Below are 57,671 nucleotides of genomic sequence, written 5' to 3'. Positions count from 1 at the left end.
CGGAAGAGCGGCTCTCGCAGAAGGAATTCTGGCAACGCTGCGCGCAGTCGCTGGTGGTCTGGTGCCCGGAGGGGTTCGGGTGGGATTGCTTCAGGACGTATGAAACGGCCGCGGTGGGGGCGGTTCCGCTCATCCAGTACCCGACGATTCAACGCCATGCGCCGCTCATCGACGGCGAACACGCGCTCTACTACGGCGTCGAAGAGGGGCAGCTCTACGTGAAACTCAAAACGGCCTTGGCCGACCGGGAGCATTTGCGCGAAATGGGCCGCCGCGTGCGGGAGCACGTGGAGCGCTACCATACCTTTGATTTCCTGGCGCGTTACGTGATTGAGGAGAGCCTGAAGGCGATCCAGGCCCAGGAGCCCCAGGCCGCCGAGCTACTCGGCTAGGCTCTTTTCCCAAAAATGGCGGCTGGTCAGCTCAGGGAGCGCTTCGCGGTAGTCCTCGCGGATACGGTCGAAGTTGCTCCAGAAATGATACAGGCGGCGCAGGAAAAGCAGGTATTCCTTGAAGAAACGCTTCTTGTCGTGAACCGCAATAAAGCCGCACTGGAGCGGTTCGTATTCGTAGTAGACTTTCCGGTAGCGGAAGATGGCCCGCGCATTGCCATCGAACCCCTTTTCATGGAGAAGTACCTGCTTTTTCAAGAGACAGGAGGGGAGCAAAAAGCCATTCAGTGTCAGTTTCCGCAACAGGCTATTGAGGCTGCGGTGTTTCTCTGTGAAGTGACTTAAGGGAATTTGGCTTTTGTCCCGGGAGGCCAGTTTTTCATCTGAGGGGATGGCGGCGAGCTGGGAAAAGACATCGTTCATGGCGAGGTTGTCGCGCCAGAATTGCGGCCCCTCGGCGACATGTTTAAGCGCCAGCGAAATCGCGGCGGCGGAAGCGTAGCAATAAGAGTTGAGCTGCGCTCTAAAGAACCGGTGGATGAGCTTGCAGAGCTTCGCTTTTTTGAACGCCGAGGCTGCGATCTGGAAGGCAAGATGGCACCGCGTGTCCAGGTAATGAGTGGTCGGTCCGGATTTATACGCGAAATCGCCACTCCAGCAGGCCACTCCATTCGGGACGCAGATTTGGAAGCGGTTCATGACCGAAAAAACGGCGTCATCCCCCCTGACAAAAAAGGGAAAGGCGTAGATACAGACGCTGCTGAGCTTAAATCCGAAAAACCACCAGGCTCCGTAGTTGGCCGTTTTTCCTGAGGGTTCCGCTTTCAGCAAATCGTGGATGTTCCTAACGTCCAGTTTGGGATTGAGCGGGTGGAAGTCTCCATCAAAGAGGCCGCCCGTTTCAACCAGCCGAAAGGGCTCCAGTTCCCGCAGTAAACCTCCTGCTACGGCAAGTTTGGGATTTTGGGCATGGGCGAGGAGGGCATAGGTGCGGCGGATCGATTCGGTTTCGCACGAAGCGTCGTCGTCCATGAAGAGGCCGTGGGTGAAGCGACCGGAATCTTCCAGATGCAGGAGCCCGCGCATGAATCCGCCGGAGCCTCCGAGGTTGCAGTTGGGGATCAGCGTAATGCCCTCGGCCTCGTGAGGAAGGATGGTGCGCGAGTTGTCCACGACGATCAGCTCGATCCTGTCGCGGTAGAGCGGGTCTGTTAGCAAATCCCGCTTGAGCCTCTCAATGGCGGGCAGGACGAATTCGCGCCGATTGTAGTGTGTAATGACGACCCCCAGGCGCGCTTCGCATTGCGGTGGGGTCTGGGTGGCGTAGGAGCCTCCGGTGAATGCGGCGTCAGCCTCCAGGGCGGTCAGTGAAAAATAAAGCAGCCCCGACTCCAGCTTTTCCCAGAACTTTAGGTCGACGCGTGTCTCGGTTTCCCCGAGGGCGATTTCCTGCTCGCTGAGGCATTGATAAAGAGCCCCTGCTTGATGCAGCCTGAAGCGCAGCTGGAAGCGCCCCCGGCCCGATAAAAAGAGCGTCAAATCCCGGATTTGCGTGTGCTGCTTCCAGGCATCGACCGTCAACGCGTTGAAATAGGTGTCAAAGGTGATTTGGCTGCCGATACCCAGAAGGATGCTTGGTTCATTCGGGCGGAAGATGCAGCCCTCTCCCTCCTTTCTCACATACATTTCATCCGGCGCTTCAAAACAGAGATTGGGCAGTACTAACCGCTGCAGGAAAAAAAAGGGCGTCGGATGCATGGGTTGATTTTTTGGGGCAGAGCGAGCCAAGCGACCGCGCTAGGCGGATAATTTCTTTTCCCAAAAATGACGGCTGGTCAGCTCGGGAATCGCTTTGCGGTACTCGTCGCGAAGTTTTCCAAAATGGAGCCAAAAGCGAAACAGCCGCGGCAGAAAGATGATGAGTTCCTTGAAAAAGCGTTTTTTATTATGGACCGCAACAAATCCGAGTCCCAGCGGTTGATATTCGTAGTAAACTTTATTGTACCGGAAGATTGCCCACGTATCGCCGTAAAAGCCTTTATCCTGAAAGAGCATCCACTTCTTTTTGAAAAACCAGAGGGGCACCAAAAAACCATTGAGCGTCAACAATCTCCAGAGCTTGTAAATAGCGCGACGTTTCCTATGAAAGCGCTGCAAGGGATAGTGCCCCCGGTCATGAGCAGCCATTTTTTCATCCGAGGGAATGCTGGCAAGCTGCGGGAACACGTTGCACATATCGGCGTTTTCAGCCCAAAAGCGTGGGCCTTGGGAAACGTGCTCCAGGGCCAGGGACATCGAAGCGGCGGAAGCGTAGAGGTAGGAGTAGAGCTGGTTGATGAATCTCTTATATATCCACCAGCAAATTCCAGCCCTGGTCCACGAAGATGAGGTGAGCTGGAGCGCCAAGTGGCATCGGACGTCCAGGTACTGGGTGGATGGCCCGGCTTTGTATGCGAAATCCGGAGCCCAAGTGGCCACTCCGTTGAAGGTGCAAATATCAAAGTGGTTGTGCAGTGAGAAGGCGATGTCGTCGCCTTTGACAAAAAACGGGAATGCATAGGCGCTCACGTCGCTCAATTTGAACCCGAAAAACCACCACCCGCCAAAGTCGGGGGCTGCATTCTGTTGTTCCACTTTCAGTAGAGCCCAGACATGTCGGGCATCCAGCCAGGGGTTGATCCCATGACAGGTGCCGTCGAATATGCCGCCCACGTCGGTCAAACGGAAGGGTTCAATCTCCCTCAACAGGCCCCCTGCGACTGCCAGTTTGGGGGTTTGGGAATAGGAGAGAAACGAATAGGTTCGCAGGATCGAGTCTGGCTCGCATGCGCCGTCATCGTCCATGAAAAGGCAATGGGTAAAGCGGCCGGAATCCTCCAGATGTAGGAGCCCGCGCATGGTTCCGCCGGAGCATCCTAAGTTGTGGTTGGGGATTAGTGTGGCTCCCTCTGTCTCTGCGGCGAGAAGAGTCTGGGAGTTGTCCACAACGATGAGCTCGACTTTGCCGCGCAGGAATGGATCTTCCAGCACTCCTCGGCGGAGGCTCTGAATGGCGGGCAGGACGTATTCACGCCGGTTGTAGTGGGTAATAACGATTCCGAGGCGAGCCTTGTATTCCGGCGGGGTTTTTGTGGCATAATACCCGCCGCTAAACACGGTGTTATCCTCCATCGCGGTCAGGGAAATATAGAGCAGCCCGTCCGTAAGGCATGGCCAAGACTCCAGATCGATGCGCTGTTCCTCTCCATGGAGGGTGATTTCGGATTCGCTCAGCCATTGATGGAGTGGTCCCTGTTGATGCAATCCGAGGCGCAGCAGAAAGCGGCCTCGGCCTGAAAGGAAGAGGGAGAGATCTTGAACTTTAGTGTGCTGTTTCCATGCGCGGATCGCCAGGGTGTTGAAGTAGGTGTCGAAAGAAATCCCACTCCCTTTGTCCAGGTAAATCAACGAATCGCTCAGGGAAAAGATGCCTTGGCTATTACTTCTCCGAACATACATTTCCTCCGGTGCGTGGCAGTGAAGATGAGGTAGAACAAGGCGTTGGAGGACGAAGAATTCTGATGAGTTCATAGAATGTGTGTGGCGCATCGGGGAAATGGGTTCCTTGTAGGCCGGGAAAGACAATCATCCGCACTCTGAGCGAGAGCGGACGAGACCGTCAATGTGATTTAAGAATTACCTGGGATGACTCAGGAAAAGAACCTCCTGGTAAAGGGCGTCCAGCCCTGCGAGCATGGCGTCTGCGCTGAATTTTTCCTGGACGGTCTCATGACCTCCGGTGGCCAGCGCGGTTCTCAGCGGCTCGTTATCGTAAAGCTTGCGAATGGCGTTGACCAGGGCGTCTACGTCTTTCGGAGGGACGAGCAGGCCGTTTTTCCCTTCTTCGATCAGCTCGACGACGCCGCCCACGGGGGTGGCGATGACCGGCAGGCGGGAGGCCATGGCTTCCAGGGCTGCGATGGGCAAGCCTTCCCAGCGGGAGGGTAGGACAAAGATGTCGAAGGCGTGGATGAAATCGCTCAGGTCCCGGCGCGCGCCGGTTAAGAAAATGGCGTCCTGGGCTCCTCTCCGCCGGATGCGCTCGGCCAGTGAGTCCCGCAGGGTCCCGTCGCCTACGATGAAGGCTTTGAGCTCGGGAATTTCGCCCCGCAGGCGCGCGACGGCGTCGATCAGGAAGCGGTGGCCTTTCTGCGTTTCCAGCCGTCCGATGGACCCGAGGACGAAGGCCTTCGGGGGGATGCTCAGCCGTTCGCGCGCTTCCTGGCGGCTGGGCGCGTTTGCCCATTTGGAGAGGTCCAGGCCGTTGCGGATGGTGGTGACTTTTTGCGGGGAAACCCAGTCCCTCTGGATGACGTAGTCGCGCACGAGGTCGGAGACGGCGACGATTCTGGCCGTTTTCCAGGAGAGCAGCCAGTTGTAGATTCTCCGCTTGAGCTTGAATTTCGCGTAGACGTTGTGCTCGGTGGTGATGGCGGGGACTCCGGCGTACCATGCGGCGATGCGGGAATAGAGCCCGGCGTGGTAGAGGTGCGAGTGGACGAGGTCGATGTGTTTCTCCCGAATGAGCCGGTAGAGGCTGAGGCAGGCGGCGAGATCGAATCCCCGTGTGGTGTGGCCCCAGGAGACGATGTCGATGCCGAGGGCGCGGATTTCCTCGCCGATTTTCCCGAGGGCTCCGATGCAGCATATGACGGGCTCGTACTTGGAGCGGTCGATGTTTTTCGCCACCGTGAGCATCAGTTCCTCCGCGCCTCCGATGGGCAGGGTCATGTAGACGTAGAGGACTCGGATCATGGTAAATGGGTTTGGGCGGGGTAAAGGAGGGCGATGGCCTGTAGGACGGTCTCGATGGGCAGTTCGCTCAAGGGGCGGATGGGGGTGTCGGGGGCGAAGTGGGTGACGGGGCCGGGGGTGCCGGGGTAGAGGATGATGGCCCGGGGGTGCCGGGGTCTCCAGACATGCGGGTTGGTCTGGCCAAAGAGGGCGATTTGCGGGGTGCCAAACGCTGCGCCAATGTGGACGGGGGCGGAGTCCATGCTCAGGAGGAGCGAGGCTCGACGGATGATGGCGCAGAGGCCCATGAGGTCGATTTTGCCCGACAGGTCGTGCGGCGCGGTGTGCAAGTGCGCGCGGATGGCCGCCAGGTGGGTTTGTTCGAAGGAGTCGTTGCTGCCGGTGATGACGCAGGGTAGGCCCAGCTGGCCCTGGCAATGGTCGATGACGGCGGCCCATTTTCCCGGCTCCCAGTATTTTTCCGCCCGGGCGGTGCCGGGGTGGACGACGGCAAAGGGCCCTTTGATGCCAAGCTCGGCCAGGCGCTCTTCGGTTTGCCGCTCGGTCTCGGGGGGCGGGGTTAGCTCGATGGGGGGCGGGGTGGCGGCGTCGTGGCGGATGCCCAGGGGGGCGAGCAGGTTGAGGTGGTGGTCCACGGTGTGGCAATCGACCACGTTGGAATCGACAAATTCGTTGTAGGCCCAGGCCCGGTGGGGGTAGCGGCGGGTGTGCTTGAAGGTAATGCGCCGCCGGGCCCCCGAAAGGAGGGCGAAGAAAGCGGCCCGGTCGTTGCCTGTGAAATCCAGGCAGATGTCGTATTTCCCCCGGGCCAGGCGGCTGAGCAGCTCGGTATTAAGGCTGTGGCGGCGGTAGATGAGCGCTTCGTCTACGGTGGGGATGCCTGGTAGGAGCCCCTGACAGCCCTCCAGCAGGCAGAGCGTCAGGCGCGCCTCGGGGAAGGCGGCTTTCAGGGCGTGCAGCGCCGGGAGCGTCAGAATCAGATCGCCGATCCTTTTGAGTTCAAGGACAAGGATGTTCATGGAATGGCGCTGCGGATGGAGTCATGACCGAAAAGCGCCGAGGCTAGGGGATCAACCGGGGCATTTCAAGTTTTCCCTCCGGTGGGTGGCGGATACTCCACGAGGGGAGTGGGAGGGTTTCTCTGATCCTTTGATGGTGGAAAACGAGGCGACCGCCGGTTTTTCCCCGCCCGATGTGGGGCTGCATGGAAGCTCCCTCGATTTTTTTCCCCTCAGCGGTGGCGCCGGTTCCCCGGCGGGATGCTGCTCGGCGTCCCGTGGCGGTGCAGTACTGCGCTACGTTTCTTAAGCCGGAGATGTTCCACATTTACCGCCAGATCACAGCTCTGGAGAACTGGCGGCCCCACGTGATCTGCCAGAAGCGGGAGGGGGGCGGGCGGTTCCCTTTTGATGAAACGGCTCTGACGGTCCTGCCTAAGCCGCGCACGCATTCGCTTCGGCGAATCTGGGTGAAGCAGATCCGGCAGCGCCCGGTGATGATCTACAAGAGCGAGGCCCGGCGGATCGCGGAGGAGATCGAGCGGGTGGGGGGGCAGGTGCTGCATGTTTATTTTGGCAATATCGCTGTGCATACGCTGCCGCTGCTGAGGCATTCGCCGGTGCCGGTGGTGGTCTCTTTCCACGGGGCGGATGCGGGGGTGGATATGGACTGGCCCGCCTACCGGGGGGCGATTCAGGAGACCTTCCAGGTGGCGGCGTTGGTGCTGGCCCGTTCGGAGGCGCTCGGGCAGCGGTTACTGGAGGCGGGCTGCCCGCCGGAGAAGCTCCGCATTCACCGCACCGGTATTCCGCTGGAGAATTTTCACTTGGCGCTGCGGGCGTTTCCCTGGGACGGAGGCTGGAGATTTTTCCAAGCCTGCCGGTTGATTCCCAAGAAGGGCCTTCACACCGCGCTGCGGGCGTTTGCGACCTTTGCTGCGGCGCATCCGCGGTCCACATTTACCATTGCCGGGGATGGCCCCTTGCTGGGGGAACTGCAGGCGCTGGCCTCTGAGCTGGGGGTGGCGGAGGCGGTTCACTTCACGGGGTTCCTACAGCCCGGGGCGCTGGCGGAGCAGTTGGCCGCGGCCCATGTGTTTGTCCACCCGAGCGAAATCGGCCCCGATGGCAACCAGGAGGGGGTGCCCAACTCGATGCTGGAGGCCATGGCGACCGGGATGCCCGTGGCGGCGACTCGGCACGGCGGCATTCCCGAGGCGGTTGAGGAGGGGGTAAGCGGCTACCTCGTTGCGGAACGGGATGCCGAGGCGCTGGCTGAGGCGCTGGAGCGCATTACCGCCGACCCGATTCGCTACCGGCTTATGGGCGCGGCGGCGGCCCGGGCCGTGGCGGAGGGCTTCGAAAGTCACCACCAAGCCCAGACGCTGGAACGGATCTACGAGGAGGCGGCTGCGATGGGCGCCCTGGCCACGGTGTAAGGGGCGGCTGGGTGGCGAGAGGGGTTGCCGGGAGCGGCTTTTTATGATTCGCTTGGCACCTCCATGAGCCTGCCCCTGTCCCTAGCCATCATCACCTGCAACGAGGAGGAGAACCTCCCCCGCCTGCTGGAGAGCGCCCGGGGGTTGGCCGCGGAAATCGTGGTGGTCGATTCCGGCTCCACGGATGCGACGGAGACAATCGCGCGGGCCGCCGGGGCGAAGTTTCTCAAAGCACCCTGGGAGGGGTTTATTATCCAGAAAAATCGGGTGCTTGAGGCCTGCACGCAGCCGTGGGTGCTCTTTCTGGATGCCGACGAAGCGCTTTCGCCGGAGCTGGCCGCTTCGCTGGAAGGCCTTTTTGCGGGGGGCGCGGCTCCGGAGGCTGACGGTTACTGGATCAACCGGCGCACGTGGTACCTGGGGGCGTGGATCTGGCATGCGTGGTACCCCGAATGGCGCTTGCGGCTGGTTCGGCGTGGTACGTGCCGCTGGGGTGGGATGGACCCGCACGCGGCGCTTGAGTTTAGCGGCAAGACGGCCCGGCTCCCGGGTGATTTGCTCCATTATTCTTTCCGAGACCTGGAGGACCACCTACGCCGTACGGTCGGCTACTCCCGCACCATGGCGCGCTCCTATGCCGCGCGTGGGCGCAAGTTCCAGTGGCGCTGCCTGCTTTTGTCGCCGATTTTCGCCTTCATTAAGCCCCTGGTGCTCAAGGGCGGCTGGCGCGACGGCTGGCGCGGGTTCGTGATCGCGGGGGTCCGGATGTTTGACTGCTTTGCCAAGTACGCCTTTCTGCTCGAGCACGAGCGGAATGGGAAAAAGTAGGCGCTTCTACTTCCGCCGGTGCTTTTTCAGGTCGCGCTGGAGGTCGGCTGCGGCCGATTCGATCATCCCGTGGAGGATTTCCGTGGAGATGCAGTTCGCGCCGAACCCGGTCACGGTGTCCTGTTCCGCCACGTCGTTGGTGGCCACGGTGAGGTCGTGGGTGTGGCCGTAGGCTGCGGCGAGCCGTTCGATGACGCTGTCGGCGGTGACGCTGCTGCCGGAGTAGAAGATCTGGATGCCGCCAGGCGTGCTGGCTTCGTTGGAGCGCTCGCCGCCCTGGCCGTCGAAGACGACCACGACCCGGGTGCCCGAGGTATCCTGGTACTGTGTGAGCTTTTGGATGAGCGCGTCACGCGCCAGGACCATGCGGCGGCGGTGGAGCTCCGTCAGCTCGGGCCACGAAAAAATGGCGCTGTGGCCGTCTACGATGAGGAAACGAGCCATGCGCCAGATTGTTTTTTCTAGAGGAGCCCTTTTTCTAAAAGGTGCTCTGATGGAAGAAAGGACTTACTTCTTCGCCTTCGGGGCGGCTGCGGCTTCGAGCTTGGCGATTTTTTTGCGTTCGTTGTAGGCTTTGCGGCGGCGGCGTTTGAGAACGGTTTTCAATTGTTGACCCATAGGAGCGCAATTTTACGCGCTTCGGGGCACTCGGTGCAAGAGAAGAGCATTGGAAATTATTCAATTTGAACTGCTCCGTTGTTGCCGGATGCGGCATTTTATGCTTGGCTCTGCGCCCAATGAACTTGTCCCCCTCCCGCGTCATGGTCGCGGCGGCTTGCTTTAGCCTTGCCGCCTGCGCCACTCACCGTAACCGCGCTATTGAAGCCCCCATCAAAGCTCCGCCCGTGGTTGTCGGGAAGGTCGCACTTGTCCGTGCCGACGCGGGCTTCGCGCTCGTTCAGACGGCCGCCAAGCTCGAAACCGGCGAGACGCTCACCTCCCGCGACAAGGATGGCGCCGCGACGGCTACGCTGAAAGTCAGCGCCGAGAAGAAGCAGCCCTTCATCATCGGCAATATTGCCAAGGGCACGCCCAAGGCGGGTGAGCTCGTGACCAAGGAGCCCTTCTAGAGCGGCGACGGTTCGTCCGGTTCGGTTATATCCAACCAAATTTCAACAGACGGGGCGCAGGTTGCTTTTGCAATCCGCGCCCCGTTTGCCTATTGCTTTACTCCATGAAGATCAACGGGCTGGCGAGTATGATTCTAGCCGCAACTTTCTTTGGGGCGGCGGGCGCGTTCGCGGTGCCCACCTCTGAGGATGCCGCTCAGGCTCCGGTGAAAAGCGGAGGCGCTCTCGCGCAGTTCCCCAAGGCGCTGCCCCATCCCTCGCGGCAGATCAGCCATGCCAGCCCGAACTTCGATTTCAAGAAAGAGCAGTTCTTTATCCACGTGCCCCCCTCCTACACGGGCCGGGAGCCCTATGGGCTGATCGTCTACATCGCCCCCAGCCCCGCGCAGACCGCGCTCCCCGGCGGCTGGGATGCGGTGCTGGATGCCAAGAAGCTCCTCTTCATCTCGCCGCAGGACGTCGGTAACAGCCAGCCTAACGAACGCCGCAACGGCCTGGCAGCGTTCTCGGCCCTGGCGATGATGAAGTACTACAACATCGACCGGAACCGCGTTTACTCGGCGGGACATTCCGGCGGGGCCCGGGTGGCTTGCGACATCGCCTTTTACGCGCCGGACCTCTTTAAGGGAACGCTCCAGAGCTGCGGCACCAATTTCTACAAAGCGGTGCCCCAGGTGGCCGTGACGAGTGCCGATAAGGCGGCTCACCCCGAGGATTACGGCGTGGCGCCCATCTCCCGGGCGGAGGCGGATGCCGCCCGCTTAAAGGTAAAGTTCGTCATGATTACCGGGCCCAACGACTGGCGCTACCGCTACATCCAGGATATTTATAACGGCGGCTTCCTGCCCGGGCACTATAAGGCGAAGCTCCTGGACATCCCTGGCATGGGCCACCAGGTCTGCGGTGGCGAGGCGCTGCAAGCGGCGCTCGATTTCCTCAGTCAGCCGTAGGTTTCCCGCTCCGGGCGCTTCGACCATGGGCTTTCTGTATCTGTTCTTTGTCGTTGTGGCGATAACGACCACGGCTCTGGTCGCCAAGCTGGCCGCGCGCCGGGGAGTGAGCGCGCTGGCGCTTTCCAATGCCCTGTTTTTCGTCAGCACGCTGCTGGGCGCGGTGGTTTTCTGGCGGCACGGCGGGGCGGAGATTACACCCCGGGCTCTGGCCATCTGCGCGCTGGGCGGGGTCGGCGGGGCGTTCGCGGTCCTGGCGTTTAACCAGGCTGTGCGCATCGGGCATTTTGGCTATTCCAACGCCATTTACCGCTCGGCGTTTCTTGTGCCGGTGATTTTTGCGCTGGTTGCACTGGATGCGCCGTTGGGCCTCCCTAAAGCCGTCGGGATCGCCTGCATTCTGGCGGGGATTTTTCTGATGTCCTGCACGCCGCAGCTCGGCGGGGCCTCGGGCAAGGCGGCGATCAACCTCCGCTGGGTGGCACTCATTCTCCTCGCCTTTTTCCTCAGCGGCGGGCCCCGCATCGGCCAGACGCTCACCAAGGTCCATCACGTGGACGACGTGCTCTATCTTTTCCTCTCCTACGCCATCGGCGCGGTGATCCTGATCGCCATTTCCGGGAAATCGGCCTTTCAGCGGGCGGCGCTCCCGTGGGGGAGCTTGGCGGCGGTGGCCAGCTACCTGGGCGTCTGGTTTACGCTCAAGGCTCTGGAGCGGCTCAGCCCGCACGTCGTCTTCCCGATCTCCCTTTCCGGCCCCATTCTCCTCGGGCTCGGCTTTTCGCTGGTGCTCTTTCGCGAGCGGATCGCCCCGCGCGGGTGGGCTGGCATCGCCTTGGGGCTGGGCGGCATCGCTGTCCTTTCTGTGTGGAAATAGACTGGTTATTCCCGCGCGCGGCGCAATGATGGGGGGCACCGTGACCAAAGCCGAACTTCGCAAGGCCATCCGGGTGCGGCTCGCGGCGCTGAGCCCGGAAGCCGTCGCCAAAAAATCCGCCGCCATTTGCCTGGACCTCTCGCGCACCCCCGCGTGGCACGAGGCCCGGACCGTCGGCCTTTTTGCACCGCTCGATACCGAGCCGAACGTGGATCTCCTCTGGGCCGTGCTTGGCAAAAAGACCGTCTGCTACCCGCGCGTTTGCGGCGACGACCTCGTTTTCCTGCGCGTTGCCGGGCGCGAGGCCCTCCTGCAATCCGCTCTGTGGAACCTCATGGAGCCGCCCCACAAAGACGAACACATCGTCAAGCCGGAGAAGATCGACCTGCTCATCGTTCCCGGCGTTGCCTTCACCGCTGACGGCCACCGCATGGGGCGCGGCAAGGGGTTCTACGACCGCTACCTGGCTTCGCCGGGACTGCGCGCCACGGCCTTTGGGGTCTGTTTTTCAGAGCAACTTGTGGCCCATCTGCCGGTCGAAGAACACGACCGCCCGATGGCCCGGGTCTTCGCCGCGTAGGCAGGGGCCAATAGGGCCCGTTTTTTGCCCCGCTGCCCGTTTATGAACCTTTCGGCGGGCCGGTTTCCCTAGGGGAACTTCTGCGGGTAGGCCAAAAAAAGTTCCTAAAAACCCTCTGGTCAAACCCTGAAAAAATTAACAACATAGACCAACACGTGGTGAAAAGTTGGCAAAAGGCACACAGCCTCCCCCCTTTTTGTCTTCTCAAGCCACCACCTGCCCAAAGAAAAAAAAGAAACATGTCTACATTCGGCACCACTAAGCCTACCAACCAGGCCGTTCTCGACTTCGTCAAAGAGACGGCGGAACTCACCACGCCCGACCAGATTTTCTGGGTCGACGGCTCCGAGGCAGAAAAGGATTACCTCTATGATTTGGCCGTAAAGGAAGGCCTCCTCATCAAGCTCAACCAGGAAAAGCGCCCCGGCTGCTACTACGGACGCTCTAACCCGAACGACGTCGCGCGCGTTGAGCAGCTCACCTTCATCTGTACGCCTCGCAAGGAAGAAGTTGGCCCTCTCAATAACTGGAAGAGCCCTGAGGATATGCACGCCATCCTCAACGGCCTCCTCAAGGGCGCCCACAAGGGCCGTACCATGTACGTGATCCCTTACCTCATGGGCCCCGCTGGCTCCCCGCTGACGAAGGTCGGCGTTGAAGTCACCGATTCCATCATGGTTGTCCTCAACATGCGCATCATGGCCCGCGTCGGTGCCGTTGCCTACGGACACCTCGGCGACAGCAACGACTTCAACCGCGGCACCCACTCGATGCTCGACATCAACCCCGAGCGCCGCTACATCGCCCACTTCCCGCACGAGAACGCCATCATCTCCGTTGGCTCCAACTACGGCGGCAACGTGCTCCTCGGCAAGAAGTGCCTCGCGCTGCGCATCGGCTCCTTCCTCGGCCGCAACGAAGGCTGGATGGCCGAGCACATGCTCCTCCTTTGCATCGAAAGCCCCGAGGGCAAGAAGAACTACGTCGCCGCCGCTTTCCCGAGCGCCTGTGGCAAGACCAATTTCGCGATGATGATCCCGCCGGAGAAATACCAGAAAGCCGGCTGGAAGATCACCACCCTGGGCGACGACATCGCCTGGATGCGCCCCGGCCCCGACGGCCGCCTGTGGGCCATCAACCCGGAAAACGGCTACTTCGGCGTGGCTCCGGGAACCAACTTCAAGAGCAACCCGAACGCGATGCACAGCGCCTCGCGCGACACCATCTTCACCAACGTCGCCCTCACCGAGGACCTCGACGTGTGGTGGGAAGGCATGGACGGCGAAGTGCCCAAGAAGCTCACCGACTGGAAGGGCAACCCGTGGACGCCCGAGAGCAAGGAAAAGGCCGCTCACCCGAACAGCCGCTTCACCGCTCCGATGCGCAACAACCCGGCCCTCTCCGACGAGGTTGAAGCCGTTAGCGGCGTGCCGATCGACGCCATCATCTTCGGCGGCCGCCGCGCCACCACGATGCCGCTCGTTATGGAAGCCTTCAGCTGGAGCCACGGTGTTTACATCGGCGCCTCCATGGGCTCCGAAATGACCGCCGCCGCCGTGGGTGGCATGGGCCAGGTCCGCCGCGACCCGATGGCCATGCTCCCGTTCGCGGGCTACGACATGGGCGAATACTTTGGCCACTGGCTCGACATGGGCAAGGTGCTCAAGAACCCGCCGATGATCTTCAACGTCAACTGGTTCCGCAAGGACAGCGAAGGTCACTTCATGTGGCCGGGCTTTGGCGACAACATGCGCGTTCTCCTGTGGATCATTGGCCGCTGCAACGGCACCGCCAAGGCCGTCCAGAGCGCCGTGGGCCGTCTGCCGCTGGCCGAGGACATCGACATCGAAGGGCTCAAGGACTTTGGTCCCGAGAAGCTCGCCGAGTGCCTCAAGGTCTGCAAAGACGAGTGGAAGAACGAAGTCGCGCTTCAAACGGAACTCTTCCTCAAGCTCTACAAGACGCTGCCGAAGGAACTCGTTTTCGAACGCGAACTGCTCTCCGCCCGCCTCTCGTAGTCGAGGGCTGACACGCGAAAGATCCTAGAGTAACGTTTCCACGGGCCGGGTTGCCAAAAGCGATCCGGCCCGTGCTGCGTTTTTCTTGGGGCAATATTGCTGGGGGCGATTGTGGATGATACCGCGTGCCTTCGTTCCCAATGGCCTCGTTCTTCTTCGTGCCGAAACTCTATTTCGGCACGCACTTGTCTTCGCAACTCGATTGCGGCAATGGAGTTGCCGGAGCAATGGCGTTCCCAAATGGAGTTTGGGAACGAGAGGGAATGCCAAAGATGCGTACACGAAGGCCGAAAAAAGGCAGAGGGCTCACGCAAAGCCGCAAAGGCGCAAAGAGGGGAACTTCTTGCCTTCGTCTTTTTTGCGCCTTTGCGGCTTTGCGTGAGAATAGAATCTCCTCCTTTTTTGATCTCGTTCCCAATCTCCAGATTGGGAACGTCTTCTGTCTGCGAAGCTCTGATTCGAAGAGAGGAATCTGGAGATTCCCGGACAACTTGCGTTACGAATCTGGAGATTCGTAACGAGGATGATGATGCCGCGTGCCTTCGTCCCCAATGGCCTCGTTCTTCTCGTGCCGAAACTCTATTTCGGCACGCACTTGGTCCCGCAACTCGATTGCGGCAATAGAGTTGCCGGAGCAATGGCGTTCCCAAATGGAGTTTGGGAACGAGGGGAAAAAGGCAGAGGGTTCACGCAAAGCCGCAGAGGCGCAAAGAGGGGAACCTCTTGCCTTCGTCTTTTTTGCGGCTTTGCGCCTTTGCGTGAGAATAAAGTCCCTCTTTTTTCACGCCGCGTGGGAATCGGTATCACCCCAGGCGTGCCGCGCGTTTGCGCCAGGCGCATTCCTTTGAGTGGTCGTTGATGATCCCCACTGCCTGCATCCAGGCGTAGACGATGGTGGGCCCCACGAATTTGAACCCCCGGCGCTTGAGTTCCTTGGAGATTTTCTCCGAAAGTGGCGTGCTTGTGGGAAAGGTCTCGCCGTCGCCCTGGAGCGGCTTGCCGCCGGTGAAGGACCAGCAGAAATCGGCGAAACTCTCGCCCCCACGCTCCATTTCAAGGTAAATCCGGGCTCCCTGGATGGTGGCTTCGATTTTGGCCCGGGCTCGGATGATCCCCGCGTCGTGCAATAGCCGCTCTACGTCGGCCTGGGTGAAGCGGGCCACCTTTGCGGGGTCAAATCCGGCGAAGGCTTTGCGAAAATTCTCCCGTTTGCGCAGGATGATGCTCCACGAGAGGCCCGCCTGGAAGCCCTCCAGCATGAGCATTTCCCAGAGTGCGCGGGAATCGCGCAGCGGTATGCCCCATTCCTCGTCGTGGTAGGCGGCTTCGAGCGGGCCGCTTTGGTCGGCCCAGGAACAACGGGTGGCTGCGGTGGGTTTCATGGAATGCGGGCTCCGGGGTGGGGTGGGGTGGGGGAGCCTTGGGCGGATCGTGCAACGGGGCCGCGGGTTTGTCGAGGCTTGAAGGGGGGGAATGGGGGGCTTTCTGCCGAGGCGTTTTTTCCCCGTGGCACGTTTTACCCGCGCTCGAAAGAGGTGGGGCCGTTCAAGGTCAACAACGAATCGCAAGGCCAAATGACTCCGGTGGTCCGAAAACTGCCTTAGAAGCCTATGAAATACATACCTTGGTTAGCAGTTCTATTAACCACCGCATCGGGCGCCTTTGCGTTTGATTGCGGGTGTTCTTCACAAAAGGTTGTCACGGTCCGGGAACGGGCGGTGCTTCAACCTGTCGCCGAGCAGGTTACGACGTGCGCGGCCCCTGCTCCCGCCTGCGCGCCGATCGAGCATCGGACGGTCTATACGCCCGAATGCCCGAGCTGCCGCTGGGTGGCTCCTGATAAGAATAATCCGGCTTACGTGATTGGCAATATCTTCACGGCGCCGTTCCGGGCGATTACCGGGCGTGAGCTCGGCCAGCCCGATGTTGTGGCTACCCACGAAGTCTCCGAGCCTCTGGCCCGGCGTGTGGTGACCGAATCCACCAAGACCCACTATCGCGTGAACAAGTGCGGTCAGCCGGTGGCAAAGAAGATTACCTCCATCCAGAGCGTTGGGCTTGAGCCTGTGGGCGAGCGCCTGACGACGGTGAAGGTCATTCGCCTGAAACCGGCTCCCGTTGTTGAAAGCTGCGCGCCGGTGGCGGAAAGGGTGATCGTCAATAGCTGCCCGGCTCCCGTTGCGGAGAAGACCGTCATCATCCGGAACTACCCGGCCCCGGTGGCCGAGCGGTTGGTGGTGCCGAGCTGCCCCGCGCCTGTTGCGGAGCGTGTGATCGTCCAGCCGTCTTGCAGTCAGTCCTATGACTCCTGCAATTCCTGCTGGTAAGACAAAACAAATATAGGGGGGAAACGCGGCGGTCGGAGAGGGACATAACTCTCCGGCCGCCTTTTTTTTTGCCCGCTTGCCGCCGGTTCGGTTCTCGGCAGTACTGGCACCCCCGGCGGTGGAATTCCTTCCGTATTTTTTATACGTCGGCGTGGCCTTTCCCCCTTTGGTTGTCTCCGCAGGGTGCCGCCCGTAACTAAACAAGAGGAACAGGAAAACCATGTATCATCACATCAAACAGCTCATGTACACCGTCAACGTGGGGACGCCCGATCCCCGCTTTGGCAATATGCTTCTGGAACAGTTCGGTGGGGCCAACGGCGAGCTGGCCGCGGCCATGCAGTACACCATCCAGGGCATTAACTGCGAGAATGCGGGTATTAAGGACCTCCTCATGGACATTGGCACCGAGGAGCTCAGCCACCTGGAAGTGGTCGGCACGCTGGCCCGGGCCCACCTCAAGCCGATGAAGAACCGGGCGGAAAGCGTCGACTCCGATCCGCTCATCGTCATCGCGGGCGGCGGCGGCGTCTGTTTACACAACTCTGCCGGGAACCCGTGGACGGCTGATTATCTCAAAATCACCGGCGAAGTGGAGGTGGACCTCCGCAGCAACATCGCCGCCGAGGCCCGGGCTAAGATCGTCTACGAGCGCCTCCTCGGGTACACCGATGACGCCGGGACGCTCGACGCCCTTAACTTCCTCATGTCGCGCGAGATCACGCACATGAAGTCCTTCCAGAAGGCGCTCGACAGCATTGGGCGCGATATTTTCTCCATCGGGGAGGTTCCGCCCATGAAGGAGGTCGTCAACGTCTACTTCAACGACTCCACCGGCCGGGGCGAGGCGGGCAGCGACGAGCGCGGACCCTGGAACGAGGGAGCGGACTGGGATTTTGTCGACGCACCCGGTTTCCCGAGCGTCACCCCCCTGGCGCACGACGGCGAGGCCGGGGGCGCTGCCGCCCACTCGCGGGCAGGGCGTACCGGCCACGGGGTGATCCCGAAGCCGCATCAGCCGGGGCGTTAACAGGCTGTTAAAACAGCGAGCAATCGCCAGATTGAAGCAAGTTTGGCGTCAAAACGGAAATTTTCCGGCGCGTGAGGCCTCTAGTTGCCGCACGCGCCGGTTTTTTTAAAGAGGAATTAGGGCTCGAAACTTGATGCCGTGGGAGAGGAAAAGGGGGGGGCTCATGGCAAGCCCAAAATGGGTTTTTACGGAAATTTTTCGGATTTTTAGACTTGTTCGAAACCACAAGATGTTGTGTTATTTCCCGCACTCACCCCAACACGATGTAGCAGGGGTGCTCTTTAGATGTTCACCGGTTATTCACGGCTTCCAGGCCAAATATCCGGTTTTTTTCACTCTCAAAAATTCGCAACAACCCCGTAACAAGCTTAACCTAAGGAAAGCCCCATGCCAAAGCCTGGAGTCCGTACACCCTCTCGTCCCAAACTTTCCGCTTCCAACCGTATGCGCACCCAACTCGAGCCCCCTCAAGCCAAAGGCCTCAAGTTCGAAGCCGTATTTAGCGGTCCCAAAGTTTCCCCCTTCGACCAGATCGAATGGGAGCGCCGCAACACGTCCATCACCGACGACAGCGGCAAAGCCATCTTTAAACAAGACGACATCGAAGTCCCCGCCTCCTGGTCGCCCCTGGCCACCAAGATCGCCGTCTCCAAGTACTTCTACGGCGACATTGCCAACGGCACCGACCCCCACAAGGGCGGCCGCGAGAACTCCGTGCGGCAGCTGATCCACCGCGTCACCCGGACCATCGCCGACTGGGGCATTAAAGACGGCTACTTCGCCGACGACGCCTCCGCCAAGGTCTTCTACAACGACCTCACCTGGCTCTGCCTCAACCAGCACGGCGCCTTTAACAGCCCCGTCTGGTTCAACGTCGGCCTCTACCACCAGTACGGCATTGGCAAAGGCGGCCAGAAGGGCAACTACTTCTACAACCCGGCCACCGGCGTCGCCGAGCAGGCCCCGAGCCAGTACGAATACCCGCAGGGGAGCGCCTGCTTCATCCAGTCCGTCAAAGACACCATGGAGGACATCATGCGCCTGGCTCAGTCCGAGGCCCTCCTCTTCAAGTACGGCAGCGGCACCGGCAGCGACCTCTCCAGCCTGCGCAGCACGCGGGAGAAACTCAGCGGCGGCGGCAAACCGTCGGGCCCCCTCTCCTTCCTCAAGGTGTATGACCAGGTGGCCAACGTCGTGAAAAGCGGCGGCAAAACCCGTCGCGCCGCCAAGATGAACACCCTCAAGGACTGGCACCCCGACATCGAGGAATTCATCGAAGCCAAGACCAAGGAAGAGCGCAAAGCCTGGGCCTTGATCGAGCAGGGCTACGACGCCAACTACAACGGCGAAGCCTACGGCTCCATCATGTACCAGAACGAGAACCTCTCCATCCGCGTGAGCGACGAGTTCATGCAAGCCGCCATCGAAGGCCGGGAGTGGTGGACCAAGCGCGTCACCGACGACAAACCGTGCGAAAAGAAAGACGCCCGCGACCTCCTGCGCAAAATCGCCCTGGGCACCCACACCTGCGGCGACCCCGGCATGCAGTTCGACTCCACCATCCACCGGTGGCACACCTGCAAAGGCACCGCCCGGCAGAACTCCACCAACCCCTGCTCCGAGTACCTCTTCCTCGATGACACCGCCTGCAACCTGGCCTCCCTCAACTTGATGAAATTCAAGTGCGAGGACGGCACGTTCGACATCGAACGCTTCAAAGCCGCCGTGCGCATCTTCATCACCGCGCAGGAAATCCTCGTGGATAACGCCAGCTACCCGATCAAGGAAATCGCCGAAAACTCCCACGTCTTCCGCACCCTCGGCCTCGGCTACGCCAACCTCGGCGCTTTCATCATGAGCATGGGCCTCGGCTACGACAGCGAAGAAGGCCGCGCCCTGGCCGGAGCCATCACCGCCATCATGACCGGCCACGCCTACGAGCAGAGCGCCCGCCTGGCCGCCGTCAAAGGCCCCTTCGAAGGCTACCTCGACGCCGCCACGCGGCACGTCCCCAAGCCCCTGGCCAAGGACAACGTCGCCTCCATGCTCGAAGTCATCGAACGCCACCGCAGCCACGTCGCCAAAATCGACGCAGGCAGCCGCTTCGCCTACCTTAAGGACGAAGCGCGGCGTGTCTGGGACGGCGCCCTCGAACTCGGCAAAGTCCACGGCTACCGCAACGCCCAGGTCTCCGTCCTCGCCCCCACCGGCACCATCGGCTTCCTGATGGACTGCGACACCACCGGCATCGAGCCCGACATCGCCCTGGTTAAGTACAAACTGCTCGCTGGCGGCGGCATGCTCAAAATCGTCAACCAGACCGTCCAGCCCGCCCTCGTTCAGCTCGGTTACAGCCCCGAAGCCGTTGCGAAAATCGTCGCCCACATCGACCACTACGACACCATCGAAGACATCGTCGACGAAAAGACCGGCGAGACCATCGCCTCCGGCCTTAACCCCAAGCACCTACCCGTCTTCGACTGCGCCTTCAAGCCGCACCTCGGCAAGCGCAGCCTCGGCTACAAAGCCCACATCTTCATGATGGCCGCCGCCCAGCCCTTCCTCTCCGGCGCCATCTCCAAGACCGTCAACATGCCCGAAACGGCTACCGTTGACGACATCATGAAGACCTACATCGAGGGGTGGCAGCTCGGCCTCAAAGCCATCGCCATCTACCGCGACGGCTCCAAGCGTTCCCAGCCCGTGCAGAGCAAAAAGACCGACATCCCCGCCGACGTCGACGCCGTCCTCGCCGACAAAGAAGAGCTCGAAAAACGCGTCGTCGACCTCGAACGGGAAATCGACGAACTTCGCCAGAAAGTCAACAAACCCGTCCGCCTGCGCATGCCCGACACGCGCGTCTCACTCACGCACAAATTCGACATCGCCGGACACGAAGGCTACATCACCGTCGGCCTCTACGAGAACGGCCTTCCTGGCGAACTCTTCATCCAGATGGCCAAGGAAGGGTCCACCATCGGCGGCCTCATGGACACCGTCGCCACCCTCACCAGCCTCTCCCTGCAATACGGAGTACCGCTGGAGAGCCTCGTCAAGAAATTCGCCTACCAGCGTTTCGAGCCGAGCGGCTTCACCAAGAACCCCGACATCCGCAACGCCTCGTCGATTACCGACTACGTCTTCCGCTGGCTGGGCTGCCAATTCATCAAAGGCTACAAAGAAGCCACCTCACCCAAAAGAACCCAGCCCGAACTCCCCATGAAAGAACTGCCGGAGATCGAGAAACGGGCAGTCAACCGGCCCGTCTCCGACCTCTCGCGCACCGGAGAGAAAGAAATCTTCGACGTCCTGTCGAACCACGTCAACACCGACGGCGTCGCCACCCCGGGAGCCAACGGCGTTCCGGACAGAGCGCACGCCGAACGGGTTAAAGTTGCGCTGGGGAACATGTACATGGACATCACGTGCTCCAACTGCGGCAGCAACAAAGTCATCCGTGCGGGAGCGTGCGGATGCTGCACCGAGTGCGGCACCAGCCAAGGGTGCTCATAAAAGAGCGCTGAAAGCGTCGCAATAGACTTGCGCAAACGGAAGAGCCGGGGCATCCTACCCCGGCCCTTTTGTAGGGGGAGAGAGAAGGCAAAAGAGCCCAATCGCCAGCATAGCTCAGTTGGTAGAGCATCTGATTTGTAATCAGACGGTCCTCGGTTCGAGTCCGAGTGCTGGCTCCAGTTCTAAATAACTGGAAATAAACAGCGTGCGCAAGGCGTTCCATTCAAGAAACTCTCGTCATTGCGAACTCAGTGGCATTATGGTGCAACTAAAATGACCTACTTTGATTGAGTTGCGGATCGTGCCCGCCTGTGTCATCCATGACAGATCAGTAGGGGGACTCGACTAGCGAACGCACTTGCGCCTTGGCTTGTTCGAAGGCTTGCACGGCTTGCTTCCAGGGCCCCTCGGGCATGGCTTTGACGCAGTTCCTTTTGGCCGCCATATAGAACTTCGCACGCGGTGCCTTGGTAAAGGCGGAGTGCGGAGGTCGAAGCACGAATTGCCGGCTAATTGATCCACACGAATTATAGGCGACTTATTTCTGCTGCTGCTGTTTCAAAGTGGTTTTCAGGAGTTCCTTTATTTCCGATTCGAGGAGATCAGCAACCGGACGATTCAGCTGACTTGCCTTTGCGTTGAATTGTTGGAATTCCTGCAATGTCATCCGCAGTTTAATGGGAACTTCGCAGCCGTCGGGAGCATCGAGCCACTGCTTTTCCGCTTTTTGAATTTGCGGGCCATCAAGTCCAAAGCCCTTAAGAACGCCAATCGCCATTATTTCGTTTCCGGCGGGGTTCATGTGCACGCCGTCAATGGTCAGAAAGCGCCCGGTCGGTTTCGCAGATGGTTCTTTGAGCGCCTCCTGCATTTCTGCATTTAAATCAGCCAACCGGCAATGCTTTTCCCTGGCCAAGTTCCGGAGAAAATCGTTATACGCCACCAACTGTTGATTGAGGGCGTTGGACTGATCTTCTTGGATCATGGTGGCGGTCATGATCAGGACTGAAATCCCGGCGGATTGACAGCGATCAATCATCTCAGTGATGTTTTTTTTGTACTGATCCAGCGGCACGCCTTTAGCGCCATGCCAGACGTCGTTGACTCCGCAGCTGAGGGTCATCCAGGTCGGCTTTTTGCGGAGCACATCCTGTTCGAGACGCCCCAGCATTTGTTCCGATTGGTTACCAGAAACACCTGCGGAAATCGGCGTTACTTTGATTCCATTTGCCTCCAAACCGCTGATAACGAGGCGGACGTATCCTCCTGGATTGACCCCTTGCGCGGTAATCGAATCCCCCAGAAATGCAATGGATTGGCCGTTTTGCAAAGAGAGGTCATTGGCCGTTCCTGGAGTGGCTAGACTGCATAACGCCAGGCAGGCTAATAAGATAAGTGAAGGTGACTTTTGGTTCATAAAGCATTTGGGGGCGTTAGCAAGAAGCATCCCCCGAGGAACTAGTTTTGAGTGATGGCATGACCGCTGCCTGTATATAAGTTAAGCGGCCCCTCTAACTCGATTTTGATCACGGTTGCATCGCGATCGAGTTGTTCTTCCGGAACGTCAATCCATAGAACGCCCGGGAGGTTGAGCCAGCCAGCGCCGCCAACGATTCGATGGGGCGCTTCGGTTCCTCCGAGAATGCTTGTTCTCCGAACTTTGTTATGAATTCCTTTCACAGCTACTTGATCGTACGGACGGTCAAAGCAGAAAAGATAAAGCACGGTGGTCTCTTTATTCAGAGTCGAGGTGCCATAAAAGTGCCCGGGGGGCAGCCCGGCGACCGTGCCATAAATGGCTTCACCATATTTCTTGGTCCACCGACCAATCCCTTTCAGGACTTCAACGTGTTCAGCTTGGAGGGTCCCATCGGCCTTGGGTCCGACATCCAAAAGCAGATTGCCACCCATTCCGGCACATTCCGCCAGCATACGGATGCATTGACGGGCGGTTTTGTGGTTGTGGTCATCTTTGCGATAACCCCAGGAGTCATTGATCGTGACACAAAACTCCCATGGCCCGTCAGGCCGGGCGATGGGGATGGCTTGTTCGGGGGTGCCATAGTCGCCGTAATCTCCCATCCGGCTGTTAACGATAACCCCGTCGCTCCAATGCTTAAGTTGGTTTCTTAATTCCTCGAATCGCCACTGTTGCGGGCTCCGTTCCCAATCGCCGTCGAACCACAGTAGATCCGGCGAATAACGGGTGCAGAGTTCTTTCAATTGTCCGCGGTGGAACGCTAAAAATCTTTCCCATGCCGCGGGATTCTCGGCACCTTGGGGATAGGCAAATGCGTTGTGATATTTTTCCGGAGTATCACCCGGCATCGGAGGGTGTGGAAGAACGCTTGCGTAATCGGGATGGGACCAATCAAGGTGCGAATAATAGAGGCCGACTTTAAGACCATGATTGCGGAGGGCTTGGCAATAGGGACCGACGAGATCGCGCTTGGCGGGTGAAGCATCTTTGGCATTGAGGCAGCTTAACTGGGTGTCCCACAACGCAAAACCGTCATGGTGCTTGGTGGTCAAGACGGCATATTTGGCTCCAGCCTCGGTAAATAACGATGCCCAGGAATCCGGGTCATATTTCGATGCCGTGAATTCGTTCGCCTGAGCCATATACTCGGCATGAGAAATCTCCCCTCGAAAAAACCCCCAGGATTCACGGGTATTGCCCAAGGAATAAATTCCCCAATGCAGGAAAATTCCAAATTTTGCATCGTTGAACCAAGCGTCTAGCATATTTTGCAAAGGAGTGTTGTGGGTAGCGGGTTTCGTTTTTTCCTGGAATTCATTTCGAATGTCAGGAGTGCCATTATATTAGCGGGAGACGATCAACGCTCCGGGTCTCCTGGGTTGAAGCACATCCAAGGGCCTGGTGGTTTGCCGTTCGATCAAATGGGTCGGCAGGACGATGGATTGATGTGGAGCGTTGAGGGCTGCGGGATGGGCAGCCAACTTTTCGCTTTCCTTAACTCCTCGTCTCGCGATCTCGTCGATCGGCACATGGACGGTCGTCAAAAGAGGCGTAAAGACTCCCGAAAACTGGATGTCATCAAAACCGACAACGCTCAGATCTTCCGGTATCCGGATGTTACGCTCCCGTGCCTCGAGAATAGCGCCCACGGCCATGGCATCGTTGATGCAATAGAGAGCTGTTGCCCGGTTTCCCTGCTTTATCAACTTTTCCAGCACGACACGGCCCCCCTCAATGGTCGGATCTGAAAAGCAGATGCAATCGCCTGCCAAGTCAATCCGGTGCATTTTCAACGTTTGTTCGATGCTCAACCGCTGAGCCAAGGCATTGTAACTTGCGGTGGTAAATGGCCCCGCTCCAATCATGATGCGGCGGTGCCCCAATGCGATAAGATGCCCGATGGCAGAACGTGCTCCACCTGCATAGTCAGGGAGGATCGAGGTGACTCCGCTCAATAAGATGTCCCGGCCAAAGTAGATGATGGAGATTCCTCGCAACCGCAGGGCATCAATGAAAGTCAGATTGGGACAGCCCGCGCAAAATAGCGTTTTGACGGTATGGTTACGGATGGGGAGAGGAAGCTGCTCCGGATGCCTCAAGTAGTCGATTTCTATGCTGAACCGGCACAAATTAAAATGCCCGTCCCGCTCGAGAATGTCATCGGTCACGCAACCAATAAGGTCAGCGTAATACCCCGTACGAAAATTGGTTCCGGCTTCCGATGACAAGCCAAAGCAATAATCTTTGCATTTGGAAGGAAGCGTGGCGGAGGGAGTGCCACGGAGGGGTTTATAGCGAAGCCGTTGACAGGCTTGAATGATGGCCGCTCGGGTTTTTTCGCTGACTCGCCCCTTGCCATCCTGGCTGCGAAATACTGAAGAGACTGCGGAAGGCGAAACTCCTGCAGCTTCAGCAACTTCAGCCAAGCCGATGCGTCTTTTGGGGGGCGTGGGTTTCGTCATGATATTGAACTCTTGATTTGTAAAAATTTGATGTCAAAAATATTCAAAGTCAACTTTAAATATCGATTGTCCATGGATTTGCGCCCTTAATCCCAGCCTCAAAGATCCTGATATTTGTGGCGATGCTTGCGAGATCATCGTAGCGAGCTGTACAAATTCAATCCCTCAAAACCTTGTTCTCATCTGTGTTTTTTGAATTTTCAAGCCCGGGATGTAAAATGCGATGTAAAAAAGACTTGCCGACATGTAAAAATTAAATAAAAAAGACATCAAACCCCATTGAGTTATGAAATTTACCCCCGAATCGAAACTCTTTTCCCTAAATAAAAGCTCCTTTGAGAACCTTGTTTTTTCGGCAAATCACCGGCGTGTTGTGGTCGCGCTCGGGCTTTTGCTCGCCTGTGATTCCCCTGGTGCGGTAGTAACCTGGGATAACAGCGGCTCTTCACCAAGTGCGCCAACGGATGGCTCAACCAGCCTCTGGAGCACAATCGCATCCAATTGGAGCAATGGCGCAGCGGATTCCCCTTGGAATAACGCCAACAGCGATACTGCGGTCTTTGGCAGTGGCAATGGCGCAGCCGGCGTGGTCAATCTCGGCTCAAATATAACGGTTGGCGGCATTGTATTTAATGCGGCGACCAGCGGTAACTATAATATCGCCCCCGGCTCCGGGCCTTACGGGCTGACGCTGGGCGGAAATTCGGTCTCTGTTAACGCAGGTGCTGCCATCAGCGCGATCATTTCAGGGGGAAGCGGTTTGACAAAATCAGGGACCGGCACGCTTTTGCTTTCGGGCTCCAATAACTATACCGGGGTCACCACCATCAACGCCGGGATTTTGAGCATCACCTTGTGGACGGCCGGGGGATCTGCCAGCAGTATCGGCTCCGCAGCCAATGGCAACGCCAGCAACCCCAATATTATTATTAATGGAGGCACGCTTCAATATGCAGGAACGGCCGCGACTCAACTATCGAGCCGAATCATTTCGATCGGAACGAACGGAGCCACGCTGGATGCTTCGGGCGGGACAGGTTGGGGAATATCAGCGCCGGCCTTTGGATACACGGGCAGCGGAGCGCGCACTTTGACTTTGACGGGAACGACCGGCGGACTTCAAACCGCCGGTGGCACCCTTTCCGCCGCCGTGACGGATTCCGGCGGGGCCACTTCGATTGTCAAGAATGGCAATGGCGGTTGGAGCATTTCGGGGATTTCCACTTACACCGGATCGACGACGATCAATTCAGGGGTCCTCTTTCTCACTTCAGGCTCCAACAGGCTCCCGGTGGGGACAACGCTTTATATTAGCCAATCGGGAACGCTCAACCTTCAGGGACAAAATCAGACGGTTGCAGTATTGATGGATGGGACTAGCGGTGGCGGCACTGTCATCAATAACTCCGGAATAGCTACGTTTACGGTGGGCTCTGGAACCTATGGCGGGATACTGAAAGATGCCAGTGCAACGAAGATTCTAAATTTTTCTAAGACAGGATCTGGCACACTTTACCTTTCGGGAACCAGCGCCTATAGCGGCCCTACCACCATCGCCGACGGCGTGCTGGCTATCAAAACGGTAGCGACGGGCATAATATGGCAATCGCTCGGTATTGGAACCACCGTCAATCTCGGGGTGGCGGCAACCAGCTCCGGCACGATGCAATACAAGGGCAGCACGGGAACGCTGGACAAAAATATCTATGCCTTGGGGAATGGATTGAACACCGTACAGAATAATGGCAGCGGATTGCTGACACTCTCGGGATCTTTGGTAAAGAACGGAACGATTCTGGCGCTGGATGGAGGTGCGAATGGAATTAAGGTGACCGGAACAATCAGCGGCAACAACACCAACTCGGATCTTTATATAACCGGCGGCACCACGACGCTGACGGCTCAAAATACTTATAACGGTCCCACCTGGGTGTATGGCGGCGGCGTATTGATCAATGGCAACGCTTCCGGTGCCTTGCCGACTAGTACCAATCTCATTTTAGGAGGTACCGACAACAGCCGAGGGACCTTTGATCTTGGCGGCAATGGCCAGGTTGTGGCAACGCTCAACAGTACCGGGACCAATGGATCCAACCTCATCACGAATAGCGGCGCAGCCGCCACATTGACGGTGAACAACGGAGGGTCATTTGGCGGCGTTATTCAGGACGGCGCTGGAAAGACCGCGTTAAGTGTTACTGGCGGCAATCTCGTTCTCCATGGGGCGAACACTTACACCGGAGCCACCGTCGTCAGCGGCGGAACGCTCAGTATCAACGGCACTCTTGCGAATACAGCATTGAGTGTCGGTGTCGGAGCCGTTCTCGCGGGGAGTGGAACAACGAATGGCAACGTGGTGGCCGACGGTTCGATTTCAGGCAGTCTGACGTTTGAGAACGACGCCACGCTCCATAGCGGCGCAACAGCCACGGCAAGGGCATTCAATGGAAACATTGCAAACGATGGGATTATCACATCGGATATTACCATACAGAGCGGAAAAACCCTCTCCGGTAGCGGGACAACAGCGAACGTGACGGTCCAAGGTGGCGTTGTAAACGGCAGCGGATTGAAGGTCGGATCAACGACGCTGAATGGAAACAGCCAGTTAAGTGGCACGATCACGGCGAGCCAGATGACGGTGCAAAGCGGCAACACCGCATTAACTGGAGTCGTCACCTCCGCCGGCACCATTTCGGTCATCGCAGGAGCTACGCTAACCAATACAGGGACAGCGGCCGGGAATATGAGCGTGGCTGGCTTATTGACCGGGACTGGAGCGATTGAGGGTTCGGTAGAGCTAAGCGGCACGTTGGCTCCGGGCAGCGGGATTACCAGAATTAGCGGCGATTTTACAATGAAGGCATCGTCGCTGCTGACTTTGGCGGTTAGCGGCACGACTGCGGGAGTGGATTATTCCAGAATTGAGGTCGGCGGTTTAGTGACGCTCAATGGAACGTTGGATTTGACCACCCTCACCGGGTTGACGAGAATCGGGGATCAGGTCACGCTTATATTGAATTCCGGAGATGTGGGTGTTAGCGGTTCGTTCAGTTCGGTTTACGTAAATGGAGAGCTTCAGACAGTTGCCAACAGCAGCTTTACGTATGCGGGGATCGAATATCAGATTTACTATAATATGAATTCCGATTCCGGAGCCCTTGCTAACGATGTCACGTTGGCCGTGATTCCCGAACCGAGCACGTGGGCGATAATTATCGGAGGAATGGGAATGCTTATTGGGTTCCAGAGAACGCGCAAGGCGAATATGCGGCAGTAACCATGTAGGAAACAGAGTTGGACGACGTGCGAGAGGGAGGCTGGGAAACATCACCAAAGGTGTTCCAAGCCTCCTTTTTTCGTTTGGGACAAATTTTGATTGCTGTGGAAAACCATTAATAAGGATGAGCGATTATGAATAATCTTTTCTCTGGGCTAGTGACAGGGACGGCTACAAACCCGAACGGGATTAGCCGGTGGCGCCGCTCCAAAATGGCGATTGGAGCTTCGATATTGATGCTTTTAGTGGAAGTGACTGCGGCCAGGGCCGCCACCTGGTATCTCCAGGCGAATCAAAGCAGTTCAGAGAACTGGAATACCTTGTCCGATTGGTATTCCCAACCCTTCGCGGGAGGATCACACCCCAGTTTAATCACAGGTTCCGACAACTTCGACCTGAATGGGTATGCCGCCCGTATGCCAGCTCAGACTAGTGGAACGCTTACATTTCCCGGAAGCAGCCTTGTCCTAAATGGCGGCGAAGCTGGCTTGCTATGGTTAAGAACCTCTGCACCGGCGGTAGCCTTGTTCCCCAACATGGTATCCAACGGTGGAAAAATATGGAATTATTCTTCGGTGTCCGGGGTGCTTCCGTTGAGCATTACGAATCTCACGAATATCGGAAATACGACTTTTAGCACCTACGACGCCACTCGTGGCCTTAATATCACCATAGGAACGATTTCCGGAAGCGGTGACTTGTGCATGCTGGGGGTTGGCGGAGGTTCCATTTTACTTAATGTCGGCTCCGCTGCCAAATTCTATGGGACATTGTACATTGCAGACGGTTGTCAGTTCACTTTTCAAAATGCGATTACTTCATCGGGGGCCTTGGATGTTGGCGCCGGGACTTCTGTGACGCTCAACTACACGGCAACCTTTTGCGGACTGTCCGTGAGTGGCACGGCCATGTCAGGCGGAACCTACTCCGCTGCTGCTCTCGGTTTTAGCGGAACAGGGTGTGTGGTCGTTGGTCCTCCTGCTTCGTGGTATTTGCATGCAGCTCAACCCGCCACCGATGACTGGAATACCCTTGCAGACTGGTTTTCAAGCCCTGCCGGAGGAACAAACCCTCTGTCGATCAGCGGCAATGACAATTATTTTACCAATGGCTATTGTAATCTGCGCACTCCTGCCACCAGTTCTGATTCGACCTTTGGCGGAGCGCTTTTGACGATGGCTAGCGGAACGGCATATGGAGGGGTATATCTGCAAGATACGAGCAACTCGACCGCAGTGAGCATCCCTAATTTTTGCTCCATGGGTGGAATTATTTCGGTTGGAAAGAGCGTGATTGAAAACTTGAATGTTTCGAATTTTACCAATTTGGGCCCTACAATTTTTGATACCGCTGCTTCCACACGCGGGCTCAATATTAATTTGGGGGTGCTGTCTGGAACCGGCGATTTCACCATGGATGGGCGCGGCGGCGGGAACATGTCTATTAATATTTCCGATGCCTATAATTATACCGGAAAAATTAACTTTGATCAGTACAGCAGTAGCGTTACCACATTTCCGAGCGACATTTTTACCGCAGGCTCGCTGGAGTTTGGGGCGGGTAATGTCGTGAACCTCAATAGTAATCTTACGGTGACCGGCTTGAAAGTGTCTAGTGTCGCAAAGCCGGTCGGCACTTACGCCGCTTCGAGTCTATCGTTCAGTGGCACGGGAAATATTACGGTGGTAAATCGGCCTGCTCGCATGTTTGGAGTAAACCTGCCTGGCGGGGGATTCGCCGGTACAGCGAAATATCCCACTCAGGCGGCTCAATGGGATTATTACCACGGGAAAGGTATGAACTTGGTCCGAATCGCTTTTATTTGGGAGCGGGTGCAACCAACCCTCTATGGGGCTCTGAATACGACCGCTATGTCAAATCTCGACACGATCTTGTCCTTGGCGAACGCGCGCGGCATGAAGGTCATTCTCGATATGCACAACTATGATCGCTACACCATCGGGGGCGGAACAACGGCCTATCTCATCGGAACGACACAGGTGCCTTACGCAGCCTACCAGGATGTCTGGCAAAAACTGGCCAATCATTTTGTCGCTGCTCCAAATGCGGCGGCAATTTATGGCTATGACATCATGAACGAACCCTATAACACCGGCACAACGTGGGCCACGGCAGCACAATATGGGGTCAACGGCGTCCGGCAGAGCGATTCGGTTCACTATGTGATTGTCGAAGGCGATGGTTACGCAAGCGCATCGAATTGGATGACCAATAACGCCAATCTTAATGTCAATGATCCGGCGGGGCGGCTTATTTACTCAGCCCATTGTTACTGGGACAGTGGAGCCGGAGGGGCGTATGGTGGAACGTACGATTCCAATCACGCCTATCCCAACATCGGTGTAGATCGCGTCTCCTCCTTTGTCAGATGGCTTAAGCTAAGGAAAGCGTGGGGATTAATCGGAGAATACGGAGTTCCCACCAATGTGGCCAGCCCTGATCCTCGTTGGAACATTGTAATCGACAACTTCTTGTACTATCTCCAAAGCAACGGTGTCAGCGGAACTTATTGGGCGGGTGGTCAGGAGTGGACTCCCACGTATCCTCTCCTATGCACGACGGGAACCAACCCAATCCAAGGGTGTGCCGTTATGAATGTTTTGCAGAATTATCATTGATATGGGTTGTCTTTTCCTTACCGGAAGCAGGAAAATCCCATCCAGTGCGTGCCCTGCCCATGGGCCAGAGATGGGGAGATTCAAAACCAAGGCTTTTGTTTGACTTTGCCGGCTAATTGTAGTCAAGTTTTGACATACTCATCCAAAAAAGTTCAAACCATGACCGAGGCTACGGCTCCCAAAAAACGCGTTGGAATCGTTGAAGTTGCACGAGCAGCGGGAGTATCTCCTTCCGCAGTCTCCTCGGTTTTCCGCAGCGCCGATGGCAAAGGGCGAGTCAGCGATAAAACCCGCGCCGCCATCATGGATGCCTGCCGCAATCTTGGTTACGAGCCGCTTCATGCGCCCTCCAAGGCTCAAATTCGTCCTGAACTCAGTGATTACTGCTTCGCTTTGTCATCGGCTGCCGGGATGAAGTTCAGAACGGGCTATTACGCCGACCTGATCAGCTGTGTTACAAACTCCATTCCCGAACCCGACGGGCATTTTCACCTATGCCGGTTCTCGGTGGATACGGACTATTTGAGCCACCCGGAGATGCTCCCGTTGCCCATCCGCAACAATACGGTCAATAAGGTCCTCTGCGCGGGCCGGGTCAATCTGACCCTCATCGAAGCCCTTCGGATGCGGAACCTGGCCATCGTCAATGTCGGTCAAGAAGTTTTGCTGGGGGGGATTACTTCGGTCCTGCCTGATTTTCAAGGCGGCGCGAGTTTGGCGATCGAGCACCTTATCTCGCTGGGGCATCGCCGCATCGTTATTGGTGCCGGAGCATTTTCCGCGGGAGATTCCAACACGTTGAGCCAACGCCGGGGGATTGAGGAGACGATGCAACGGCATCAACTCGAACTCGACAACGCCAACCTTTGTTTCAACGCCCCAACCATCGAGGGCGGGCGGGCGGTGATGGAAGAGCTTATTAAGCACAGCGATCGGGCAACAGCGCTCTATTGCATCAACGATGCTATGGCCATGGGGGCTATCCTCCAGGCACGGGAACGCAATATTCGGGTGCCGGAAGACCTCAGCGTCATTGGCTTTGATGATATCCAGTTTTCCAGCGTATTCACGCCGCCCTTGACGACGGTGCATGTTCCTATCGACGAGGTTGCTCGCCGGAGCGTGGAGGAAAGTGAAAAGCTGGCTGAAAATCCCGTTTCCCCCGAAACTCCACACAAATCCATCATCCTGCCAACGCATTTGATCGAACGGCAAACCACTACACGTCCAGCGTTGTAGTGGGCTTTCTCGCCCCGCGGCGAGAAAGGATCTTGGACTGTTGCGGACCCAGCAAGCAGGGGGTACCCGCTGACGTCCATTGGGTCCGGCAGTAACCGCGATTCCAGGTAGCCACCCCCCTTGTGCAAACCGGTCTTCCCCAGCCCCTGAAGCGGATATTTTCCGGTGTTTGATGCTGCATCACAGGCCTCAGGTGCAAAAAGTAAAAACTGAACTTTACAAAAGATTCAAAAAGTGGAAACATAGCTCGTGTTGAGCTCAAAAAACAGAGCGCCCCCTAGAACCCCCAACCAATCGCTCGCACTGGCTGCCTCGATTTTACGGATTTTCCCGACTCGAGAAAAAAGCTCCCCGGAAGAACCGAAACTAGAATCGGCGCGCAGTTCTGAAAGCAGTCACCTACTTCATAAGTAAAACCTCACCAGTCATGAAAGTTCATAACAACAGTTTACAAACGATAAACGGGCATAGATCGCGGATGCGATGGGCCGTCGGCCTGCTAGCTCTCTCGGCAGTAACTTGGCTGACTCCCCTCGCGGAAGCGCGGACTTGGTACTTGCAAGCCAGCCAGCCCTCCTGGGATATCCTCGCCGGTTGGTATTCCCAGCCGCTGGATGGCGGGGAGCATCCAGCTTCGATTAATGGAACGGATGAATTCGATCTCAACGGCTTTAATCTCCGGACGTCGGGAAGCTCGGGCCAAACGTTCGCGGGAAAGACGTTAATCCTAACTGGCGGCGAAGCGGGGTTGCTCAATGTCAGAACAGCGGCACCCGCCATGTGTGTCATTCCCAGCCTTGTTTCAAACGGAGGGAAAATACAGAATTACGTTCCCGGAGCTAATCCCTCATCGGCTGGCGTGGAGATCAAAAACTTTAAAAATCTGCTCAACACCACCTTCAGCACGGGAACCAGCAGCCGTGGATTGGATATTGTCATTGGAGATCTCACCGGTGACGGAGATTTGACCCTGGTCGGCATGGGCGGAGGCGCTGTCTCCCTCAAGATTAACAATGCCAAAGATTACCATGGCAGACTCTACGTTGCGGACGGCTGTGCTTTAACTTTTGGAAATGCCGTTGTGTCTGCCGGATCGTTGGAGGTTTGCGCTGGCACGAGCGTGGTCCTCGACCAGATTGTCACGTTTCATGGTTTGAGCGTCAATGGAACCACAAAGCCTCCAGGGGTCTACACGGCCGCAAGCCTTGCAATGAGCGGAACAGGAAGCATCACGGTCAAACCAGAGGCCGCGCCAGCCAACACCGCAAAGAGTGATACGCGTGCCGGAAAAGCGAGGGAGCATATGTATGGGGTCAACTTCCCAGGGGGGGGCTTTGCTCAGGCGCATTATCCTACCGACCCGATTGAATGGGACGTTTACCATTCCAAGGGATTGAACTTAATTCGAGTTGCCTTTCTTTGGGAGCGGGTTCAGCCAACGCTTAATGGAGATCTTGAGCCATCGGCCATGGAAGCTCTGGATAAATGCCTCGATCTGGCAGCGGAGAGAGGAATGAAAGTGATCCTGGACATGCACAATTACGATCGCTTCCCGATGATTACTGGAACTGGGAAAACCGAGTATTTGATCGGGTCTCCCGAAGTGCCCTACTCTGCCTACACTGATGTGTGGAAAAAGCTTGCCGCTCACTTTGTCAACAAGTCTGCGGTTTACGCGTACGACATCATGAACGAACCGCACAAAACCTATGAGACTTGGCCGGCTGCGGCACAAGCCGGCGTGGATGGGATTCGCCAGAGCGATAACAAGCATTACGTCTTGATTGAGGGAGACGGATTTGCAAATTCCGCCCGCTGGATGATGGATAATGGAACGCTTGCCGTTAAAGATCCGGCGGGGTTGGTGATCTATTCCGCTCACATCTATTTTGACAGCAACTACAGCGGGAAGTATGGCGGCGACTACGACTCCAATCACGTTTATCCAAATATCGGCATCGACCGGACCGCGGCATTCGTTCATTGGCTAAAACTCAGGAAGGCCAAAGGGCTGTTTGGCGAATATGGTATTCCGAGTCATGTCCAGGTCCCCGATCCCCGTTGGTATACCGTTCTTGACAAGTTCATGTCATATATCGATGAGAATGGAATCAGCGGAACGTATTGGGCTGCCGGAAACTGCTGGAGCCCGGGGTATCTGCTCCAAATTGGCCGGGTGCCGTTCGAAAACGGCGAGCCGGAAGTCCTCTCCTATCTCCAAAAATATCGCTAACGGATCGATCCCCCCTCAACCCTGTGCGATCTAAAATGAGTTGACTATGATACCGGTTCCCCTCCCTCGCATTACTCAGTTTGAGAAGCTTGCCTACGGCCTGTTTCTTCACTGGGGTTTGTATTCTCAACTCGGCGTTGGTGAATGGACGATGTTCCATCACAGCATCCCGTCCAGCGAATATGCCAAGTTGAAGGATTCTTTTACCGCGAAGGATTTTGATGCGCGGACGCTAGCCCGGTTCGCGAGGGAATCCGGTTTTCGCTACATCACGCTAACCACGCGTCATCATGACGGATTCTCGCTCTATGATACTCGTGGATTAGACGATTACGACGCGCCACACAGCCCGGCAGGCCGAGACTTGATTGCTGAATTTGTCGACGCCTGCCGAGCCGAGGGGATTGTGCCGTTTTTTTACCACACCACGCTGGACTGGCGCTGGCAGTCTCAATGCTGCAGCGATGCGAAGTTTAGCGAATATCTGGATTACCTGAATGCGTCCGTCGAGATCTTATGCACGCATTATGGAAAAATCGGCGGGCTCTGGTTCGATGGCAACTGGTCGCGTCCAGGAGCCAATTGGCAGGAAAACCGCCTTTATTCAATGATCCGGCGGTTGCAGCCCAAGGCGATGATCATTAACAACACAGGACTCTCCGCGCGAGGGGAAGCCGGTCACCCGGAGCTCGACAGTGTCACTTTTGAACAAGGATTGCCGAAACCGCCGGATCGGGAGGGATGGCCCAAGTACCTTGCCGGTGAAATGTGTGAGACGATCAATCGGCATTGGGGAACGGCCTTGCGTGATTTCAACCATAAGTCCGTCGCACAGTTAATCGAAAATCTTTGTGCGTGCCGTAAGGCCGGGGCCAACTATCTCCTGAATGTGGGTCTTTCCGCGCAAGGCGGAGTTCCCGAGCTCGAATCGGCGATCCTGAAAACAGTGGGACAATGGATTAACCTCTCGGGCGATCTTATATACCGAGGTAAACCCCATATTGCGCGAGGACCTAAACGAGACTTCGTTTTGGAAATGGACGGACGGCTCTACTATTTTGCTCATGATGTGCGTCGGCGCGGAAACGATCATGTCGTTCAAGATGCGGGCGGCGAAACCTTGCGGACAATTTACGGGCTCGACCGCCCCATTCAAAGCGTACAGTGGCTCGATGAGCCTGGGCAGCTTCGCTTCGCCCAATGTGAGAATTTTGCGGCAGTGGAGTTCCTTGGTTACCCCTACGGGAGGGATTTGGCGGTCAGGATTGCCGAATTAATATAGTGTCAAAACTATAGCACACCAAATACAACATTGGAGGAATGCCTAATCAGCAAACAATGTTTATGACAAGAATTCTAAATATTCGGGCTATTCGGGAAACGAATCAATCGAGCATAAAAATACAACGCCGAAAGAATTCCGCATTCACCTTGATCGAAATCGCCATTGCCCTGCTGGTGGTCGCTTTTGCCTTTGTTCCGCTATTTGGCCTGCTGCCGGTTGGACTCGGGTTATCCCGCGAAGCAATCGACGCGACCGTCCAGTCGCAAATCGTGCAACAATTGACGGCAGAGTCGCTTCAAACGGATTACTCCAGCCTCACGGCTCTGGCAACCAATTCGATAAGCAATCCCTACTATTTTGACGAACAGGGAAATCGCGTTTCGGCTACGGCCAATCCGTCCTATGAGGCAGCCTATTATGTTTCAACGAATACAGCTATTCCTGATAATCAATCCACGCAAAAACTGGCGAAAGTCACGATCTGCATTTTGAACAAATACGTCAGACGAACCAATCATACGCAAACGGATCTGTTGAAGAATGCGGATTCCAAGAAATTTGTTCTTCTGGTTCCAGACAACGGCAGATGAGGCTCTGCGTTTCAAAAGATGCCTAGGTCGCATGCTCAGGTTGGTCCGAGGGAACGACGCTGCTCGGCGTTCACTTTGACGGAATTGATGGTGGCAATGGTGTTGCTGGTCATCATTACCGGCATTGTCATTCAGATTACCAATCAAACCTGCCAAATATGGAGGAGTTCCACGGCAAAAATTCAAACTTTCCAAGATGCGAGAGCCGGATTCGAAGCCATGAGCCGTAAGCTCAGCCAGGCAACGCTCAATCCGTACTACGACTATTACAATAGCAACAATCAAGCCCGCTCGACCGTGGCCTTGGGATTAAGCGGAAGCGCCGCGCTTTCTGCTCTCGCGGGATTTGTCCCCTCCACCTACGATCGCTACTCTGATCTTCACTTTATCTCCGGACAAGTCGCTGCGTTCTTGTTGCAGGGAAGCGACGGAAACACATCCCATATTACGACCCAAACGCATGCCGTGTTTTTCCAAGCTCCATGCGGCTATTCCGCAAATGCGTCGTATCAGGACCTCGACAACGCGCTGAATGCGTGCGGCTATTTCCTTCTATTTGAGGACGCAAAAGCCAGCGTGCCGCCGCATATTGCCAACGCCCCAGGCTATCACCCCCGGTATCGTTTCCGGTTGATGGAGATGACGCAGCCCACGGAATTATTGGGCATTTATGCCGCAACGGGAACTGCGGCGCAAAACGATTGGTTTGTGAAGAACGCCGTAGCCCAGTCTAGAATCATAGCGGAAAACGTCATCGCGCTAGTATTGTTGCCCAAATTGCCTGCAAGCGAGGACAGTCCCGATGGGGCCGGTTCAGGAGTTTCCGCTGCTCCGAACTACAACTACAATTCGCGGATTCATCTCAATGCAACCCTTGATCCATCGTTTTCCTCGTTTCCTGGTGACAAATTTATCGCATTTCCGATGACCGGAGGAACGGCTTCAGGTTCGCGACATGCTCAACTCCCCCCAATCATGCGCCTAGTCATGATTGTGATTGACGAAGTATCGGCAGCTCGAATTCAGGCCAGCGGGACCACTCCGCCCACAGGCATTGACCTCACACAAACCACCTTGTTCACCGATGCCTCCAAGCTCGATACCGATATTGTCCAGGTGGAAAACATATGCAACGCCGCAGCCGGCAACCTTACCGGGAATACGACACGCCTCAAATATCGTGTTTTCAGTACCGATATCATCATGCGCAATTCGAAATGGAGTAGTAAATAAGATGCATATAGTCACTCCGTCTCATCCATTCAGACAATGCTTGTTCGGTAAATCAAGGCCCCGTGGCATAGCCCTCGTGATTGTCCTCGGAATGTTGGCGCTGATTGCCATTTTGGTGATGGCGTTCTTTAGTAGCGTCAAGACCGAGTTGCAGTCTTCAAAAAGCTACGCTAGCGAAGGCGATGCCCGGACTCTGGCTGACACGGCGGTCAACCTGGTCATCTCGCAAATTCAAGACGCCACAACCTCAGGGACTTCCTACCCATTGGCCTGGGCCTCACAGCCTGGAATGATCCGGACCTACGACAACACTGGTAAGGCCGTAATGGCCTATAAGCTTTATTCGTCAGATACCCTTCGGGTTAAGGGTTCCTATGATGCGCTGGGCAATTTAAGCAGCGAAATACCCGATTCTTGGGCAGACGCGGACAGCACCAATCTTTTCGTTGATATCAATAAGCCGGCCTATGTCATGCGAGGGATAACGCCCAAAGTATGTTATCCCATCATCGATCCCAGGGCTGTCGGTGCCTCATTTGGAAATCAATCCACTTCACTATCTGGAACGAATATCCCGATTGAAGGCTGCTTTTTAAATACAACAACAGGGATTACCGCGACAACCGCACGTCAGCAAAATCCCATCCCAATGCCCGTTCGATGGCTCTACGTTCTTAAGGATGGCTCCATCGCCTCGATAAACCAATCAACGAAAGCAATCTCGGGTGTTGGTACAATTCTGCCCGATGGAACCAAGAACACCGTGGTGGGGCGGATTGCATTCTGGACCGATGACGAGACGTGCAAGGTTAATATCAATACGTCATCGGAAGGAACCTTTTGGGACAGGCCGTGGACCGTCAATGCAACGGGCACATCAATGGTGAACGGTAGTGATTCCTACGATCTGTCGCTGGCGGTATCAATGCCGGTACAAAATGAATTCCAGCGTTATCCCGGACATCCCGCCATGACATGCTTAAGCACTATATTTCCATCCCTTGGTGGTAGTGTGCCGAATAACGAAACGATCTATTCCATTATCCCAAGAGTCGTGGGTGGAGGAAGTAAAGGGGGGACTATTACCATCACCGGATCTTCGTTCGCGATCATTCCCGATACGGATCGTCTTTTTGCGTCCGTGGATGAACTGGTGTTCAGCGCAACTTCTGTGATGTCCGGAACCCGGCAGAGCAATCCCACCAATGCGGGCATATTCACGCAGGACGACATCGATAAAGCACGCTTCTTTCTAACGACTTCCAGCAGAGCTCCTGAAGTCAACATTTTCAACAAGCCTCGTATCACGTTGTGGCCATTGCAGGCGAACACGGGCAACGTTTCGGACCCCATCAATGCGCGGGATAGAAACAGTAAAGACAAGCTGATTGCTTTTTGCTCAACCATCGGCAAGACGCCCTATTACTTCCAACGCTATAATAGCTTTTACAGCTACGCTACAGGCAGCAGCAACTCTCCGAGCAGCCAGAGCTCCATTGATGACTGGAACCTAATTCCAAGAAATCAAGAGCTCTATACTTATTTGCGGCACCTTACAGCGGATCCAATACCAGGATTGGGCGGGAGTTTAGCGGACAAATATCCCAATACACGGGACCAAATCCTCACAGAAATCTTCGATTTTATCCGAAGCAGCGTCAATACCATCAATACCGGGGAACCATCGGTGCCGTATTATTATGCTCCGTTCGATCCCAAAGGCTTCACCACTGGGCAAAGTCAAGTTGTTCCGATTGTATTGCCCAAAGGAACCACTCTCCCGGACGGCAACTCTCTTTCCGCGACCACCAAAGGGTTTGGCCGGTTTTCAACCATTGTCCAGGCAGCCCTCATCTTTTACAATAAAGACAAATTGGCGATTAGCGGTACGGTTCCGCCCAACGGAATGATTAAGACCGGTACCTACAACGGGACTACATTTACCTCAGGAACGATATTAAATAATTATGTCATTCCGAATTTTCCAGATTGGAGCACCTTTCCCCGGCAATTTGGCGGCGCAGGAAACGCTTCTATTTTGCTCACCGGCACCAACTATACACTATCCTCGGAAACAGCCCCTCTTCAAAATATCGGGGCTGTATTGATCCTGCAACCGTTCAATGTCTCCCCAGGCCCTCCTCCATGGACGTCGCATGTGCGATACGTCGTAAATGGACTCGATAGTCTTCAGGCAAATGGATCTGGAATTGGCTTTGCGAATCAATGCGTGAATATGGTCTCTTCGATTGATTCGATGATCAATTGCACGGCATTGACGGGCCTGGAACCGGCATTACAGCAGCCGCCTCGAATGCCAAAAATATTAGGGATGACCAATCCCAATAATCCGGATGCTCAATATTATCCGCTTTATGGCTCGTTTCAGGTATCTGGATCAACATTCAATTTTTCAGGCGGGGACATCTCAATCCAGATCTATAATGGAGGGGGCGCCGCCCTGGCGGCCAGTACGCCAATTCAGACGATTCACATGTCCTTTCCCAGACATACGAATTTGCCGGTGCCTTCCCTCGGAATAAGGAGCATCGCTTCGGGGACGACTCGCATCGACCTATCCAATCGGTACTGCAATCAGTTTACCGATTTCAACAACCGGCTGAACTACCTGGTCACTAGTAGCACTGGCTCCCGGTATGGCCTTGCTGAGTTTAATGCGCAGCAACCGTTACCGTTGATCGTTACCGCAAACAAGGCGCCATTTGTAGGAGACATCGTTCGAAGCGTGGAAGCCCGGTATGGTGGGGTCGCTCACGGAGATTACAGGTTATTGGCTGGTTTGACGGATGTCCCTTCGGATTTCTTTGAAGGACATGGATCAAAAGACACCCCTTCTTCTGATGGCTTGCTATATTCAGGAACGGATCGATTGATCCATGGTTTGTGTGTTGATGGAATGGCCGATTCGTCTGGAAACATTCTAGATACCAGCGCTCAAAATGGATATTATGCCGGAACCGGAGCCGCGAATGACAAACGCGGCAAGCTGATTCCATCGAGTACCGGAGTCGAATACCCAAATTCCTATCGCTGGGATAATTTACGGCGGCAGAAGGCACCGGTTGTACCGCGAGGCCTCAATGGTGCCTATCAGTCGGATGGCATAACTCTCGGCGATTGGGACAATGGCATTGGCTGGCTTGTAGACGGTCCCTTTATCAATATCCCGGACCAATGCGATTCCAACTCGCCGACTCGTAATGGCAATCTGCCTCTATATTATAGCAGCGGAGGGATTGTGGATGGTGCAGGCATTGTGGAAAGCGGCGCCTCGTTCTCTCCCAATCGTCAAATTGCCTCGGCTGTTGCATTCGGGTCGTTGCCGACGGGGATTGATCCGAGTGATTCCAATTCATCCGGATCGCTCAAATCAAAACCTTGGCAGACCCTTCTATTCTGTAAAAATCCTCTGGGAGGAGCCACCCATCCTGGATTTGGAACCCCGATTGGAGCTAGTGGTCCGCCTTATCGACTGCCTCCGGATCATGCTTTTCTGGACTTTTTTACCATGCCGATCGTGGAACCCTACGCGATTAGTGAACCGTTCTCGACCGCGGGGAAGGTCAATATGAATTATCAATTGGTTCCCTTTACATACCTTACCCGAGACACCGCCGTGCGGGCGACACTAAAAGCGACCAACATTACCGCGATCCCAACATCCAGCGGAAGCACTTATAAACTAGTCAGCACGAACGGACAGAACAGGGACTATCGTTACACGCTGAACTTAAATGAGGCAGACGGAACGCTCGAGGGATTCGAGAGACGATTTAATCCCGCAAAATTTGGGGTTGGAAATTCTCCCGATATTTTCCGATCCGCATCAGAAATTTGCGATATCTATCTGGTTCCGAAAACGCTCGTTAATACAACAACGGGGGCTCCCGGTAATCCGACGTATAGTACAATGGATAGTTGGTGGTCGCCGACGGACATGACCAAAGGTTATCGCTTGACCGGGGACAATGTGCGCGAGCAGCCCTACGGGCATATCTACCCCAGGCTGACAACCAAAACGAATACGTTTACAGTTCATGTGATCGCACAAACGCTGAAAAAGACGGTCAATACAGAAGCCGATATATTCGTGAGCGGACGGGATCAGATCACCGCTGAGTTTCGAGGATCTTTTGTTGTGGAACGCTATGTCGCCCCGGATTCCGATACGCTGGTGCATCTCGATGGGAAGACACCCGCCAACGAAAATGATTCGGATGCCATGGTGGGGCCATACAAGTTTCGCATCATCAACAGCAAGCGATTCGCGCCATGAAGCCGATATCCACTGATTGCAACTCCTGGCGAGCCGGATTTACGCTTCTTGAGCTACTGGTCGTTTGTGCGATTATGGGAGGGCTGCTTGTATTTGCCGTTCCTGCGGTTGGGCCGCTTTTGATGGCTTCGAAGATTAACAAATCGGCATCCTTGGTTAACGATGAGCTCAATTACGCTCACCAATTGGCCCTTGCTCAAAATATGGATGTCGAAGTCCGGTTTTATCAACTTCCGTCGAAAAGTGGCGGATCGGACCTTCGATACCGTGCGTTGCGGTTATTCGCCGCCACCAATGACAGCTTATCAAAGCGAGCCCTGAGCGCGGTCAAATACTTTCCCGATTCCATCATTATGACCACGGCTAAAGACAGCTCAGGGAATCTCCTCTCGACCCTTTTGGATGTGGGCAATGGCAGCCGCATTGGACTGGTGTCAGGAATCGAGAATTTACCATCAGCACAGGCCACTCCCTACGTCAGCTTTATGTTCCGTTCGACGGGAGGAACCACGCTTTCACCGGTCGATCCACCTCTAGGCAATTGGTATGTGACGATCTGTGCAGATCACGGCTTGGTAATTGCCGGTGCGGGCATCCCTGCCAACTACTGCACTGTGCAAATAGAGCCGGTCACAGGACGAGCCAGATCCTATAGGCCGTAGTGAGCAGAGGAACTTAAATCGGCGATTCGATTTTGCTCATGAGCTTTCGGAACTCGCTATTATGTAGAACTTGGCCTTCGCGCCGATGTGGATTTCGTCGATGGCGATGCGTTTTACCTTCTTGAGCGAGATGTCTTTGTAACGCACCGCGAGGTCTGCTTTGACGATCTGCTTTACCGTGTCCCAGCCCAGATGGGTCAGCGCGGCCACGTCAATCAAAGGCATCAAGCGGCTCAGTCCGCAGACGAGTCGAGCCAGGGATAGGCTGTATCGGACGTAGGCTCGCAAAGGGGGGAGTGAACAAGAAAGTCGGCGAAAATTCCACGTGCTTATCGATCAACGGACGGAACCGGCGGGTCATGCCTATATTTCAACAGGCTGTTAAGATATCGGCTTGCTCCTTAGTTTGGCCACCGTCTCCCATTGGGCTCGTTGACACCGTTGGGGAGGTAGACCTTTCAAAATTTGCTCCAAGTCATCTACTACGATCTGTCCCATCCATGGCCAAACCTCCGAAATATTTCCGGCGCGATGAGCCTGCAATAGGGTGTTCGGGGTTCGGCGGGCACGATGATCTTCAGGGATGGGTTCCTCAGGCCACACGTCAATAGCCACCCGGATATGCCCAGAAGCCGCCGCATCAAGCAAATCGTCAAAGTCGACGACTCCCGCCCGGCTGACCAGCACTACAATGCTGCCCTTTTTCATTTTATCAAAATAGTGGCGCCCGATTCCACCTGTATTCTCCACTGTCACTGCGGCCAGCAGGAAAACCGCCGCCGATTTTTCAAAACATTCATCTAGCGTTGCAGGCGTCACGCCCGTTTCCCGCAGAACACTCGGGTGAATCCAGGGATCACACACAAGAATTTGGCCCCCGAATGGCCTCAATAACGGCAGGAGGGCGCGCCCCACGTTTCCACAGCCAACAATAGCGAGTGTTCGTCCCGATAGCAGAATGGAATCGTAATTGTCACCTTCGCCATAAAGCGTCTCCTTGCCAACGCGGATTGCGGCGTCGGCTTCATGGATGCGCCGTGCGCAGGATAGGGCCAAAGCGAGAGACATTTCTGCGACCGGCTTTGCAAAGACCGGCCCCGTGCCCAGCACGTGAATCCCTCGCCGGTGGCACTCTTGATAATCGATGTTCGGAAGAAAGTTGCTTTCCACATTGAATATGGCTTTCAGCTTAGGTGCCCGATCCAGGCGTTCCTTGGGCATCGGAGTCTGGCCGATAAGGATCGCCGTTTCTGGCAAATAACGGTCAATATACTCAGCTGGCGCAGGAGATCCCTCATGCCAAAGGACCTCGCCGATGCTTTCCAAACGCGACTTTGTCGCCGTATCGAACAAGAGGTCTATCGGGCGCGGATGGGGATCGAATAGAATAAGAGGGCGTTTATTGTTCATCATAGGTATCATGGTTTGTTGATTGCTGTAAGAAGTTGAAAGTCATCGGCGGAAAACGAAGCCGCCCTCTCCTGCGGGATCTTTCGAACATCATGTGATCTGAAATCGAGCGGAACGTTCGCCGGTAGGCCGCTTACAGTACCGGCGGCAATGAACGCCCAAATGAGAAACGATAAAAGAACGCTCTCGAACAAAAGTCGCCTATTCTATTCCTGGTAAAGCCTTCACTTCTGATCCAGCTCGAAGAATGGCGTTGGCCCATTCTGGAGTTTGCCCGTATCGATGGAAAACGAAACCCCGTCCGCTTTGGCCTGAAGGGGGATCTCCTCCATCCGCCGTCCACTATATCCAAGCGCCCACATTTTCAGTTCGCCTGGCTTGTGGTGAGGGATGAACCCATCCAGTCGCGCCACGCGCAAAAGAATGGGTAGGGAACCTGGCGCGATGAGCTTGTGCCGTTGCTCGTCGTTGAAAGTCATGCCGCTGTTGAGGGCATCGGTCGCGGCGATAAGGAGAAGCCGGTTGCTTTCCACCAGCGGTTTCGGCGTAAGTGAGCCCAGGAATACTGTGACCGGCGCCCCATGATTTTGCACTGAAAACCCTGGCAATTCCGCCTTCATGCCTGCGGATGCGAGAGCGACGCCCTGACTTCGCGAGGTTGTAACGGTGATCTGCCTGGCGTTTTCATTGAGAAGAATTTGTCCGGTATCGCTTTGGTAAATCCCCTTCTCTGGATCGGTGATGTTGCTCGGGTTAAGAATGCCTTTTGCCCGCAACTGGGCAACCATATTATGGCTGTTTGCCGAGGGTGCGGATTCGGAGAATTTCTGTGCCATTTCACCCGATATAATTTGGACCCCTCCGTCGGGCAACACGCTCATATTGGGACGGTAAGGAGCGCGGGGTGCGGCGTCGGACAGGCCCTCGACCCGAATCCCAAGGCCCGTCAGCAGCGAGAGGCGCGTAATCGGGGAGGAAAGGCCGTTCTGAAGCAGGAGCGGCTTTTCAGGGATGCTGGGGTTGACCTTAACCTCAACCTGATGTGTCGAAGTTTCCACATCGCCTCGGCGGAAAAACAAGGCGGCCATGTATTCGGCGGCCCTGAGCGGCGGATCGAACGAAATAACCGTGTTGACGATGGGTCCGACTTTCAATTCATCCCTGGTGCCGAACTGGGTCAGCATCGCCCATCCCTGCAACGAAGCATAGGCTGGAACGGTGAGCCCCGCCTCATATCTATAAGGATTCCAAAAAACATGACCCCACTCGGTGCATAGGTATGGCCGGCCCCAGTGCCGTGTCCCGGCAAGATAACGATAATAACTTAGGCCGGCAGACAAGGAGCTGTTGCCATCCTGGCCCGAGCCAGGCCGCATGTCGTCGGAATTCAAGTCGTGATAGGCGTGATTATCCGATACGTCCACCACGTCGCGCGAGAGGGCGACTTGAAGCGATCCGCCATTGTTGTATTCTGTCAGGGGTACTTTGACCCCGATCTCACGCACGGTGTTGGCCATCCACTGGTAGGTCTCACGCTCGATCTCGGTGTAGAACCGCATTAAGTCCTGCGTGGAAACCTTGTTGCTCGAACGCGGAGGAAGTTTGATCGTGTCGATGGTGGTGTTCCGGGGCAGATCGGAAACCGTGGCATCCCCTTCCTTGCGGCTCCAGGCGGTCCTTAGGGCGTCTGTGTTGCCATAGCGCTTGGAGAGCCAGGCACGGAAGGCAACCACAATGTCTGGATCGCTATCGGCTCGCGTGCCCATGAGGAAATCAATACCGGCCTCGTTACGCAGTTGGACGATGGCCACCTGTGGCTCATCCTTTAGCACCACCCCGGTGTAGGGGTTGATGTGCTCTAAGAGTTGTTTGACCCCCTTCTTCCAATGCTCCCTCGCGGAGGGATCGTAATACATCCGGCTGCGAAGCCGCTTGTCATGCGCCGCCTGGTTCCAGGGATCCCTGAGCGCGTAGAACGAAGCCCAGGAGGTGGTAAGGTCTAACTGCAAATAAACTCCCCGTTTCTTGAGGGCAGACGAAAGGCAATCCCACGCGTCGAGTTGCTTTTGGTTGAAGACGTGGTCCTGGTTGCTGCCATTCATCAGTGCGTAGTCCAGAAACTGCGTGCGGTAGATGTTATGACCGCTACGGGCGACTTGATCGGCGAGCCGCTCGGCCTTCTCCGGCGTCATCTTGGGCAGAAAGATCATCTGCGGCATGTCGCAAAAAAACTTCACCGGCTTGTCCGGAGCTTTTTCGAATACGAATTCCCCTTTCTTATTTATCTTGAGGAAGCCGTCTTTGCCAGCGTCTCCGGAGCTTGGAAAAATCGTACTGAAATCCAAAGCCGACCCCGGCTCAATATCGATATTGTCATCGTGCAGATCGTAAGGACGCCATTCGTCGTCCGCTTTTGCCGTCCAGTTCTTATGCTGCGGCAATGGCAAATCGACATCCGAAAGAGTGGCGGCCAAAATGATCCAAAGTGGGTTACCCTCTTTCCTGAATTCCACTGAAACGGGTCGACCTTCTCCCTCCGGCAGCGGGAATCGGGAGATATAGACACCCACCTGCGCGGACTTGTTCTCCTCGCGATAGGCTACCGTGCCATTGGGCTGATCCGTCGCGCCCCACCAGTCGGCCAGGTCCTGCCGGATTTTCACAGGATACGTGACCACCTTTTCCGAAGCAAAACGCACGGAAATCATGCCGATTTCTTCGCCGACACTCCCGGCTTGGCAAGCCGTATGCAGTAGGTAGAGAGCGCCGCCATTGGCGGGTGCGGACATAGCCGTCATGACGTCCACGGGCTTGGCATTGCCGCCATCCAAAACAAGAACAGCCCGGCCCTGATTTGAGGAGCCGTCGATGATGGAAAACCGGATACCACCAAAGTCGAACAAACCGGCCTTCAAACCGACAAGGGAGTTCTCAGGCCCCTGGTCGCTCCAACCTCCCTTCCCATCGCCCGCCACGTCATCCCGAAAGGCGCGATTAACAACGGACGTCAGATCAAGAGGGGTTTGATGCCCTTCCGCAAAACCCCTGCCGGAGGCCGCGAAAAGAAGTGCAATGATTTGGAGGAAACAAAGGATTCTCCGCATAGAAAGGATGTATTATTTCGCGCTCTGGAAGGTGACATTGCCGCTGAAGCTCTGCTTCGTGCCGGCAGCGAAGGCAAAGGGAGATTTCCATTCCGGCTGGCGCGCGGCAAGACTGACTTTCAAATAGTTTGCCCCGAAACTGCGCCCGTCTTGGAGAGACAAGACGGTGTTGCTCTGAGGTTGAACGGTGACGGAGCGCCCGTTCTTTTCGATGCTTGCGGAGGTGAACCCGTAACCCGTAAACGCGAGAACTTTATCGGAAACTTTGTAGCTCCGTTCCGTGTTCTCGTGGTCTACGACAACGATGGATGCTCCCGAGTAATCCGATTCTGTCGGCGCTTTATCAACAGGCAAAGGAAACGTAAAGGTGAACTGCGCCGGGATCTGCCAAGAGGCATCGGTGAGATAGGTAATCTCCGCCGTGAGCCCGAGGACGCCGTTCGCCAACTTTTTATACGACACGGAAAACGTTGCCACCTTTTCCGCATTCTGGGATTGCTCACCGAGAAGGACTCCTTGGACTTTTGTTTCCTCCTTGGTCGAGGAGATTTTTAATTCACTTTCCGGCACATATTCCGCCCCTTGGTAAATCGTCCCTTTCTGTTTTTGCAAGAAAATCTGACTCCGCGCGACAAGTGAAGTTCCTGGAGTGGAAATCTTTTCAATGGCCCCAAATGGATTCAGAGCGACGTCTACGCCATTGCCGAGATCCAATACGACGGGCACGGCCCCCTGTCCCACACAAGCAAAAGATAGGACAATGAATATTAAAATGATAAAACGAAACAGCGAACAGCTATCCGTACAATCAGGGACCTGTTGCGGGGTTTCAAGCCCTCTTTGCTTACTCAAGAAATGATATTCGAATAAATTAAACATATATTAGCATGCTGGCGCTGGTTTTTGTCAGTTCAGATTGATGATCCGTTGTTCAACTCAACCGTATTTGTGTTGCATCTATTAATTGATCATCGGAAAAGTAGGGATACGAGCAAATCGGCTTAGGCTAAAGAAACAGGGAAGCCAATCACCCTAACCCCAATAACTTTGGATGAATAGTTTGATTGTTTTAAGAAATCTCAGCTCAAAATGGAGAGAAATTAAACCACGAGGTTTATCCAGAACGGGGCAATACCTATTTACGGCGCAGGCGTTGCCCAAAGGCGAGCATGCCAACACCACCCACCAACATCGCCCAGGTGCTCGGTTCCGGAACGACCGACAGGGTCACGTCGTTGTAGTTGGCGTCTCCATCGGTTTTGGAGGAGAAGCTCAAGAGGTATTCCGTGGTGCCCGAGGTAAACGTATAGTTGGAGTTCGAGGTGACCGTGTAGGTGGAACCGCTTGTGAGGATTGTAGAAAAGTATCCCGTCGTGGTGCCGCTGCCGGTATTGTCGATAAGGGTGATTGTCTCGCCCATCGTCAAGCCGCTCAGTGAGGTAAGATCCAGCGTGCCGTCAAGGGTGACATTTCCGCTAACCTTCACCTGATCATAGGAGATTCCCGCCACCGTTCCGCTCACTTGCGCCACCAATGTGGAGTTATGGTCCACGGTGAGGTTGCCCTCCACCGTGGTGATCCCCGCGCTGTTGCCGGGGGAGATGGTGCCGCTGGTCAGCGCGAGATTGCCCGTCACCGTGCTGTTGCCACTCAGCAAGCCGCTGACGCTGGCGCTTCCCGCAATGGTGCCGTTGGCGTTCAACGTGGCTCCCGCGGAGACCGAAAGCGTGCCAGTGGATTGGGTGGTGCCCGTCAGTGATGTAGTGCCGCTATTCACCGTCACTCTACTGGCAATGTTGTAGCCACTTAGCGTGCTATTACCCTTAAGTGTGGTGGCTCCAATGCTCAGGCCGCTGCCATTGATCGTGGCACTGCTGCCGGAAACCGTGCCCATCCCTTGGCCGCTACCGGCAAGGGTCGCCCCGTTTACGGAAAAGCCGCCCGTAGCCGTGGTGGTCCCGCTAAGGGTCGTGGTGCCGTCCGCGATAGTCACGCTGCTGGCGTTGTTCACCCCGGAAAGGGCGCTGGCTCCGTGCAGGGTCGTGGCTCCCAAAGTCAAACCGCTGCCGTTGATCGTGCCGCTGGTGACGGCAGTAGCGCCGTTGATTGTACCGGACCCGATAACGGAAGCGCCGGACGCAACGGCGACATTGCTGGTCAGGGTGCTGTTGACTTTCAATTGGCCCACGTTGACTGACACTCCGCCGGTGGTGGTAACATTGTTGTCCAATTCCACGGTGCCTGCATAGGTACCCGTACCAATAACGATTGCGCTATTATTGGTCACCCACGAACCCGTTTTGAATACCGTCGTCCCGCCAGAGCCCGAAACCAGCGTCAACGTTCGCGTATTGCCGGAGGAGCCAATCGTGATATTGCCGGTATAGGTTGATGTTCCAGAAGTATTATTGCCGCCGAGCATGGCCACCTGAGAACCCGTGTTGGCCTTTACCAAAATATCGCGCCCGATGGTGTAGGTTCCGCCGATAAGCAGGGCCGCCGTTCCCGTGACGGTGCTGGTCGTCGCACCAAAACTGATCGCCGATGTTGAATTTCCCAATGCGCCATTGACACCGCTTAGCGAGTTGGCACCGACAATTAATGTGCCCGCCGTCCAATAAACGCCCCCGGTAAAGCTGTTATTGGCGTTGGTTACTGTCAACGAACCGGTAAACGTGTCGGTGGTGCTTCCATACCCATTGTAACTTAATGCGGTAACGTTGCCCAAGCCGTTATCCTGGATCACTCCGGAAATAGTGACAGTTCCATTGCCGGTAAATCCCAGCTTCGTAGTGCCGGCTGTGGGAACGTAAGTGGAATAGCCCGACACCGCAGTCAGATTTCCCATCACCGTCCCGGAAATCGAAACTGTGGAATTCACCGTCAAATACTGCGAGGCGTTATCTAACCGTAGCCCTCCCGCTAGGTTTAGCGTATTACTGGAGTTCGAATAGAAAATGGTGGTGCTCTGGCCCGTGATTAATACGGCTGGATTGATCGTGATATTGGTGGCGTTCAGACTAATTCCGCCGAGGCCAACACCGAGGACCGCTCCGTTGGTTCCATTCAACGTGGTGCCCGCCGTGTTAAACTGGATTCCTTGGACCGTATAGTTCGAATCCAATGTGATTGCCTTATTTGTAGTCGAACCGATCACGGCCACCACGGTGTTCGTTAGCGACCCAGAATAGACGAGCCCCGCATCACCAGGGATGCCAGAATTCCAATTGGTACCGGAACTCCAAAGCGCGGTTCCGCCTGAAGTATTTTGCCAAGTACTATAAGAGGCGGCCATGCTACGTTCGGCGCTTACTCCCAACAAAAATGGGGCTAGCAAGAGGGGTGTGATTTTGGAATTGATAGACGATGGGGTCATAGTCAGGGGTAGGTTAGTTTTTTAAGAACTGTGCATTTATTTTCTTGGAGGTAGAAAATGTCGGAACCGGGGCTTGAGTTGGGTAAATTGTTGCATCGGTCATAAAAATGACAACTTGTTTCAATTTTAGAATTTTACTATTTTTATTCAAATACTGCTCATGCACTTCCGCTCCTACATCATGCCTCTGCGCTGTTCCAGTAGGGTTCTAATTTCAGCCATGCTCTGTCGATTGAGCGGATATCTCCATATAAACAAGAGTGTGCCTCCCCAGGCGATAACCGGCATGCACAGATAAATCCACCGCATACGGTAAAGTACCTCTGGCGATTGACTGGCATGGCTGGCGCAAAATCCCGATAGTTGAATCATCACCCCTCCAAAGCCTGCCGCACATGTAAATGCTGCTTTGACAAACCACGAATAAAAGGCGTTCAGGGAACCCTCACGGCGGCGGGTGCTATGGAGTTCGTCGTAGTCGGCCACATCCGCTTTCATGGATGGAATGAAAAGCCACAGCGCCGAACTTGCCATCGATACGAAAAGGCTCGGGATCAACTGCAAATAAGGCATGCCCGGGCGTAAACAGAATAAATTAAAGAGATGCCCCCCCAAGCTCCCTACCAGCAACATGGTTACAACCCTTTTTTTGTCGTACTTTTCACCCAGCCACGTCCAAAATGGCAAGGCAACGATGCCGGCCGCAAATGTCACCGTCGAGATCCACCCTGCAATCACCGACGCTTGGGCGATATTGCCATTATTGATGTAGTAGATATTGATATACTGCCCGAGGCTGCTGGCAGACGCGCTGCCAAGGATCAAGAAGAAGGAGACTCCAATAAGATTCCAGAGCGGCTTGCATGAAGCTGATTCCCTAATGCTGGCCCAAAATGGATCGCGCGCTTGTTGACTTGCTTCAGCATAATAGCGCTCCTTAACGAACAGCGCGGGGAGCATTCCCAACAACAAAAGCAATCCCGCAAGCAGCCAGCTACAGACGCGCACGCCATGAACAATGTCAGCCTTTCCGGTTGCAGGATCGGCAAAGAGTGGGGAGGTCAGCAACGCCATGGTCCAGCCAGACAACAAAGCTCCCCCTTTGATGAAAAACGCCATCCAGGCCGACAGCCGTGTGCGTTCATCGTAGTCGGGTGTCAACTCCAACTGCAAACTATAGTAAGGCATCGCCCACGTACTGTAGGAGACATAGAAAAGCATCCCGATTGCAACCAAATAGACTACCTTAGCTGTCTCGCTGGTACCGGATGGCAGACGCCAGATTAGTATCGAAAACACAGCCGTCATCACCGCGCCGACAAACATGAACGGACGCCGCCGCCCCCACCGGCTGCGGAAGTTATCCGAAAGATTGCCGACAACAGGGTCCACAAAAGCATCCCAACCGCGCAATATCATGAGCACCACGCCGAGCAGTGCCGGGCTGAGGCCGAGGCCGATATTAAAATAGGGCATCCATATTACAGTGGTAATTAGCGTCGTTACAACATAGTCCATCACACCGCCTGAGCTAAACAGAAGCTTTTGGCCGAGCGGAATTTTGTCGCCTATTTTCGCCCCTTCCCTCCAATGTTTCGACAGAACGATGGCATCAGGCTTATGGGAGGCGCCTGCAACAGGAATATTTTCGCTAATCGGTGACATTATTGGGATAGAACTCTCTGATGCTGCGCAAAACTTGGGTCTTATAGTGTTTTCTATCGGAAAACTTCACAACTTATTGTGCTTGTAAAACTTTATCGTATGTATGCAAAATCTGCTCATGCAAACACCGGCTGTAATAAAACCGATTCGCTTGGGCGTATGGGCGAGCCTCCGTCTTCAGCTATGTTGGGCTTATGACACAGCATTGGATGCCATCTATAAAAAGCACGCCTACGTCCCGATCGGTCAGGCCGCGTGGTTGATTCGGCGTGGACAAGTCAAACTAACCTTTAGATCTGAGCAAGAAACCTTCGGAGCCGGTTATTGGGTATTTCCACGCGAGGAAGACGGTTGGCAGGAATTCAGCGACGACATTCAACTTCTCTCCATTCGGTTTCATGCGGAATGGCCAACCGGTGAGCCACTCTTCGATCGGTCAAAAACTCTGGCCATCCGGGCTTCGGAGTTGGCGGAGTTCACCCGAATTAGCGAGCGGCTCGCACGAAATGCGGCGGTATATTTTCCAGGCGTGACTTCGGAGTTGGGAAATCGACTCGGTTCATTACGCCAGCATTTGGCTTTCCATCGCACCTTTTCCGGGTGGCTGAGTGCCTACGTTTCCGCCATGGAGCGCCTCGGATTGATCCCCAATGAACTTAGTCACATGGATGAGAGAGTCAGAAACGCGATTCATGAATTGGATATTCAACCGTTAAATCAACCTTTTTCGGAGCATATTTTGGCCAAGCAGTATGGATTAAGTCTTAGCCAGTTTAACAAACTATTTGTACGCGATACCAAGCAAACGCCCAAAGAGTATTGGGATCAAAAGCGCATTCGGGCCGCACGGTTGGCACTGATGGATTCTTCCCGAAGCATCAAAGCCATCGCTCTAGATATGGGCTTTCATTCGCAGTCCCATTTTTCTTCTTGGAGCAAAAAAGTATTCGGCAAAGCGCCTCGCTATTTGCGGACGCAAGAGCCGTAATCGGGGGCATTCTGATACCCTCCGCCATGCTGTTTGATAAAACAGAAAGTATTTTTAAAAATACTTAGCGAGCAGTTTTTGAACATATATAATAAAGTATTGGAAGCGTTCCGAATTGCGAATTCCCGATTTGAATAGAGACTCAGAACTATTCAAAACTTATATTTTTATGGGACCAATTCAGGATATACATCTTCCCGTGCAATCTGCCGGTTCGCTTGAGGTAATAGTGGTCGGCGCTGGGCTTGCGGGGTGCTGTGCGGCGTTGGCTTCCGCTCGCAATGGAGCCCATACGCTCCTGGTGGATGCGATGCCTTATATTGGCGGAAATGGGGTGACCGGGCTGCCGTTCAGCAGCTTTCGCGCAGCGAATGCAAACCGCCTTGTCGTGGGTGGGATTGCGCTGGAAATCATGAATCGACTTCAAAAGCGCGGAGCTTTTTCCTGCGACATTGAAAGCACTGAATGGCTGCCTATCGACAACGAAGTTCTGCAAATCGAACTCACCAAGATGCTCGATGAAGCTGGCGTAGATCTGTTGACGTATTCGCCGTTACTAGAGGTAAATCGCGACGGACGCCGTTTGACCTCCGCGATCTTTTACAACAAGGAGAATACGTTAAGCTACGATGCCCAGATTTTTGTGGATGCCACCGGCGACGCCCAGGTAGCTTGGGCTGCGGGGCTCTCCACGCCCATGGGTCGGCAGAGTGACGGGAAAACACAGGCCCTGTCGCTGATCTTCGTTCTCGGCGGCATTGACGAGTCCCGCACGCCAGGATGGGATCAAGTTCAGGCCAAGTGGGATGCGTTGCGCGAACAAGGGTCCCATTGGCGCAATCCGCGGACCGGCGTGGCCCTTTCCGGCCCGTTCCGCATTCCCGGTAAACCGGGCGTCTATTCGCACAACGTGACTCGTATTCTGGTTGATAAGGGAACCGATGGACGCCAACTCGCGGAAGCGGAGAAGGAAGGCCGCTATCAGTTGGAGGAATTCGTGGAGGACTTTTTGAAACCGCACATTCCCGGCTACGAAAAGTGTTACCTGACTCAAATCGCCAGCAGGGTGGGTGTGCGGGAAACCCGCCGCATTGAGGGGCTGTATGAACTACAACGCGAAGACCTCATTACCCAGAGAAAGTTTGAGGATTCCATCGCATGCAACAGCTATCCAGTGGATATCCACAGCCCCATTGGCGGCAACACGGAACTCACCGAAGGGTTCCTTCCGCCTGGAGGCTATTATACCATCCCCTATCGCTCCTTGGTGGCCAAAGGCGTGGACAATTTGCTGGCCTGCGGACGGTGCCTGTCTGCATCCCACGAGGCTCTTTCCGCCGTCCGTGTCCTAAGTGCCGCGATGCCCACTGGTCAGGCTGCCGGCACGGCCGCGGCTCTTTGTGTGCTTTCTGGAGAGATACCTTCCCGTCTTGATCCACAAAATTTAAGGCGTATTTTACGTAAGCAAGGGTCAATTATTGACTAGTCTTTCGCTTTCTCCTCCCCCCCCTTATGCAAGCCTCGTTTGTTACTCGTTTACCTTTTCCTCTCATATCCATTGCCGCTACTCCTCCCCCCCTCGCAGCAGAGATCGGGAATACCGTGGAATGGAACTACCTGACACAAGCCTTGACGCCCGAGCGCCGGAACGGGCTCAGCAGTAGGGCAGACGGCGGAGAGTGCCCCCATGGAGAAGATGCGCTTGAGTTGCACCGGAGTTTAAACGCAACGACTTGTCATGGCCGTCGCATGGGAACCGCTGGATTCCATCAAACGCTTTCGGCGGTAAGCTCAATGGCAAACGTGCCAAATCAATTCCCGTGGTAAGCGATGAGAACCAATGGCGGCTTGTCATCGATACCGTCACACTAATAAAATCAGGCCCCAGGCCCATTTTTCAGATCATTGAAAACTAAAGCATTCTAAATTGAGCAGCAACGAATTCTCCCTATGGACCGCAACTGCCTTCAATGCACTCGTGGTTTTTCCTTGATTGAATTGCTGTTCGTCATTGCCATCATGTCGGCACTGACGGGCGTTGGTGTAGCAACGTTCTCCGGCAATTCAGCCCGGGTTTCGACCGGTGGAAATCTTGTGGCCGACCTTGCAAGTCAAGCTCGCCAGAATTCTCTCTCCAAAGGCGTCATGACCGCATTGGTGATGGCTAAAACAACGTCGACCGCCACCTCAAACTATCGGGCCTTTGCATTGGTTGAAAAAGTATCCGGCACCTCCAACTGGACACCAGTGACCCGTTGGAATCACCTGCCGCAAGGCATCGCCGTGGACCCTTCAGGAAGCGACAATTTCATTAATAACACCCCCCAGGTTCTCACCCCGGAACTTCCTTCGATTGCGGGAACCCAGATTTCGGCAGCAGACTGTGCCTTCCAGGTGTTTCTTCCCGACGGGCGCCTTTCCACCAAGGGAATCACGACGACAGTCTCCCCGACATTGCGAATTAACGAGGAGACCAAGACGGGAGCAAGCGGGGGCAACTATTACGAGATTATTATTAACCCGCTTACCGGAACGTTCAAAGTCGAGCGCCCATGAACACCAGGGCTAAAGTGCCGGAAGATAGCGCGTTTAGCCTGGTTGAGTTGACCCTCGCCATTGGGCTTATTTCGTTCTGCCTCATGGCGCTGCTGGGATTGTTCGATGTGGGGATGAAGGGGGGGCGCCAAACAGCGAACGATACGGTTCTCGCGGCCACGGCATCGCGGCTTGCCTCGGAAATTATAGTGACCCGAAGCTTTAGTTTTCCCGCCATCCGCTACTTCGATGCCGATGGTGAATCCGTCGCCCAGAGCGCCGCTCTTTATGCCTGTACCATCAGCAGTTCCACGGTGCCCGATTCGCAGCTTCCGGGCATTTCCACCAATCTGGTAAGAGTTTCAATGGTGTTTGGGTGGCCGCTCTCGGCCCCGGCCTCCGCGCAAACCACGCATACGTTTTATGTCACGCTTCCGCCACAATAACGGCTTTTCCCTACTGGAATTGCTGGTTTCCATGGCCATTCTCACCGTGATGGTAACTGTTTTGACCGCGATTTCCGGGCATGCCCTCCGGATCTGGCAACGCGGAGAAAGCGACAACCAACACCGGCAAAGCGCGCGCCTCGCCCTCGATACCATTAGCCGCGACCTAAGAGCCGTTACAATGCCGCTGAATCGCTCCGGCACGAACTCCCTGCAATTCGTGATCAACCCTGACGTCGGCACCAGTTACAAAAACCACGATGCGCTATTCTGGCAGGCGCCAGTCGCCACTGATACCAGCTCGGGGAACTTGGCCATCGTTGGCTATTTTGTGCGCTGGAACGGCGCAAAAGCATCTCTTTGCCGATTGTTGGTCAATCCGTCATCCGCCAGTTACATCTATGCGCAGCCCAACGCCTGGGTCACTAGCGATATTCTTGATACGGAATGCCCCGCCAACAGTAATAATCAATATCGCGGTCTATTCTTGGAAAACGTCATCGGGATATGGGTCAGCGCATGTAACGCTTCGGGGACCAGCGTGCTTACCAGCGGGAGCTACAACTCCCGCGATACCCAAGGCCTGCCCGCGACCGTCGAGATCTCCATGGTATCGCTCGACCGGGTGAGCGCGTCCAAAGTCACCGGGGTGATCTCTTCCTCCGGTTTCTCGGATGCCCCCAGTTTTGTGAACAGCTTGCCCAAAGCGATCCGATCCGGAGCCATCGTCACGGGGATCAAAGTAAACCTTGAAAGCGCCTCTGGATGGTAGCCCATGAAAACACGCGCCTCAGCCCTTATCCTTAATCTGCTTTTGCTTACGCTGCTCACGATCCTCATCGTGGGCTTCATCACTAGTGTCCGGATGGATATTGCCATGTCGCGCACCCATCGCGAAGGCATCCAGGCCGGTTTTCTCTGCCGGATGGGTTCCGACGCGGCCATGGCCCGCATGACCACGGTGCTTTCAAACACGGCTCAGCTTTGGACCTCCCAGCCAGGAGCCCTCTTAACTTCTTCCAACGGCGGCACGAGCTGGTCATCGCTCGAACTTTCCTCGGGTTCCTGTAGCAGCTCGGGAAGCGGCGTGGATCTCAACCGCGCCGATCTCGAGTCAGGCACGGAATACCCCATCGCCTCGGCCGGGGTCGTGGGAACCAGCCAGCCCAATCTTTACGCGAGATGGATCTACGTAAACAAGGACGGGAGCCTCGCCAGCAGCGCCACCACCACTTCCATTGGACGTTTCGCTTTCTGGGTGGATGACGAAAGCACAAAAGTCAACATGAACACCGCCTGGAAGCGAACGACCGGCACTTCCTCAAGCTATCCCTTGCAGGTTTCTCTCTCGGCGGCTGGCTTTTCTGATCCGGACGCCATCCATACCGCCCGGCAAAGCCGCGACTATAATACCTTGCCGGACTTTCGCGCCATCTCGGGCTCGGCGGCGTCTGTCATCGCCACCAATGGCTTTTACCTCACGGCATACAACCACACCCCCAATCGCAATATTTTTGGTGAGCCGCGCATCGTGCTCACCACCCAGAAAAACCTGGCTAATGGCGGCGAATTTCTGGATATTCTTGCCAACGACAATAGCGACCCAGGAACTGTGAGTAGCCTGAGTTCGAACAAGCTCAATACCGTCATCCAACGTCTCTCCGGGCTCTTAAAACGCACCGACTGGCCCATTTGCCCAGGGAAAAGCTTCGCCGCCAAATTTTCGCCCATCCGCATTGAACAGATCGCCGTCAACATTATCGAATATGTCCGCGCCCGCGAATCGTCCGTTCCCTTGGTAGAGCCAATCCGCGGAGAGCTCATCAACGGGGCATTCGCCCTGAATTCCAACAATTCAGTCTATTCCATGATGGGTAACAATCGAGGCGTCCGGATTACGGAGGCCGGTTTTTATCTGGAGAACGGAAGCG

The 57,671-nt window shown here is 55.7% G+C and carries 41 protein-coding genes and 1 tRNA gene (2 of these 42 running past the window's edge); 27 read left to right on the top strand and 15 right to left on the bottom strand.

What is annotated here, in order from left to right:
* A protein-coding gene (locus tag B2828_RS14945; RefSeq protein WP_479634569.1) for a glycosyltransferase crosses the window boundary here: on the top strand, positions 1-392 show its 3' portion. Its footprint begins 679 nt before the window's first position; only the last 392 of its 1,071 coding nucleotides appear in the window; the start codon falls outside the window, past its left edge; its stop codon occupies positions 390-392.
* On the opposite strand, the gene B2828_RS14940 is transcribed toward B2828_RS14945, so the two are convergent.
* From B2828_RS14940 to B2828_RS14925, 4 genes are all read right to left on the bottom strand, one after another.
* A complete protein-coding gene (locus B2828_RS14940; protein ID WP_479634568.1) occupies positions 381-2,072 on the bottom strand; it encodes a glycosyltransferase in 1,692 nt (563 codons plus the stop codon). The two genes, B2828_RS14945 and B2828_RS14940, sit on opposite strands and share 12 nt — an antisense overlap.
* 117 nt (positions 2,073-2,189) lie before the next feature.
* Positions 2,190-3,962: a glycosyltransferase family 2 protein gene (locus tag B2828_RS14935; protein WP_479634567.1), complete on the bottom strand. Its 1,773-nt coding sequence runs from the start codon at positions 3,960-3,962 to the stop codon at positions 2,190-2,192.
* A 105-nt stretch (positions 3,963-4,067) separates the two neighbouring features.
* Entirely contained in the window at positions 4,068-5,186 is a 1,119-nt protein-coding gene (locus B2828_RS14930; protein ID WP_479634566.1) for a glycosyltransferase, read from the bottom strand.
* Positions 5,183-6,205: a glycosyltransferase family 9 protein gene (locus B2828_RS14925; protein ID WP_479634565.1), complete on the bottom strand. Its 1,023-nt coding sequence runs from the start codon at positions 6,203-6,205 to the stop codon at positions 5,183-5,185. The genes B2828_RS14930 and B2828_RS14925 overlap by 4 nt, the downstream gene beginning before the upstream one ends.
* A gap of 185 nt (positions 6,206-6,390) precedes the next feature.
* Between B2828_RS14925 and B2828_RS14920 the strand changes: the two genes are divergently transcribed.
* Positions 6,391-7,623 carry a glycosyltransferase gene (locus B2828_RS14920; RefSeq protein WP_479634564.1) on the top strand — a complete coding sequence of 411 codons (1,233 nt, stop codon included), beginning with the start codon at positions 6,391-6,393 and terminating at the stop codon, positions 7,621-7,623.
* A gap of 63 nt (positions 7,624-7,686) precedes the next feature.
* Entirely contained in the window at positions 7,687-8,451 is a 765-nt protein-coding gene (locus B2828_RS14915) for a glycosyltransferase family 2 protein (RefSeq protein WP_479634563.1), read from the top strand.
* Between the two features lie 6 nt (positions 8,452-8,457).
* On the opposite strand, the gene B2828_RS14910 is transcribed toward B2828_RS14915, so the two are convergent.
* On the bottom strand, positions 8,458-8,895 hold the full coding sequence (locus B2828_RS14910) for a YacP-like NYN domain-containing protein (RefSeq protein WP_479634562.1): 438 nt from the start codon (positions 8,893-8,895) through the stop codon (positions 8,458-8,460).
* A 293-nt stretch (positions 8,896-9,188) separates the two neighbouring features.
* Between B2828_RS14910 and B2828_RS14905 the strand changes: the two genes are divergently transcribed.
* The 5 genes from B2828_RS14905 (at position 9,189) to B2828_RS14885 (ending at position 13,946) form a co-directional block, all read left to right on the top strand.
* Positions 9,189-9,521 (top strand): hypothetical protein, encoded by a 333-nt coding sequence (locus tag B2828_RS14905; protein WP_479634561.1) that lies wholly within the window; start codon positions 9,189-9,191, stop codon positions 9,519-9,521.
* A gap of 104 nt (positions 9,522-9,625) precedes the next feature.
* Complete coding sequence (locus B2828_RS14900; protein WP_479634560.1) at positions 9,626-10,471, top strand: alpha/beta hydrolase family protein; 846 nt, start codon at positions 9,626-9,628, stop codon at positions 10,469-10,471.
* A gap of 25 nt (positions 10,472-10,496) precedes the next feature.
* Positions 10,497-11,348 (top strand): EamA family transporter, encoded by an 852-nt coding sequence (locus tag B2828_RS14895; protein ID WP_479634559.1) that lies wholly within the window; start codon positions 10,497-10,499, stop codon positions 11,346-11,348.
* A gap of 40 nt (positions 11,349-11,388) precedes the next feature.
* Positions 11,389-11,928 carry a 5-formyltetrahydrofolate cyclo-ligase gene (locus tag B2828_RS14890; protein WP_479634558.1) on the top strand — a complete coding sequence of 180 codons (540 nt, stop codon included), beginning with the start codon at positions 11,389-11,391 and terminating at the stop codon, positions 11,926-11,928.
* 239 nt (positions 11,929-12,167) lie between these two features.
* Positions 12,168-13,946 carry a phosphoenolpyruvate carboxykinase (GTP) gene (locus B2828_RS14885; protein ID WP_479634557.1) on the top strand — a complete coding sequence of 593 codons (1,779 nt, stop codon included), beginning with the start codon at positions 12,168-12,170 and terminating at the stop codon, positions 13,944-13,946.
* An 803-nt stretch (positions 13,947-14,749) separates the two neighbouring features.
* On the opposite strand, the gene B2828_RS14880 is transcribed toward B2828_RS14885, so the two are convergent.
* Complete coding sequence (locus B2828_RS14880) at positions 14,750-15,328, bottom strand: DNA-3-methyladenine glycosylase I (protein ID WP_479634556.1); 579 nt, start codon at positions 15,326-15,328, stop codon at positions 14,750-14,752.
* Positions 15,329-15,664: 336 nt separating this feature from the next.
* Here B2828_RS14880 and B2828_RS14875 point away from each other — a divergent pair, with 336 nt between their 5' ends.
* The 4 genes from B2828_RS14875 (at position 15,665) to B2828_RS14860 (ending at position 20,995) form a co-directional block, all read left to right on the top strand.
* The gene (locus B2828_RS14875; protein WP_479634555.1) at positions 15,665-16,273 is read left to right on the top strand and encodes a hypothetical protein; all 609 of its coding nucleotides are present in this window, start codon (positions 15,665-15,667) and stop codon (positions 16,271-16,273) included.
* A gap of 220 nt (positions 16,274-16,493) precedes the next feature.
* Positions 16,494-17,303: a manganese catalase family protein gene (locus B2828_RS14870; RefSeq protein WP_479634554.1), complete on the top strand. Its 810-nt coding sequence runs from the start codon at positions 16,494-16,496 to the stop codon at positions 17,301-17,303.
* Positions 17,304-17,690: 387 nt separating this feature from the next.
* Positions 17,691-20,816 carry a vitamin B12-dependent ribonucleotide reductase gene (locus B2828_RS14865; RefSeq protein WP_479634553.1) on the top strand — a complete coding sequence of 1,042 codons (3,126 nt, stop codon included), beginning with the start codon at positions 17,691-17,693 and terminating at the stop codon, positions 20,814-20,816.
* 103 nt (positions 20,817-20,919) lie between these two features.
* Positions 20,920-20,995: transfer RNA gene (locus tag B2828_RS14860), tRNA-Thr, on the top strand.
* 359 nt (positions 20,996-21,354) lie between these two features.
* Here the strand turns inward: B2828_RS14860 and B2828_RS14855 are convergent.
* Genes B2828_RS14855 through B2828_RS14845 form a run of 3 tightly spaced genes read right to left on the bottom strand, consistent with a single transcriptional unit; the run spans position 21,355 to position 24,758 of the window.
* Positions 21,355-22,233, bottom strand: coding sequence for an SGNH/GDSL hydrolase family protein (locus tag B2828_RS14855; protein ID WP_479634552.1), 879 nt, complete (start codon positions 22,231-22,233; stop codon positions 21,355-21,357).
* A 41-nt stretch (positions 22,234-22,274) separates the two neighbouring features.
* The gene (locus B2828_RS14850; RefSeq protein WP_479634626.1) at positions 22,275-23,621 is read right to left on the bottom strand and encodes an alpha-L-fucosidase; all 1,347 of its coding nucleotides are present in this window, start codon (positions 23,619-23,621) and stop codon (positions 22,275-22,277) included.
* A gap of 18 nt (positions 23,622-23,639) precedes the next feature.
* Complete coding sequence (locus B2828_RS14845; protein ID WP_479634551.1) at positions 23,640-24,758, bottom strand: LacI family DNA-binding transcriptional regulator; 1,119 nt, start codon at positions 24,756-24,758, stop codon at positions 23,640-23,642.
* A 286-nt stretch (positions 24,759-25,044) separates the two neighbouring features.
* Between B2828_RS14845 and B2828_RS14840 the strand changes: the two genes are divergently transcribed.
* The 9 genes from B2828_RS14840 (at position 25,045) to vccD (ending at position 42,216) form a co-directional block, all read left to right on the top strand.
* Positions 25,045-28,038 (top strand): autotransporter-associated beta strand repeat-containing protein, encoded by a 2,994-nt coding sequence (locus tag B2828_RS14840; RefSeq protein WP_479634550.1) that lies wholly within the window; start codon positions 25,045-25,047, stop codon positions 28,036-28,038.
* A gap of 134 nt (positions 28,039-28,172) precedes the next feature.
* A complete protein-coding gene (locus tag B2828_RS14835) occupies positions 28,173-30,677 on the top strand; it encodes a cellulase family glycosylhydrolase (RefSeq protein ID WP_479634549.1) in 2,505 nt (834 codons plus the stop codon).
* Positions 30,678-30,836: 159 nt separating this feature from the next.
* A complete protein-coding gene (locus B2828_RS14830) occupies positions 30,837-31,916 on the top strand; it encodes a LacI family DNA-binding transcriptional regulator (RefSeq protein WP_479634548.1) in 1,080 nt (359 codons plus the stop codon).
* 427 nt (positions 31,917-32,343) lie between these two features.
* Positions 32,344-34,149, top strand: coding sequence for a glycoside hydrolase family 5 protein (locus B2828_RS14825; protein WP_479634547.1), 1,806 nt, complete (start codon positions 32,344-32,346; stop codon positions 34,147-34,149).
* 46 nt (positions 34,150-34,195) lie between these two features.
* A complete protein-coding gene (locus B2828_RS14820; RefSeq protein WP_479634546.1) occupies positions 34,196-35,431 on the top strand; it encodes an alpha-L-fucosidase in 1,236 nt (411 codons plus the stop codon).
* Positions 35,432-35,580: 149 nt separating this feature from the next.
* Positions 35,581-36,024 (top strand): hypothetical protein, encoded by a 444-nt coding sequence (locus B2828_RS14815; protein WP_479634545.1) that lies wholly within the window; start codon positions 35,581-35,583, stop codon positions 36,022-36,024.
* A gap of 18 nt (positions 36,025-36,042) precedes the next feature.
* On the top strand, positions 36,043-37,257 hold the full coding sequence (gene vccC / locus B2828_RS14810) for a Verru_Chthon cassette protein C (protein ID WP_479634544.1): 1,215 nt from the start codon (positions 36,043-36,045) through the stop codon (positions 37,255-37,257).
* 91 nt (positions 37,258-37,348) lie between these two features.
* Entirely contained in the window at positions 37,349-41,554 is a 4,206-nt protein-coding gene (vccA, locus tag B2828_RS14805) for a Verru_Chthon cassette protein A (protein ID WP_479634543.1), read from the top strand.
* Positions 41,551-42,216: a Verru_Chthon cassette protein D gene (gene vccD, locus B2828_RS14800; RefSeq protein WP_479634542.1), complete on the top strand. Its 666-nt coding sequence runs from the start codon at positions 41,551-41,553 to the stop codon at positions 42,214-42,216. Before vccA ends, vccD begins: the two co-directional genes overlap by 4 nt.
* A gap of 36 nt (positions 42,217-42,252) precedes the next feature.
* On the opposite strand, the gene B2828_RS14795 is transcribed toward vccD, so the two are convergent.
* The 6 genes from B2828_RS14795 to B2828_RS14770 all read right to left on the bottom strand — a co-directional run bounded on the left by B2828_RS14795 (position 42,253) and on the right by B2828_RS14770 (position 51,771).
* Positions 42,253-42,504: a hypothetical protein gene (locus B2828_RS14795; protein WP_479634541.1), complete on the bottom strand. Its 252-nt coding sequence runs from the start codon at positions 42,502-42,504 to the stop codon at positions 42,253-42,255.
* 93 nt (positions 42,505-42,597) lie between these two features.
* Complete coding sequence (locus B2828_RS14790) at positions 42,598-43,629, bottom strand: hydroxyacid dehydrogenase (protein WP_479634540.1); 1,032 nt, start codon at positions 43,627-43,629, stop codon at positions 42,598-42,600.
* Between the two features lie 221 nt (positions 43,630-43,850).
* Entirely contained in the window at positions 43,851-46,730 is a 2,880-nt protein-coding gene (locus B2828_RS14785; protein ID WP_479634539.1) for a beta-galactosidase, read from the bottom strand.
* 12 nt (positions 46,731-46,742) lie between these two features.
* Positions 46,743-47,609 (bottom strand): hypothetical protein, encoded by an 867-nt coding sequence (locus tag B2828_RS14780; RefSeq protein ID WP_479634538.1) that lies wholly within the window; start codon positions 47,607-47,609, stop codon positions 46,743-46,745.
* 256 nt (positions 47,610-47,865) lie between these two features.
* Entirely contained in the window at positions 47,866-50,025 is a 2,160-nt protein-coding gene (locus B2828_RS14775) for a beta strand repeat-containing protein (RefSeq protein ID WP_479634537.1), read from the bottom strand.
* A 255-nt stretch (positions 50,026-50,280) separates the two neighbouring features.
* On the bottom strand, positions 50,281-51,771 hold the full coding sequence (locus B2828_RS14770) for an MFS transporter (protein WP_479634536.1): 1,491 nt from the start codon (positions 51,769-51,771) through the stop codon (positions 50,281-50,283).
* A gap of 103 nt (positions 51,772-51,874) precedes the next feature.
* Here B2828_RS14770 and B2828_RS14765 point away from each other — a divergent pair, with 103 nt between their 5' ends.
* From B2828_RS14765 to B2828_RS14740, 6 genes are all read left to right on the top strand, one after another.
* Entirely contained in the window at positions 51,875-52,759 is an 885-nt protein-coding gene (locus tag B2828_RS14765) for a helix-turn-helix domain-containing protein (protein ID WP_479634535.1), read from the top strand.
* A gap of 115 nt (positions 52,760-52,874) precedes the next feature.
* Positions 52,875-54,245: an FAD-dependent oxidoreductase gene (locus B2828_RS14760; protein WP_479634534.1), complete on the top strand. Its 1,371-nt coding sequence runs from the start codon at positions 52,875-52,877 to the stop codon at positions 54,243-54,245.
* Positions 54,246-54,709: 464 nt separating this feature from the next.
* Positions 54,710-55,315: a prepilin-type N-terminal cleavage/methylation domain-containing protein gene (locus tag B2828_RS14755; RefSeq protein WP_479634533.1), complete on the top strand. Its 606-nt coding sequence runs from the start codon at positions 54,710-54,712 to the stop codon at positions 55,313-55,315.
* Positions 55,312-55,740, top strand: coding sequence for a hypothetical protein (locus B2828_RS14750; RefSeq protein WP_479634532.1), 429 nt, complete (start codon positions 55,312-55,314; stop codon positions 55,738-55,740). Before B2828_RS14755 ends, B2828_RS14750 begins: the two co-directional genes overlap by 4 nt.
* On the top strand, positions 55,718-56,512 hold the full coding sequence (locus tag B2828_RS14745) for a prepilin-type N-terminal cleavage/methylation domain-containing protein (RefSeq protein ID WP_479634531.1): 795 nt from the start codon (positions 55,718-55,720) through the stop codon (positions 56,510-56,512). The genes B2828_RS14750 and B2828_RS14745 overlap by 23 nt, the downstream gene beginning before the upstream one ends.
* Positions 56,513-56,515: 3 nt before the next feature.
* Positions 56,516-57,671, top strand: the beginning of a protein-coding gene (locus tag B2828_RS14740; RefSeq protein WP_479634530.1) for a hypothetical protein. It continues 1,373 nt past the right edge of the window; the window shows 1,156 of its 2,529 coding nt (coding positions 1-1,156); it begins with the start codon at positions 56,516-56,518; the stop codon falls past the right edge of the window.

The organism is Spartobacteria bacterium UBA695 (genome assembly GCA_002298145.1).
Classification (GTDB): domain Bacteria; phylum Verrucomicrobiota; class Verrucomicrobiia; order Chthoniobacterales; family Chthoniobacteraceae; genus UBA695.
This window is presented reverse-complemented; position numbering and strand designations above follow the sequence as displayed.

Excerpts from the sequence above, each read along its gene's own strand:
- B2828_RS14935 (WP_479634567.1), bottom strand. The coding sequence starts at position 3,962 with ATGAACTCATCAGAATTCTTCGTCCTCCAACGCCTTGTTCTACCTCAT.
- B2828_RS14930 (WP_479634566.1), bottom strand. The coding sequence starts at position 5,186 with ATGATCCGAGTCCTCTACGTCTACATGACCCTGCCCATCGGAGGCGCG.
- B2828_RS14925 (WP_479634565.1), bottom strand. The coding sequence starts at position 6,205 with ATGAACATCCTTGTCCTTGAACTCAAAAGGATCGGCGATCTGATTCTG.
- B2828_RS14920 (WP_479634564.1), top strand. The coding sequence starts at position 6,391 with ATGGAAGCTCCCTCGATTTTTTTCCCCTCAGCGGTGGCGCCGGTTCCC.
- B2828_RS14915 (WP_479634563.1), top strand. The coding sequence starts at position 7,687 with ATGAGCCTGCCCCTGTCCCTAGCCATCATCACCTGCAACGAGGAGGAG.
- B2828_RS14910 (WP_479634562.1), bottom strand. The coding sequence starts at position 8,895 with ATGGCTCGTTTCCTCATCGTAGACGGCCACAGCGCCATTTTTTCGTGG.
- B2828_RS14905 (WP_479634561.1), top strand. The coding sequence starts at position 9,189 with ATGAACTTGTCCCCCTCCCGCGTCATGGTCGCGGCGGCTTGCTTTAGC.
- B2828_RS14900 (WP_479634560.1), top strand. The coding sequence starts at position 9,626 with ATGAAGATCAACGGGCTGGCGAGTATGATTCTAGCCGCAACTTTCTTT.
- B2828_RS14895 (WP_479634559.1), top strand. The coding sequence starts at position 10,497 with ATGGGCTTTCTGTATCTGTTCTTTGTCGTTGTGGCGATAACGACCACG.
- B2828_RS14885 (WP_479634557.1), top strand. The coding sequence starts at position 12,168 with ATGTCTACATTCGGCACCACTAAGCCTACCAACCAGGCCGTTCTCGAC.
- B2828_RS14880 (WP_479634556.1), bottom strand. The coding sequence starts at position 15,328 with ATGAAACCCACCGCAGCCACCCGTTGTTCCTGGGCCGACCAAAGCGGC.
- B2828_RS14870 (WP_479634554.1), top strand. The coding sequence starts at position 16,494 with ATGTATCATCACATCAAACAGCTCATGTACACCGTCAACGTGGGGACG.
- B2828_RS14865 (WP_479634553.1), top strand. The coding sequence starts at position 17,691 with ATGCCAAAGCCTGGAGTCCGTACACCCTCTCGTCCCAAACTTTCCGCT.
- B2828_RS14855 (WP_479634552.1), bottom strand. The coding sequence starts at position 22,233 with ATGAACCAAAAGTCACCTTCACTTATCTTATTAGCCTGCCTGGCGTTA.
- B2828_RS14845 (WP_479634551.1), bottom strand. The coding sequence starts at position 24,758 with ATGACGAAACCCACGCCCCCCAAAAGACGCATCGGCTTGGCTGAAGTT.
- B2828_RS14840 (WP_479634550.1), top strand. The coding sequence starts at position 25,045 with ATGAAATTTACCCCCGAATCGAAACTCTTTTCCCTAAATAAAAGCTCC.
- B2828_RS14835 (WP_479634549.1), top strand. The coding sequence starts at position 28,173 with ATGAATAATCTTTTCTCTGGGCTAGTGACAGGGACGGCTACAAACCCG.
- B2828_RS14830 (WP_479634548.1), top strand. The coding sequence starts at position 30,837 with ATGACCGAGGCTACGGCTCCCAAAAAACGCGTTGGAATCGTTGAAGTT.
- B2828_RS14825 (WP_479634547.1), top strand. The coding sequence starts at position 32,344 with ATGAAAGTTCATAACAACAGTTTACAAACGATAAACGGGCATAGATCG.
- B2828_RS14820 (WP_479634546.1), top strand. The coding sequence starts at position 34,196 with ATGATACCGGTTCCCCTCCCTCGCATTACTCAGTTTGAGAAGCTTGCC.
- vccC (WP_479634544.1), top strand. The coding sequence starts at position 36,043 with ATGCCTAGGTCGCATGCTCAGGTTGGTCCGAGGGAACGACGCTGCTCG.
- vccA (WP_479634543.1), top strand. The coding sequence starts at position 37,349 with ATGTTGGCGCTGATTGCCATTTTGGTGATGGCGTTCTTTAGTAGCGTC.
- vccD (WP_479634542.1), top strand. The coding sequence starts at position 41,551 with ATGAAGCCGATATCCACTGATTGCAACTCCTGGCGAGCCGGATTTACG.
- B2828_RS14790 (WP_479634540.1), bottom strand. The coding sequence starts at position 43,629 with ATGATGAACAATAAACGCCCTCTTATTCTATTCGATCCCCATCCGCGC.
- B2828_RS14785 (WP_479634539.1), bottom strand. The coding sequence starts at position 46,730 with ATGCGGAGAATCCTTTGTTTCCTCCAAATCATTGCACTTCTTTTCGCG.
- B2828_RS14780 (WP_479634538.1), bottom strand. The coding sequence starts at position 47,609 with ATGTTTAATTTATTCGAATATCATTTCTTGAGTAAGCAAAGAGGGCTT.
- B2828_RS14775 (WP_479634537.1), bottom strand. The coding sequence starts at position 50,025 with ATGGCCGCCTCTTATAGTACTTGGCAAAATACTTCAGGCGGAACCGCG.
- B2828_RS14770 (WP_479634536.1), bottom strand. The coding sequence starts at position 51,771 with ATGTCACCGATTAGCGAAAATATTCCTGTTGCAGGCGCCTCCCATAAG.
- B2828_RS14765 (WP_479634535.1), top strand. The coding sequence starts at position 51,875 with ATGCAAAATCTGCTCATGCAAACACCGGCTGTAATAAAACCGATTCGC.
- B2828_RS14755 (WP_479634533.1), top strand. The coding sequence starts at position 54,710 with ATGGACCGCAACTGCCTTCAATGCACTCGTGGTTTTTCCTTGATTGAA.
- B2828_RS14750 (WP_479634532.1), top strand. The coding sequence starts at position 55,312 with ATGAACACCAGGGCTAAAGTGCCGGAAGATAGCGCGTTTAGCCTGGTT.
- B2828_RS14745 (WP_479634531.1), top strand. The coding sequence starts at position 55,718 with ATGTCACGCTTCCGCCACAATAACGGCTTTTCCCTACTGGAATTGCTG.